Source organism: Polynucleobacter sp. MWH-UH35A (assembly GCF_018687075.1).
GTDB lineage: Bacteria > Pseudomonadota > Gammaproteobacteria > Burkholderiales > Burkholderiaceae > Polynucleobacter.
Genome location: NZ_CP061285.1, coordinates 1,646,626 through 1,704,296 on the forward strand (window position 1 = coordinate 1,646,626; position 57,671 = coordinate 1,704,296).

49 protein-coding genes (2 of these 49 only partly in view) are annotated in these 57,671 nt (G+C 46.6%); 31 read left to right on the plus strand and 18 right to left on the minus strand.

The genetic code is table 11. The features are described 5' to 3' along the window. On the minus strand, positions 1 to 169 hold the 5' end (the start) of the coding sequence (locus ICV36_RS08605; protein ID WP_215400286.1) for a VTT domain-containing protein. The gene continues 476 nt to the left of window position 1, outside the view; the window shows 169 of its 645 coding nt (coding positions 1–169); its start codon is at positions 167 to 169; its stop codon lies off the left edge, out of view. Between the two features lie 58 nt (positions 170 to 227). On the opposite strand from ICV36_RS08605, the gene miaA reads away from it, so the two are divergent. Continuing rightward, positions 228 to 1,232: a tRNA (adenosine(37)-N6)-dimethylallyltransferase MiaA gene (gene miaA, locus ICV36_RS08610; RefSeq protein WP_215400287.1), complete on the plus strand. Its 1,005-nt coding sequence runs from the start codon at positions 228 to 230 to the stop codon at positions 1,230 to 1,232. A 29-nt stretch (positions 1,233 to 1,261) separates the two neighbouring features. Here miaA and purM read toward each other — a convergent pair whose 3' ends face one another. Next, positions 1,262 to 2,314 (minus strand): phosphoribosylformylglycinamidine cyclo-ligase, encoded by a 1,053-nt coding sequence (gene purM, locus ICV36_RS08615; RefSeq protein WP_215400288.1) that lies wholly within the window; start codon positions 2,312 to 2,314, stop codon positions 1,262 to 1,264. A 73-nt stretch (positions 2,315 to 2,387) separates the two neighbouring features. On the opposite strand from purM, the gene ICV36_RS08620 reads away from it, so the two are divergent. From ICV36_RS08620 to panB, 6 genes are read left to right on the plus strand one after another with little or no spacing between them, the layout of a single operon-like run. Continuing rightward, a complete protein-coding gene (locus ICV36_RS08620) occupies positions 2,388 to 3,377 on the plus strand; it encodes an AI-2E family transporter (RefSeq protein WP_215400289.1) in 990 nt (329 codons plus the stop codon). A 10-nt stretch (positions 3,378 to 3,387) separates the two neighbouring features. Further along, positions 3,388 to 4,143 carry a DnaA regulatory inactivator Hda gene (gene hda, locus ICV36_RS08625; protein WP_215400290.1) on the plus strand — a complete coding sequence of 252 codons (756 nt, stop codon included), beginning with the start codon at positions 3,388 to 3,390 and terminating at the stop codon, positions 4,141 to 4,143. A gap of 19 nt (positions 4,144 to 4,162) precedes the next feature. Beyond that, positions 4,163 to 4,843: an HAD family phosphatase gene (locus ICV36_RS08630; protein ID WP_215400291.1), complete on the plus strand. Its 681-nt coding sequence runs from the start codon at positions 4,163 to 4,165 to the stop codon at positions 4,841 to 4,843. Beyond that, entirely contained in the window at positions 4,840 to 6,240 is a 1,401-nt protein-coding gene (gene pcnB, locus ICV36_RS08635; RefSeq protein WP_215400292.1) for a polynucleotide adenylyltransferase PcnB, read from the plus strand. Before ICV36_RS08630 ends, pcnB begins: the two co-directional genes overlap by 4 nt. 52 nt (positions 6,241 to 6,292) lie before the next feature. After that, positions 6,293 to 6,820, plus strand: coding sequence for a 2-amino-4-hydroxy-6-hydroxymethyldihydropteridine diphosphokinase (folK, locus tag ICV36_RS08640; RefSeq protein WP_215400293.1), 528 nt, complete (start codon positions 6,293 to 6,295; stop codon positions 6,818 to 6,820). A 17-nt stretch (positions 6,821 to 6,837) separates the two neighbouring features. After that, the gene (gene panB / locus ICV36_RS08645) at positions 6,838 to 7,656 is read left to right on the plus strand and encodes a 3-methyl-2-oxobutanoate hydroxymethyltransferase (protein ID WP_215400294.1); all 819 of its coding nucleotides are present in this window, start codon (positions 6,838 to 6,840) and stop codon (positions 7,654 to 7,656) included. A gap of 16 nt (positions 7,657 to 7,672) precedes the next feature. Here panB and dnaJ read toward each other — a convergent pair whose 3' ends face one another. From dnaJ to hrcA, 5 genes are all read right to left on the minus strand, one after another. Beyond that, positions 7,673 to 8,809, minus strand: coding sequence for a molecular chaperone DnaJ (gene dnaJ, locus ICV36_RS08650; protein ID WP_215400295.1), 1,137 nt, complete (start codon positions 8,807 to 8,809; stop codon positions 7,673 to 7,675). Positions 8,810 to 8,909: 100 nt separating this feature from the next. Further along, positions 8,910 to 10,844: a molecular chaperone DnaK gene (dnaK, locus tag ICV36_RS08655; RefSeq protein WP_215400296.1), complete on the minus strand. Its 1,935-nt coding sequence runs from the start codon at positions 10,842 to 10,844 to the stop codon at positions 8,910 to 8,912. 158 nt (positions 10,845 to 11,002) lie between these two features. Continuing rightward, entirely contained in the window at positions 11,003 to 11,551 is a 549-nt protein-coding gene (gene grpE / locus ICV36_RS08660; protein WP_215400297.1) for a nucleotide exchange factor GrpE, read from the minus strand. Positions 11,552 to 11,617: 66 nt separating this feature from the next. Continuing rightward, on the minus strand, positions 11,618 to 12,718 hold the full coding sequence (gene hemH, locus ICV36_RS08665; RefSeq protein WP_251374987.1) for a ferrochelatase: 1,101 nt from the start codon (positions 12,716 to 12,718) through the stop codon (positions 11,618 to 11,620). A 45-nt stretch (positions 12,719 to 12,763) separates the two neighbouring features. Beyond that, positions 12,764 to 13,774, minus strand: a complete 1,011-nt coding sequence (hrcA, locus tag ICV36_RS08670; protein ID WP_215400298.1) for a heat-inducible transcriptional repressor HrcA — start codon at positions 13,772 to 13,774, stop codon at positions 12,764 to 12,766. 37 nt (positions 13,775 to 13,811) lie between these two features. Here hrcA and ICV36_RS08675 point away from each other — a divergent pair, with 37 nt between their 5' ends. After that, positions 13,812 to 14,717 carry an NAD kinase gene (locus tag ICV36_RS08675; protein ID WP_215400299.1) on the plus strand — a complete coding sequence of 302 codons (906 nt, stop codon included), beginning with the start codon at positions 13,812 to 13,814 and terminating at the stop codon, positions 14,715 to 14,717. A gap of 26 nt (positions 14,718 to 14,743) precedes the next feature. After that, on the plus strand, positions 14,744 to 16,414 hold the full coding sequence (recN, locus tag ICV36_RS08680; protein ID WP_215400300.1) for a DNA repair protein RecN: 1,671 nt from the start codon (positions 14,744 to 14,746) through the stop codon (positions 16,412 to 16,414). A gap of 24 nt (positions 16,415 to 16,438) precedes the next feature. Here the strand turns inward: recN and glnE are convergent, their stop codons facing one another. Next, a complete protein-coding gene (glnE, locus tag ICV36_RS08685; protein WP_251374989.1) occupies positions 16,439 to 19,333 on the minus strand; it encodes a bifunctional [glutamate--ammonia ligase]-adenylyl-L-tyrosine phosphorylase/[glutamate--ammonia-ligase] adenylyltransferase in 2,895 nt (964 codons plus the stop codon). Between glnE and ICV36_RS08690 the strand changes: the two genes are divergently transcribed. The 4 genes from ICV36_RS08690 to ICV36_RS08705 are packed head-to-tail and all read left to right on the plus strand — an operon-like array spanning position 19,332 to position 26,968. Next, on the plus strand, positions 19,332 to 23,465 hold the full coding sequence (locus tag ICV36_RS08690; protein WP_251374991.1) for a YhdP family protein: 4,134 nt from the start codon (positions 19,332 to 19,334) through the stop codon (positions 23,463 to 23,465). The genes glnE and ICV36_RS08690 overlap by 2 nt on opposite strands. Then, the gene (locus tag ICV36_RS08695; protein WP_371743223.1) at positions 23,466 to 24,302 is read left to right on the plus strand and encodes a carbon-nitrogen hydrolase family protein; all 837 of its coding nucleotides are present in this window, start codon (positions 23,466 to 23,468) and stop codon (positions 24,300 to 24,302) included. It abuts the gene before it with no gap. A gap of 20 nt (positions 24,303 to 24,322) precedes the next feature. After that, a complete protein-coding gene (gene tldD / locus ICV36_RS08700; protein WP_251374993.1) occupies positions 24,323 to 25,813 on the plus strand; it encodes a metalloprotease TldD in 1,491 nt (496 codons plus the stop codon). A gap of 30 nt (positions 25,814 to 25,843) precedes the next feature. After that, the gene (locus tag ICV36_RS08705; RefSeq protein WP_215400302.1) at positions 25,844 to 26,968 is read left to right on the plus strand and encodes a 3-deoxy-7-phosphoheptulonate synthase; all 1,125 of its coding nucleotides are present in this window, start codon (positions 25,844 to 25,846) and stop codon (positions 26,966 to 26,968) included. A 42-nt stretch (positions 26,969 to 27,010) separates the two neighbouring features. On the opposite strand, the gene ICV36_RS08710 is transcribed toward ICV36_RS08705, so the two are convergent. After that, positions 27,011 to 27,580, minus strand: a complete 570-nt coding sequence (locus ICV36_RS08710) for a cob(I)yrinic acid a,c-diamide adenosyltransferase (protein ID WP_215400303.1) — start codon at positions 27,578 to 27,580, stop codon at positions 27,011 to 27,013. Positions 27,581 to 27,622: 42 nt separating this feature from the next. Here ICV36_RS08710 and ICV36_RS08715 point away from each other — a divergent pair, with 42 nt between their 5' ends. From ICV36_RS08715 to proC, 5 genes are read left to right on the plus strand one after another with little or no spacing between them, the layout of a single operon-like run. Next, complete coding sequence (locus ICV36_RS08715) at positions 27,623 to 29,113, plus strand: FAD-linked oxidase C-terminal domain-containing protein (RefSeq protein ID WP_215401620.1); 1,491 nt, start codon at positions 27,623 to 27,625, stop codon at positions 29,111 to 29,113. After that, positions 29,113 to 30,258, plus strand: a complete 1,146-nt coding sequence (gene glcE / locus ICV36_RS08720) for a glycolate oxidase subunit GlcE (protein ID WP_215400304.1) — start codon at positions 29,113 to 29,115, stop codon at positions 30,256 to 30,258. The genes ICV36_RS08715 and glcE overlap by 1 nt, the downstream gene beginning before the upstream one ends. Positions 30,259 to 30,266: 8 nt before the next feature. Next, positions 30,267 to 31,544 carry a glycolate oxidase subunit GlcF gene (gene glcF, locus ICV36_RS08725; protein WP_215400305.1) on the plus strand — a complete coding sequence of 426 codons (1,278 nt, stop codon included), beginning with the start codon at positions 30,267 to 30,269 and terminating at the stop codon, positions 31,542 to 31,544. Continuing rightward, positions 31,541 to 32,266, plus strand: coding sequence for a YggS family pyridoxal phosphate-dependent enzyme (locus tag ICV36_RS08730; protein ID WP_215400306.1), 726 nt, complete (start codon positions 31,541 to 31,543; stop codon positions 32,264 to 32,266). The genes glcF and ICV36_RS08730 overlap by 4 nt, the downstream gene beginning before the upstream one ends. Continuing rightward, positions 32,263 to 33,144 (plus strand): pyrroline-5-carboxylate reductase, encoded by an 882-nt coding sequence (gene proC, locus ICV36_RS08735; protein WP_215400307.1) that lies wholly within the window; start codon positions 32,263 to 32,265, stop codon positions 33,142 to 33,144. Before ICV36_RS08730 ends, proC begins: the two co-directional genes overlap by 4 nt. Before the next feature lie 12 nt (positions 33,145 to 33,156). On the opposite strand, the gene ubiA is transcribed toward proC, so the two are convergent. Continuing rightward, positions 33,157 to 34,035, minus strand: a complete 879-nt coding sequence (ubiA, locus tag ICV36_RS08740) for a 4-hydroxybenzoate octaprenyltransferase (RefSeq protein ID WP_215400308.1) — start codon at positions 34,033 to 34,035, stop codon at positions 33,157 to 33,159. Positions 34,036 to 34,045: 10 nt separating this feature from the next. Continuing rightward, a complete protein-coding gene (gene recG / locus ICV36_RS08745) occupies positions 34,046 to 36,127 on the minus strand; it encodes an ATP-dependent DNA helicase RecG (RefSeq protein ID WP_215400309.1) in 2,082 nt (693 codons plus the stop codon). A gap of 30 nt (positions 36,128 to 36,157) precedes the next feature. On the opposite strand from recG, the gene queA reads away from it, so the two are divergent. The 5 genes from queA to secF all read left to right on the plus strand — a co-directional run bounded on the left by queA (position 36,158) and on the right by secF (position 41,695). Next, a complete protein-coding gene (gene queA / locus ICV36_RS08750; RefSeq protein WP_215400310.1) occupies positions 36,158 to 37,204 on the plus strand; it encodes a tRNA preQ1(34) S-adenosylmethionine ribosyltransferase-isomerase QueA in 1,047 nt (348 codons plus the stop codon). Then, positions 37,201 to 38,358 carry a tRNA guanosine(34) transglycosylase Tgt gene (gene tgt / locus ICV36_RS08755; RefSeq protein WP_215400311.1) on the plus strand — a complete coding sequence of 386 codons (1,158 nt, stop codon included), beginning with the start codon at positions 37,201 to 37,203 and terminating at the stop codon, positions 38,356 to 38,358. Before queA ends, tgt begins: the two co-directional genes overlap by 4 nt. A 134-nt stretch (positions 38,359 to 38,492) precedes the next feature. Next, the gene (gene yajC / locus ICV36_RS08760) at positions 38,493 to 38,819 is read left to right on the plus strand and encodes a preprotein translocase subunit YajC (protein WP_215400312.1); all 327 of its coding nucleotides are present in this window, start codon (positions 38,493 to 38,495) and stop codon (positions 38,817 to 38,819) included. A 38-nt stretch (positions 38,820 to 38,857) separates the two neighbouring features. Further along, positions 38,858 to 40,717, plus strand: a complete 1,860-nt coding sequence (secD, locus tag ICV36_RS08765; RefSeq protein ID WP_215400313.1) for a protein translocase subunit SecD — start codon at positions 38,858 to 38,860, stop codon at positions 40,715 to 40,717. A gap of 3 nt (positions 40,718 to 40,720) precedes the next feature. Beyond that, the gene (gene secF / locus ICV36_RS08770) at positions 40,721 to 41,695 is read left to right on the plus strand and encodes a protein translocase subunit SecF (protein ID WP_215400314.1); all 975 of its coding nucleotides are present in this window, start codon (positions 40,721 to 40,723) and stop codon (positions 41,693 to 41,695) included. A gap of 1 nt (position 41,696) precedes the next feature. On the opposite strand, the gene ICV36_RS08775 is transcribed toward secF, so the two are convergent. After that, positions 41,697 to 43,052 (minus strand): 3-deoxy-D-manno-octulosonic acid transferase, encoded by a 1,356-nt coding sequence (locus ICV36_RS08775; RefSeq protein ID WP_215400315.1) that lies wholly within the window; start codon positions 43,050 to 43,052, stop codon positions 41,697 to 41,699. After that, on the minus strand, positions 43,049 to 44,428 hold the full coding sequence (purB, locus tag ICV36_RS08780; RefSeq protein WP_215400316.1) for an adenylosuccinate lyase: 1,380 nt from the start codon (positions 44,426 to 44,428) through the stop codon (positions 43,049 to 43,051). The genes ICV36_RS08775 and purB overlap by 4 nt, the downstream gene beginning before the upstream one ends. A 95-nt stretch (positions 44,429 to 44,523) precedes the next feature. On the opposite strand from purB, the gene ICV36_RS08785 reads away from it, so the two are divergent. After that, positions 44,524 to 45,138: a glutathione S-transferase gene (locus tag ICV36_RS08785; RefSeq protein ID WP_215400317.1), complete on the plus strand. Its 615-nt coding sequence runs from the start codon at positions 44,524 to 44,526 to the stop codon at positions 45,136 to 45,138. An 80-nt stretch (positions 45,139 to 45,218) separates the two neighbouring features. On the opposite strand, the gene mnmA is transcribed toward ICV36_RS08785, so the two are convergent. After that, positions 45,219 to 46,331: a tRNA 2-thiouridine(34) synthase MnmA gene (mnmA, locus tag ICV36_RS08790; RefSeq protein WP_215400318.1), complete on the minus strand. Its 1,113-nt coding sequence runs from the start codon at positions 46,329 to 46,331 to the stop codon at positions 45,219 to 45,221. Positions 46,332 to 46,509: 178 nt separating this feature from the next. Here mnmA and ICV36_RS08795 point away from each other — a divergent pair, with 178 nt between their 5' ends. From ICV36_RS08795 to ICV36_RS08805, 3 genes are read left to right on the plus strand one after another with little or no spacing between them, the layout of a single operon-like run. Then, on the plus strand, positions 46,510 to 47,640 hold the full coding sequence (locus tag ICV36_RS08795; protein WP_215400319.1) for a Re/Si-specific NAD(P)(+) transhydrogenase subunit alpha: 1,131 nt from the start codon (positions 46,510 to 46,512) through the stop codon (positions 47,638 to 47,640). Positions 47,641 to 47,664: 24 nt separating this feature from the next. After that, positions 47,665 to 48,006 (plus strand): proton-translocating transhydrogenase family protein, encoded by a 342-nt coding sequence (locus ICV36_RS08800; RefSeq protein WP_215400320.1) that lies wholly within the window; start codon positions 47,665 to 47,667, stop codon positions 48,004 to 48,006. A gap of 31 nt (positions 48,007 to 48,037) precedes the next feature. Next, on the plus strand, positions 48,038 to 49,405 hold the full coding sequence (locus ICV36_RS08805; RefSeq protein ID WP_215400321.1) for an NAD(P)(+) transhydrogenase (Re/Si-specific) subunit beta: 1,368 nt from the start codon (positions 48,038 to 48,040) through the stop codon (positions 49,403 to 49,405). A gap of 153 nt (positions 49,406 to 49,558) precedes the next feature. Here the strand turns inward: ICV36_RS08805 and groL are convergent, their stop codons facing one another. The 3 genes from groL to ICV36_RS10260 all read right to left on the minus strand — a co-directional run bounded on the left by groL (position 49,559) and on the right by ICV36_RS10260 (position 52,000). After that, entirely contained in the window at positions 49,559 to 51,211 is a 1,653-nt protein-coding gene (groL, locus tag ICV36_RS08810) for a chaperonin GroEL (RefSeq protein ID WP_215400322.1), read from the minus strand. A gap of 28 nt (positions 51,212 to 51,239) precedes the next feature. After that, on the minus strand, positions 51,240 to 51,530 hold the full coding sequence (locus tag ICV36_RS08815) for a co-chaperone GroES (RefSeq protein WP_072582790.1): 291 nt from the start codon (positions 51,528 to 51,530) through the stop codon (positions 51,240 to 51,242). A 281-nt stretch (positions 51,531 to 51,811) separates the two neighbouring features. Next, entirely contained in the window at positions 51,812 to 52,000 is a 189-nt protein-coding gene (locus ICV36_RS10260; protein WP_251374995.1) for a hypothetical protein, read from the minus strand. 72 nt (positions 52,001 to 52,072) lie between these two features. On the opposite strand from ICV36_RS10260, the gene ICV36_RS08820 reads away from it, so the two are divergent. From ICV36_RS08820 to dacB, 4 genes are read left to right on the plus strand one after another with little or no spacing between them, the layout of a single operon-like run. Beyond that, positions 52,073 to 52,687: a diguanylate phosphodiesterase gene (locus ICV36_RS08820; protein WP_251374996.1), complete on the plus strand. Its 615-nt coding sequence runs from the start codon at positions 52,073 to 52,075 to the stop codon at positions 52,685 to 52,687. Next, complete coding sequence (locus ICV36_RS08825) at positions 52,687 to 53,310, plus strand: response regulator transcription factor (protein WP_215347694.1); 624 nt, start codon at positions 52,687 to 52,689, stop codon at positions 53,308 to 53,310. Before ICV36_RS08820 ends, ICV36_RS08825 begins: the two co-directional genes overlap by 1 nt. 6 nt (positions 53,311 to 53,316) lie before the next feature. Further along, complete coding sequence (locus ICV36_RS08830) at positions 53,317 to 55,761, plus strand: ATP-binding protein (RefSeq protein ID WP_215400324.1); 2,445 nt, start codon at positions 53,317 to 53,319, stop codon at positions 55,759 to 55,761. A 36-nt stretch (positions 55,762 to 55,797) separates the two neighbouring features. Next, positions 55,798 to 57,327: a D-alanyl-D-alanine carboxypeptidase/D-alanyl-D-alanine-endopeptidase gene (gene dacB, locus ICV36_RS08835; protein WP_215400325.1), complete on the plus strand. Its 1,530-nt coding sequence runs from the start codon at positions 55,798 to 55,800 to the stop codon at positions 57,325 to 57,327. On the opposite strand, the gene ICV36_RS08840 is transcribed toward dacB, so the two are convergent. Then, on the minus strand, positions 57,273 to 57,671 hold the final stretch of the coding sequence (locus ICV36_RS08840; RefSeq protein WP_215400326.1) for an L-threonylcarbamoyladenylate synthase. It continues 696 nt past the right edge of the window; the window shows 399 of its 1,095 coding nt (coding positions 697–1,095); the start codon falls outside the window, past its right edge — the gene reads right to left on this strand; the stop codon is at positions 57,273 to 57,275. The genes dacB and ICV36_RS08840 overlap by 55 nt on opposite strands.

The following is a 57,671-nucleotide window of genomic DNA, read 5'->3' on the forward strand; positions in this document are numbered from 1 at the left end:
TAAACAAAAGAGAGTCGCCCGGTAAGAATGGTGCAACGACTAAACCCGTCTCTGCAAACACAATCGCAAATAGAAGGCCGTAGGCCCAGGGGCCATATTGCTGAATCACCACATCAAGATGTTTATCAATATGTAGTAATAAATCACTAATTTGCAAAAGGGTATCCATCGAATCGCTCTCAAACTGATAGGTTGTTGCGGATATTAACAGGCTCTTATAATTAGGTATGCCAACTGAACCCTACATTCAGCCTTTGCATGCCCTAAATAATGATCCAACGCTTTGTATCGTTGGGCCTACTGGCGCAGGCAAAACCCATCTCGCCATGTCATTGGCTGAGTATGCAAAATCAATTGGTCAAACCATTGAGCTCATCAGCATGGACTCTGCATTGGTCTATCGTGGTTTGGATATTGGTAGCGCCAAACCTACTAAAGCTGAACAAGCCGCCGTCATTCATCACCTCATTGACATTATTGAACCCACTGAAGTGTATTCAGCAGCACGTTTTGCCAATGACGCGAAACGGCTTTGTACAGAAATTCGTGCAAGAGGAAATATCCCAGTCGTTGTTGGCGGAACAATGTTGTACTGGCGTGCTTGGGCACATGGCCTCTCCTCACTGCCCCCAGCAAACCCAGAAATTCGCGCTCGCTTAGATGAAGAAGGCAAAGCAATCGGCTGGCCTGCCATGCATGACAAACTTGCCAACGTCGACCCCGATACTGCAGCACGCTTAAAGCCAAATGACTCTCAGCGAGTGCAGCGGGCCCTTGAGGTTTTTGAAATCACCGGCAAGCCTATGTCAGCACTATTGGCTGATTCGCCAAGTGAAGATGGACGCGAAGGTTCAGCGATCCCTCCTTGGATTCATCTCGTATCTCTCGAGCCCAGCGATCGCAAAAGATTGCATCTGAATTTAGAAAAACGCTTTGATGAAATGCTTGCCGCCGGATTTATAGAAGAAGTCAAAGCATTGCGAGCCAATCCTGGACTGCATCCAGATTTACCAGCGATTCGTTCAGTTGGTTATCGCCAAGCCTGGGAATTTCTCAATGGGGAAATTGACGCCGAGCAGATGCGTTACAAAGCTTTGGCAGCTACGCGTCAGCTTGGAAAGCGTCAGCTCACCTGGTTGCGCGCAATAGAGGGAAGAAAAACTTTTGACCCCTTCAACCCCGAAGGGTTAAAGGCGGCGTTAGATTACTGCAAGAGTAGTTTAAAAAAATAAATTCGTTGCGATGATTCGCAGCTATCGATTTAAATAACGATAGTTTGTGGCGCATCTTTTGGACGTTCCACCACTTCGCCCACCATCCAAGCCTTAAGGCCCTGCGCAGTCAATGACTTAATCGCTGTGTCCACTTGATCTTGGGAGACGATCAACACCATACCAATGCCGCAGTTAAATACACGCACCATTTCTGCATCAGCAACACCACCCTTCATTTGCAACCAACGGAAGAGTTCTGGCATTTGCCAGCTATCACGATGCAATACTGCTTGAATATTTTCTGGGAGCACGCGGGGAACGTTATCTACCAAGCCACCGCCAGTGATATGCGCCATACCTTTTACATTGATTTCAGAAATCAATTTCAGCAGCGGCTTGACATAAATTTCAGTTGGCGCCATCACCACATCAGCTAATGAGCGACCGCCTATGTCATCGCTTGGCTTAGCGCCAGCACGTTCAATAATTTTGCGTACTAATGAGTAACCATTGGAGTGTGCGCCACTCGATCCGATGGCGATGACAGCATCACCAGGAACAATGGTTGCACCAGTAATGATTTTCGATTTCTCAACTGCACCCACCGCAAAACCAGCCAAGTCATATTCACCTGGTGGGTACATGCCTGGCATTTCTGCAGTTTCACCACCAATGAGTGCGCAACCCGATAATTCGCAGCCCTTAGCTATGCCACCCACGACGGTTGCCGCTGTATCGACTGTTAACTTGCCGCAAGCAAAGTAATCCAAGAAAAAGAGAGGTTCGGCACCCTGCACCAAAATGTCGTTAACACTCATAGCCACCAAATCTTGCCCAATAGTTTCGTGGCGATTCCATTCAAAAGCTAATCTAAGCTTCGTACCAACACCATCTGTACCCGAAACCAAAACGGGTTCTTTATAGCGTTTAGGCACCTCAAAAAGGGCTCCAAAGCCACCAATTCCCGCCAAAACGCCCTCGCGCATGGTCTTTTTGGCCAGTGGCTTAATACGATCAACTAAATCGTCCCCAGCATCGATATCGACACCAGCGTCACGATAGGAAAGGCCTTTTGAGGAGGAATTAGGAGAGGAAGTCATATGAGAGCCGGAATATTAGTAAAAAATGCTACTTCGTCAGTAGAATCATTGAATTCTAGAGGATTGAAGCAAGATGGCCGAAATTTTTACCCCTTTTCTCACCGCATTCATTCTGGCGTATGCTTTACGCCCTGTTTGCCTGTGGCTTGAGCAACATCGCGTGCCTCGAGCCCTGGCCGCCGCTCTGAGCATGTTCATGGGACTTTGCCTCGTTTTCTTCATTTTGAGCCTGCTCATCAGCCTACTCAAATATGAAATTCCCCTAATTAAGGCCCAGCTTCCAGATTGGATTGCCAATACTCAGGCTTGGCTTGGCCCAAAACTCAGTGAATTTCATATTAATTTTGACTGGGCAACCTTCAAGGCAACGGCCACCCAAAAAATTACTGCGCACATTAATGATAATGCCGACAGCTTAATGACCTCAACGATTGACACCATTCTCATGTCAGGAAGCTCCGTCATTGCCGGCTTTGTTAATGCCGTGTTGATTATTTTCGTGATGTTTTATCTGCTGATGGATTGGAAGCATTTCTTTGGGCTCGTTAAAGACATTGTTCCGGTGCGCGCACAAGAAACCGTTCACCACTTGGCAATGCATACAGACGGATTACTCTCTCAATATTTGCGCGGCATGCTGATTGTGATTTCTATCATGGCAATTTATTACAGCGCCGGCTTAAGTTTTATTGGTATTAAAGGTGCGGCTGCACTTGGTGTCTTTACCGCCTTGATGATCGCGATTCCCTACATCGGCATCACCTTAGGCCTTACCTTGGCAACCCTATCAGCGCTTTTGCAATTTGGCCCCGGGACTGAAATTATTCTGGTGCTCATTTTGTTTGGGATTGGGCAGCTCTTGGAAGGCTTCTTTTTGACGCCCCGTCTTGTAGGTGAGCGGATTGGCCTCCATCCAGTAGCAGTATTGTTTGCCTTACTTTTCTTTGGCAATTTATTTGGTTTTTTTGGCGTCCTGCTTGCGTTACCAATTAGCGCCGTCAGCTTAGTCTTAGTGAAGTATCTATGGTCTCTCTATACGCAAAGCGCGTGGTATCAAAAATAAATTTGTAGTAATGAACACGCCTCCACTTCCAAAACAATTTGCACTAGATATCAGCCACTCACCTAAAGCGAGCCTAGAAAACTATCTCCCAGGGAAAGATCTTGCGTTGATATCTGCCTTACAAAATATCAAACGCTCGTGGGCAATTTCTGCAAATGAGAGTTCCAACAATCCATTAAATCAACGTTGGATTTATTGGTGGGGGCCTGAAGGTTCTGGGCGCACCCATTTGTTAGAGGCAATTAGAAATGCCGCTCAAGATACAGGATTAGAGTGCATTGCTCTGAGCCCATTGGAGCCAACCGCCTGGATACGTCTTGAAGAAAAAATGGGCGCCTTAGCTGAAAGTAAAAAGGCTTCAGTGATTACCGTTGATGATGTTGATCACCTAGATGATCGTCTTATTGGCTCACTCTTTCGCATTCTCAATACCGTGCAAGCTAGCAAAGCGATTCATATTTTTATGGCTGGCAATACGGCGCCAGCGAATTTAAAGCTACGGGAAGACCTGCGAACCCGTCTGGGCTGGGGCTTGGTCTTTCAGACGCAGCTTTTGGACGATGATGAGAAAATACAAGCGTTAGAAGAGGCTGCTAGAGCGCGAGGACTCGTTTTATCTCCGGACGTATTACCTTGGTTATCCAGTCGTTTTTACCGAGATATGCCCAGCCTAATGGCTTTGATTGATGCTTTGGACGCCTACTCTCTAGAAACCAAACGTGCTGTAACCTTACCCCTTGTACGCGAGCTCTTGCAGCCCAAATAATTTATTCAATATTCTATTCGTGACTCAGTTAGCCCTCTTCGATTTAGACCATACTCTTTTACCCTGTGATAGCGATTACGAATGGGGTCAATTTTTGGCACGTATTGGCGTTGTTGATAGCGAATACTATGCGCGACAAAACGAACGCTTCTACCAAGACTACAAAGATGGCAAGCTGGATATTCATGAGTTTCTGCGTTTTGCTCTCAAGCCACTTTCAGAACATTCAAGGGCACAGCTAAAAGAGTGGCACGATGCTTTCATGAAGGAAGTGATTCATGGTCAACTTCGACAACAAGCGATTGATCTAGTTAAACGCCACCAAGATGCGGGAGATCTTTGCTGCGTGATTACCGCAACCAACAGCTTTGTTACGCGCCCTATCGTTGAAAGTTTTGGTATCGAGCACCTCATTGCCACTGAGCCAGCCACCGCAAATGACCATCCATTGGCCAACTACACTGGCGAAGTCAAAGGCATCCCGAACTTTCGTGAAGGGAAGATTCAGAATTTGCATGACTGGTTAGCATCCCAGCAGTTGTCACTAGATACCCTTCCTTATAGTTATTTTTATTCTGATTCGATGAACGATCTTCCTTTACTCGAAAAGGTAAGCCATCCCGTTGCTACCAACCCAGATGATCGTCTTCGCAACGAAGCGAAGCAGCGCAACTGGCCTATTCTTGAATTGTTTGCATGATCACTAAATTTATTAAACGTATTTTGCGGCGTGACCCAATGGTCAGGCACACACAGGCGAATAATTCCAGCACGCCAAAGCGCATACCAAAGAAAGCGCATCGCATCGACCCGCACTTACTCTCAAAAAATGCAGTGAAGGTAACGCATACATTGCAGCAAGCAGGCTATGAAGCATTTATTGTTGGCGGAGCGGTCAGAGATCTTGCATTGGGTATCAGCCCAAAGGATTTTGACGTAGCAACTAATGCAACCCCAGATCAAGTACAGAGATTATTTCGTAAAGCACGTCTGATTGGGCGCCGCTTTCAAATTGTGCATGTCACCTTCTTTGGCAAAGGTCACCCCGAAATCATTGAGGTATCGACCTTCAGAGCCCTACTGGATAACGCTGGGGATCATGTGGCGGAAAGTGGCCGCATCCTGCGAGATAACGTCTGGGGCTCGCAAGGCGAAGATGCTGCAAGGCGTGATTTCACAATTAATGCGATGTACTATGACCCCTCCTCCGAAATGGTTCTCGACTATCACGGCGGAATGGCAGACATGCAAAAGAAAACCTTGCGCATGATTGGTGATCCAGCAAAACGCTATTGCGAAGACCCGGTTCGCATGCTCAGAGCAGTACGCTTCGCAGCCAAGACGGGTTTTGAATTAGATGCTGCTACACGCACCCCCATTGCTAAGCTTGGCAAGCTATTAAATGATGTTCCTTCAGCCAGACTCTTTGATGAAATTCTGAAGCTCTTGATGTCTGGATACTCTTGGAAAGCCATCCAGGGACTGAAAGATGCAGGACTGCATCATGGCCTACTTCCACTGCTTGATCATATTTTAGATAGCGGTGAAGACTCCAAAGGGGCTAATGATTTCGTAAAACTTGCTTTAGCCAACACAGATGACCGCATTCAATCCGGCAAAAGCGTTTCTGCAGGATTTTTATTTGCCACCCTCCTTTGGCCTGACCTCCTCAAGAATTGGAAAGCCAACTCTGCCAAAGGCATGGCCAATATCCCCGCCCTGCAGGATGCGATGGACGAGACAATTGCCACCCAAAGTAGCGGCATGACTATTCAACGCCGCTTTGAAAGCGATATGCGTGAGATTTGGTCGATGCAGCCTCGCTTTGAGAGACGCGTAGGCCGCTACCCCTACAGACTAATTGAATCACCACGTTTTAGGGCGGGTTATGACTTTATGCTACTTCGCTGCGCCACAGGAGAACTGAATTCAGCCATTGGTCAGTGGTGGACTGACTTCATTTCTGCTGATCCTGTTCGGCAAGACGAACTCATGGCAGCAGTCAAAAATGAATCTGGCAATAGTCCAAGCCCCGCCAAAAGACGGCGTCGTAGAAAGCCAAAAGCAGCAGTGCCCTCAGAGAGTGCAGCGGACTAAGCAAACTTAGAGAAATTTCAGTAAAGTAGTTTCATCTCTAGTTTGGAAACCTATGGCAAGGGCATACATCGGATTTGGCGGCAACATCGGCGATACGCGTCAGCTTATTACTGATGCCATCGTTTGCTTAGCATTGCGGTCTGAACTCCAGATTTTGGCTAAAAGCTGCTTCTATCAAAGCGCTCCCGTTGAAGCTACTGGCGGCGACTACATTAATGCCGTCGTTGAAATAGAGACTGAGTTAAGCCCCAACGGGCTTTTGCATGTTTGCCAGGCTATTGAGCAAGAGTTTGGCCGAGAACGTCCTTATGCAAATGCCCCTCGAACTCTCGACCTTGACATCCTTTCCTTTGAAGGGGTTACTCAAAACGAAACTGAGCTAATGCTTCCTCACCCCAAAATCATTGAGCGCTCCTTTGTGCTTTTACCCCTTCTTGAAATCGCACCCGATATCTTTTTGCCTAACTGGGGCGAACTAAAAGCCTACCTACCCAATGTAGCCCACCAAAGAATTGAAAAACTCCCCTGCAGGAACTGTAATTGCGGGGAAAAAGATGTTTATAGCCAAACGGCGCATTAATTCATTAAACTCTCGCCATGGGTTACTTACAGGGCGATAAGCCAATCACGATTACTAAGCTCCACGCTATGCATGCTGAGGGTGAAAAAATCACTATGCTCACCGCATATGACTCCACCATGTCAGCACTCCTCAATCGTTGTGGGGTTGAGACCATTCTGATTGGCGACTCGTTGGGTAATGTCATTCAAGGGCACTCCAGCACAACTCCAGTTACCGTAGAGCAGGTTGCGTATCACACCGAGTGTGTATCTCGTGCCAATACTCATGCTTTTGTTATTGCTGATCTTCCATTTGCCAGCTACGGCGACCCTTTCCAAGCCTTAGAGTCAGCAGCCCAACTCATGCGAGCTGGTGCCGATATGGTTAAGCTTGAAGGTGGTGGTGATTGGCAAGTAGATGTCATCCGTCACTTGGTAGACCGCAGCGTTCCAGTTTGTGCGCATTTGGGTTTGCTACCACAATCGGTTCATGTCTTAGGTGGTTACAAAGTCCAAGGCAAATCTAAAGATGCTGCAAGCGTCATGCTAGAGCAAGCACTCGCCTGTCAGGAAGCTGGTGCACAAATGGTTGTGCTTGAAGCCATCCCTTCATCATTAGGTGAAAGAATTACTACCGAACTGAATATCCCAACAATTGGAATCGGCGCTGGTCCAGATTGCTCCGGTCAAGTTTTGGTCTTGCAAGATATGTTGGGTATTAGCCCAGGCAAAGCACCGAAGTTCGTCAAAAACTTCATGGATGGCCATCACTCCTTAGAGGCGGCTATCAAGGCCTACGTGCGGGAAGTGAAGTCCGGGAAGTTTCCCGGACCTGAACATGGTTTTGCTGGCTAATTACTAGCCAAAAATATTAGCTAAAGAAACTCTTCACACCGTCAAACCAGCCCTTTTGTTGAGGGCTATGTTTGTCCCCGCCGGACTTTAGACTGTCATCAAACTTCTGCAGTAATTTCTTTTGTTCATCAGTTAGCTTGACAGGCGTTTCAACCAAAACGTGCACAAATAGATCGCCCACCAAAGATGAGCGCAGGCCCTTGATGCCTTTGTTACGCAAACGGAATGTCTTGCCAGTTTGAGTGCCTTCAGGAATGGGGAACTCCACGCGCCCCGCAAGTGTTGGCACTTCGATCTCGCCACCAATCGTTGCTGTAGCAAAAGAGATTGGCATTTGCACATGCAAGTCACTGCCATCACGCTCAAAGACTTTATGTGGCTTCACCCGTACTTCTACATAAAGATCACCGGATGGACCACCATTAATGCCTGGCTCACCATTGCCAACGGAACGCACGCGCATGCCATCGTCGATACCGGCCGGTATTTTGATTTCAAGTGTTTTTTGTTCTTTGTGTTTACCTGTGCCATGACAGGTTTTACATGGCTTAGGAATGTACTCGCCAGTGCCGCGGCACTTGGGACAAGTTTGTTGCATGGAAAAAAAGCCTTGTTGTACACGCACCTGACCATGCCCATTACAAGTAGTACATGTCTCCGCTTTAGATCCCGGCTCAGCGCCAGTACCATGACAAGGCTTGCAATTGCTCCAACTAGGAACCCGAATTTGGGTTGTATAGCCTTCAGCAGCCTGCTCAAGTGTAATGTCCATGTTGTAGCGCAGATCGGCGCCTTTATAGACTTGAGGACCGGACTGGCGACCACCGCCTTGGCCAAAAATGTCGCCGAAGATATCGCCAAACGCATCAGCAAAACCTCCGCCGCCAAAACCACCTCCACCAAAACCGCCGCCCATTGAGGGATCCACACCAGCGTGACCATATTGGTCATAAGCAGCGCGCTTATTGGGGTCAGTGAGTGTCTCGTAGGCTTCCTTGGCCTCTTTGAATTGCGCCTCAGCCGTTTTGCTATCGGGATTGCGATCAGGGTGGTATTTCATCGCCAGTTTGCGATAAGCTTTTTTCAACTCATCATCACTGGCACCTTTTGACACACCCAGAACTTCATAAAAATCGCGTTTACTTTTAGGCACGGCCTATTCCTCTCAACAACCTGAATGGCACAAGTCGGCACGAGGCCGACTTGTTATTGAAGTACATCAAAACTACGTTAATCAATGTCTGATTTCAGAATTACTTCTTGTCATCAACCTCTTTGAAATCAGCGTCTACAACATCAGCGTCAGGAGCTGCTTGCTGCGCACCACCAGGGGCTGCACCAGGCGCAGCACCGCCAGCTTTAGCTTGCTCTGCTGCCATGACCTTTTCAACCAACTTCTGACTTGCTTTACCCAAAGCCTCTGTCTTAGCTTCAATAGCTTCTTTATCGCTACCTTTGATTGCTTCGTCCAAGTCCTTCAAGGCCGCTTCAATCGCTTCTTTTTCAGAAGCTTCTAAGCTAGCACCATGCTCTTCTAAGGCTTTCTTGGTTGAGTGAGCCAAAGCATCAGCAGTATTGCGTGCGGTTACCAACTCAAGCGCCTTCTTATCTTCAGCAGCATTTGCCTCAGCATCCTTCACCATGCGTTGAATTTCTTCTTCAGTCAAACCAGAGTTTGCCTTGATGGTGATTTTGTTCTCTTTGCCAGTGTTTTTGTCTTTTGCTGTTACGTGCAAAATACCGTTGGCATCAATATCAAAGGTCACTTCAATTTGTGGCATACCGCGTTGCGCAGGTGCAATACCTTCGAGGTTAAATTCGCCAAGCAACTTGTTAGCAGCAGCCATCTCGCGTTCACCTTGATAGCACTTGATGGTTACAGCCGGCTGGTTATCTTCCGCAGTAGAGTAAACCTGTGAATGCTTGGTAGGAATCGTTGTGTTCTTCGGAATCATCTTGGTCATTACGCCACCAAGAGTTTCGATACCTAATGACAATGGGGTAACATCCAAGAGCAATACGTCCTTACGATCACCAGACAACACAGAACCCTGAATTGCAGCACCGACAGCAACAGCTTCATCCGGGTTAACGTCTTTACGTGGCTCTTTACCAAAGATTTCTTTCACTTTGTCTTGAACTGCAGGCATACGTGTTTGACCGCCGACCAAAATAACATCGTCAATGTCAGCCACATTCACGCCAGCATCTTTAATTGCAGTTAAGCAAGGACCAGCGGTACGGTTGATCAACTCTTCCACTAAAGACTCTAGCTTGGCGCGAGTTAACTTCAGATTCAAATGCTTAGGACCGCTAGCATCAGCTGTCACGTATGGCAAGTTGATTTCTGTTTGTTGTGCAGATGACAATTCGATCTTGGCTTTTTCAGCAGCGTCTTTCAAACGTTGCAATGCCAATACGTCTTTGCTCAAATCAACGCCCTGCTCTTTCTTGAACTCGGCAATGATCCAGTCAATGATGCGCTGGTCGAAGTCTTCACCACCCAAGAATGTATCGCCGTTAGTAGAGAGCACTTCAAACTGCTTCTCACCGTCTACGTTAGCAATCTCAATAATGGAAACGTCGAATGTACCGCCACCCAAGTCATATACGGCGATCTTGCGATCTACTTTGTCTTGCTTGTCGAGGCCAAATGCCAAAGCAGCTGCAGTTGGTTCGTTAATGATGCGCTTGACATCCAAACCAGCAATACGGCCAGCATCTTTAGTTGCTTGACGTTGGCTGTCATTGAAGTAAGCAGGAACAGTAATCACTGCCTCTGTCACCTCTTCGCCGAGGTAATCTTCGGCAGTTTTCTTCATCTTGCGCAATATTTCAGCGGACACTTGCTGTGGCGCCATCTTCTTGTCGCGCGCCTCAACCCAAGCGTCGCCATTGTCTGCTTGAATAATGGCATACGGCATCAAGCCAATATCTTTTTGCACTTCAGGATCTGTAAATTTACGACCCATCAAACGCTTCACTGCGTAGATGGTGTTTTTAGGATTGGTTACTGACTGACGCTTTGCGGGCGCACCAACCAATACTTCGCCATCTTCAACGTAAGCGATGATGGACGGAGTTGTGCGAGCGCCTTCGGCGTTCTCAACAACTTTAGGCGCATTGTTTTCAACGACTGAAACGCATGAATTCGTGGTTCCTAAGTCGATACCGATAATCTTTCCCATAATTGCTCCAAAAAATTAAATTGTTTTGTTGTACTAATGAATATTTCGATACCCAGTAAATGGGGTCTAAAAAGGGGATTTCAAGGGGATAAAGAGCAAAAAAGGCAGAAATCTGCCTTTTTTATGCTTGTTTTAGGGTTTTGCCCCCGTTTTCTAACTTATTTCGGGGCGCTAACCGTCACCAAAGCCGGCCTAAGGACACGATCTGCCACGGTATAGCCCCTTTGAAGCACTGAAACCACAGTATTGGACTCTTGTTCAGAGGGCACCGAAGCAATCGCCTGGTGATGATGCGGGTCGAATTTATCGCCAACCGCAGGGTTAATTTCGGTCATGCGGCCCTTTTCAAAGGCGGAGAGTAATTGCTTGAGGGTGATCTCTAAGCCCTCTTTGAATGCTTTGGCGTCACCAGCATCAGTGCTTAATGCAGCATAAAGACTATCTGTGACAGGCACTAAATGCTCTGCAAAACTTTCAATTGCAAACTTGTGCGCTTTAGCAATATCTTCCACAGCACGGCGGCGAATGTTTTCACCCTCCGCTTTTGCACGTAAAAAGTTATCCTGCAACTCCCCAATTTTTTGATTGAGCTCAGCAATTTCCTGCTCAGGTGTTTTTACAGCCGGAGCTTCTGCAACAGATTCGGCAGCTGGTTCTACCGCAGGATTTTCTTGTTCCGAGGATGGGTTTTGATTTTCTTGTGTCATAGACGCTATTTTACTTTTCTCTAAAGATGGCTGTTACTTTGCAATATGGGGTCGAATCATTGAATTTCAAGACTTCATTCTCTCGGCCTGCTCCGCTCTTTCAGCACGCTTAGCCAAATCCGCTTCAGACTCCACACCCAAAGACCAGCCTTGCAAATGATGGTGAGCGATATCGCTTAGAGCCTCAATCCACTTAGGGTTGCTGTTTAAGCAGGGAATATAGCGATAGTCCTTACCACCATGCTCTAAGAAGATTTCACGAGCTTCCATCGCGATCTCTTCTAGCGTTTCTAAACAATCTGCCGGAAATCCTGGGCAGAAAATATCAATGCGCTGGCAACCCTCTTTCGCCAGCTTTTCAATCGTTGGAGCCGTGTATGGCTTTAACCACTCCGCCTTACCAAAGCGCGATTGAAAAGTCACAAGGTATTGGCCGGGCACTAAACCTAATGACTCTCCGAGTAAACGCCCAGTTTTTAAGCACTCGCAATGGTAGGGGTCACCCTTCATTAGATTGCGTTTTGGCAAACCATGAAACGACATTACCAAACGATCACCCTTGTCAAAATCGGGGCGCCCATCTTTATCCCAGCTCGACAAGACTTGATCACGTAATGCAAAAATGTAAGCGGGATTGTCGTGATAGTGCTTTACTAGGCGCAATTCAGGCTGATCACGCCAAGTACTTAAAACACGAAAGACTTCATCAAAGCTAGAGGCTGTAGTGGTGGCTGAATATTGAGGGTACAAAGGCAAGAGCAATAAACGCCCCATGCCTTGCGCCTTAAGGCCCTCCAGCACAGCTTGCGTAGATGGTTGGCCATAGCGCATCGCTAAATCGACCAAGACAGTATGGCCCTCATTGGCAAATTGATCGCCTAACTCTTTTGCTTGTAAGCGTGAGTAGTGCATTAATGGGGAACCCAGTTTTGGCAACCAAATAGAGGCATACTTTTTTGCCGAGGCACCACTACGAATTGGCAAAATAATGCCATTCAAAATACACCACCAAATAATGCGTGGAATTTCTACTACGCGAGGATCAGAAAGAAACTCTTTTAAATATGCGCGTACCGCTTTCGCTGTTGGTTCAGATGGCGTTCCTAAATTCAACAATAGGACAGCGGTTTTAGATGCGCGTAAGTGCGGATTCTGATTCAAGGTCATTAGTCTCTATTAATAATTTTTAAATACAAAAAGTTTGGCCTAAGTTTAGGAACTTAGGGCGCCCGATAATAATTTTGAGGTGATATCGACAATAGGAATCACTCTGTCGTATGCCATACGGGTTGGGCCAATGACGCCAAGAGTTCCCACTACCTGCCCGTCAACGCTATAAGGGGCACTAATTACAGCAAGATCTTCGTATGGCAATAAATCACTTTCACCGCCAATAAAAATTTGAATGCCATCTGCATGACTCGAGACATCAAGTAGTTGCATGAGCACTGATTTTTGCTCCAACATATCAAACATCTTACGCAACTTATCAAGGTTTGAGCTTAAATCACCAACATTTAGTAAACGTCGCTCACCAGATAGCACCATATCTCCACGACTCATATCGTAATCAGCAACCCCGCTTTGTAAAGCCAATGCCATCAATCCAGAAATATCAGTACGCAAACTATCGAGCTCGGATTTCAAATGCAAGCGCACCTGCTCAAAACTTTTTCCAGCAAAATGGGTATTAATAAAATTACCCGCTTCGATGAGTTGGCTAGGCGTGTAATCCTGCGTTGTTGGCAAGATACGATTTTGCACATCGCCCTCTGGTGTGACCATGATGAGCAAAATCTTGCCCTCACCCAAGCGTAAGAACTCAATATGTTTAAAAACCTGAGCCCGCTTAGGCGTCATCACTACCCCAGCAAAATGTGTCAAATTCGACAAAATCTGTGCTGCGGAGTTCAAAACCCTTTGCGGAGAATCGGGCAGAAGGCCCCTTTCAACCTCTCGAGCAGCCATTGCCTCCAAGGGACGCACTGTCACCATCGTGTCCACAAATAAGCGATAGCCTCGGGGGGTGGGAATACGGCCTGCAGAAGTGTGGGGGCTAGTAACGAGCCCCATGTCCTCCAAATCAGCCATCACATTACGTATAGTGGCTGCAGAAAGGTCTAAACCCGAGAATCTGGATAGCGTTCGGGAGCCAATAGGCTGACCCTCCTCGATATAGCGCTCGATGAGGGTTTTTAGTAGAGCTCGGGAACGTTCATCCATGGTGGAAGGGATTTTATGCCTATGGTTTAATCGTTATATGTTAAGCCCATCCCCAAATTCCAGCAAAAAGGCATTCAGCCGAGTTGCGCTTGTCGGTAAATACCAGGCTGATGGCATTGAGGATCACCTTAAAGACTTGGCTAAATTGCTGGCTGACTTGGGTTGTGAGGCCTTTATTGAGTTTGATACAGCCACCCATCTCGCCCTTTCTGGCTACCCAACCAAAACGGCTCGAGACTTCGCCGGGCAAATTGACCTAGTGGTTGTTTTAGGGGGTGACGGCACCATGCTCGGCATCGCTCGGCAGTTAGCGGGCAGCAATGTTCCGTTGGTTGGTATCAATATGGGCCGACTCGGCTACATGACGGATATTCCAATCCAATCCGTTCACACCACCCTGCCAAAAATGATTGCGGGCGATTACGAAGCGGATACGCGTACCTTGTTAGATGCAGTCGTTCTTCGCAATGGCAAAGAAATTAATCGTGCGCTCGCACTGAACGATGTAGTTGTCAATCGCTCTGGTATCTCAGGGATGGTTGAGTTAGCAGTGCGGGTGAATGGCTCGTTTATGTATAACCAACGTTCCGATGGGTTAATCGTTTCAACCCCAACTGGCTCAACTGCTTATGCCTTATCTGCTGGCGGACCCATTTTGCACCCACATGTAGCGGGCATCTTGTTGGCACCAATTGCCCCACACTCCCTCTCTAACCGCCCGATTGTTTTGCCACAAGATAGTGTCACCGTCATTGAAGTTGTGGATGGTCGCGAGGTGATTGTCAATTTTGATATGCAATCTCAAACTAATTTACAAAGCGGTGACAAGATTGAAGTTCGTCAATCTCAAAAAACAATTGACCTACTTCATCCAAGCAATCACAGTGACTACAAAACCTTGCGCGAAAAGCTGCACTGGAATGAGTACCCATCGACATTCTGATGTCGTGTTTTTTGCTACGCTAATACATGCTTCAAACCATCTCACTTCGTGACTTTGTCATTGTTGACCAGCTTGAGCTAGATTTCTCAAGTGGCTTTACTGTGCTTACCGGAGAGACGGGTGCCGGTAAATCTATTCTGCTGGATGCGCTTGGGCTCGTTCTGGGTGAGCGCGCGGATAGTAGTCAAATACGCGAAGGCAGTAACCGCGCAGAAATTTCTGCACTCTTTCGCATTGAGCCTGAATTACAGGAGTCTTTTAGCCAATGGCTAGATACCCAAGGGTTTCCATTGGAAGATGATGGCCAAAGCTTATTGCTAAAAAGAACGGTGGAAGTGAATGGTCGTAGCCGTGCATTTATCAATGGCAGTGTTGCGACCTTAGCGCAATTACGCGAAGCTGGTGATCAACTTGTCGATATTCATGGGCAACATGCACACCAACTTCTATTAAAAGGTGGGGCACAACGCGAACTTTTAGATCGCCATGCCAACTTGTTACCACTAGCGACAGATGTAGCACAAGCATTTAAAACATTAGCCGATTCTCGTCGTCGTCTTGAGCAAGCAGAAAACGCAGGGCAGGATGTTGAACGCGAACGAGAGCGACTTGAATGGCAACTTGAGGAGCTCTCTGAGCTTTCTCCACAAGAGGGCGAATGGCTCAGCATTCAAAATGAACATGGTCGCCTAGCAAACGGAGCAAAGTTAATTGGTGGTTGCCAAGAAGCGATTGAAATATTGAGCGACGCCGACAACTCTATTGAATCGACCCTTTCGAAAGTGTGCCTCAGCGTGGGCGGCCTAGCAGAACATGATCCAGCCCTTAGCGAAGTCAGCCAAGCTCTAGAGTCAGCCAATATTCAGTTAGACGAAGCAATTCATGGACTGAATCGCTACCTACAAAAGATTGACTTAGATCCAGCCCGTCTTGCTCAAGTAGAAGAGCGCATGCAAGCATTGCATAGCGCCGCTCGGAAGTACCGCACTGAAGCGGATGATCTGCCCAGACTTCTTTCAGAGACCTCAGAACGGCTTGACGCTTTAACAGCCTCCCAAAATATTGAAGCACTTCGAGAACAAGTAAAGCATGAGGAAGCGGCTTATTTAAAACTGGCAAAACAACTTTCTCAAAAACGTAGCAAGGCTGCCAAAGAATTAGGTGATTTAGTAACGAGCGCCATGCAAGATTTATCTATGGCTGGCGGTCGCTTAGAAATTGCACTAGCACCCCTCAATGAAGGTGGATCGCATGGTCTTGAGCAAATTGAATTCTTGGTTGCAGGCCATGCCGGTAGCACTCCTCGCTCGCTTGCAAAAGTAGCCTCTGGGGGTGAGTTAGCACGCATAAGTTTGGCAATCAGTGTGATTACCAGCAAAGCCTCTTTCACACCAACACTCATCTTTGACGAAGTCGATGCCGGCATTGGCGGGGCAGTTGCGGAGACCGTTGGCAAGCTATTGCACCAATTAGGCCAGTCTCACCAAATCTTATGCGTAACCCATTTGCCACAGGTCGCCGCTCAAGGCAATCACCACCTAAAGGTCAGCAAATCACAAAACGGTGATAAGACCGTGTCGCAAGTACATATATTAGGCAGAGCCGAACGAGTCGAGGAAGTTGCTCGTATGCTTGGTGGCGCAACGATTACCGATACCACCCGCAGGCATGCTCGAGAACTTCTAGAGCAAAACTAAAGCAATTATTAAAAAATAATCCTTCTAGTTGATATTGGATGGAGCCTTAAATATTTCCAGCCAAAGCGCCTGCACTGAGTCTCTTGCGGTAATGAGCTCCGGTTCGCTCTCCAAGTTAATGCGGGTTTTTTCTGCGCCATCTAAACGCATGCGATGTTGATGTGCTCTTAATAGACGATAAGCATCCCCAACAGATTGCGCAGCATCCGGAGTTATCAAGCCAACATCTCCAGCAATATGCAATAAAGCAATATTGCCTAAATTACCTACAAGCCGAGAGTGCTTATGAGCATAGGCTAATACCAAAAACTGGACAATAAATTCAATATCCACCATACCGCCAGCGTCATGTTTCAAGTCGAACTCTGGATTTGCGTTAGGATGACCCGCATGCACCTTGCGACGCATTTCTAAAATCTCTGCGCGCAGCTGTTCAATATTGCGTTGCTGGGTTAAAACCTCTGAACGAACAGAATCAAAGAAGGAACCCACATCAGGATTGCCAGCCGAAAAGCGTGCTCGCGTAAGGGCTTGATGCTCCCAGACCCAAGCAGCATTGTCACCCTGGCGAAGTTGGTATTTCTTAAAGGCATCGGCATTCGTTACCAGGAATCCTGCTGAACCATTGGGCCGAAGCCGTGTATCAATTTCAAATAGGCTACCTGTGGAAGTAAATGCAGTGAGCCAATTGATCATTCGCTTTGCTAGCAGCGCATAAATTTCTTGGGCCGCATAATCAGACTCTTCTGCTTGGAACAAAAAGATAATATCCAGATCTGAGGCATAGCCCAATTCTTTGCCGCCCAACTTACCATAGGAAATAACGGCAAATGGTGGGCTAACTTGCGCTGGTAATTCAAACTTCTGAGCCACGCTTGGCCAGATACGCTCAAAAGTAGCCTGAAGAATTAAATCTGCCAACGTAGATAAATGATCGCTAACCCTTTCTACTGGCAGTGCTTGCTGAACACCAATCCCCAGGTCTGTTAGTAGCGTAATAAAGGTTTCATTGTGGTGAGTAACTCGCAAAATATCCATTGCCTGCTCAGATCCATCACCCTCGGCCATCGCATCATCCAGCCGCATATTGAGATTGGCTTTTACCTCACACCAATATTGCTCTGGATTCTCGATCAAAGCTCTTTCGGTTTGAGAGTTCAAGAGATGATCAAGCAAATGGGGATGACGCGTTAGGTATTGAGCCCCCCACTGGGAGGCCTTGAGCAGATCCAGTACATTGGCAAGCGCCCGAGGGTACTCAGCCAAGATGGAAAGGTATGCACTGCGTCTTGCAATCGCCTCAAGCAAATTAAAGAAGCGTAATAGTGTCTGGTCAGCATTTGCGGAATCAGAACCCCCACTCTGCAAACTTTGAGCTGCTTTGCACATCAAGTTATCAAAAATTAAACGACTCTTCTCTGGCAAAAGTTTTTGTTTTGGACTATCAGTCCATGCTTGCCATCGCTCACAGGAATTGGGGAAAAATTGCTGATCCGGAGTCCAACCTAATGCCAAAGGGGCAATCTCAAGGCGCGCAGCATCATCTAATAGAAATGCTTTTTCAAAAAGCTGAGCGACATTATTTTGATGGCGCTCTAATTCGGACATAAACGTGTTTACATTCGCATCATGTCCTTGCATTGCAACGGCTAAGCGTGCGCGTACATCCTCGTCATCAGGAAGGTAGTGAGTTTGCTGGTCATCCCATACCTGAATGCGATGCTCTAAACGCCGCAAGAAAACATAAGCAGCCTGCAGCGCCTCCACTTCTTGGGGCGGCAAGATGCTGCAATGCTTGATGTGATCTAACACCTCTAAACTCGGACGAATCCTAAAGCGCGGATCAGTACCGCCTCGCATGAGCTGAAACATTTGCGCTAAAAACTCAATCTCTCGGATACCACCACGCCCCAATTTAATATCACGAGATCGCCCTTGATGGCCCGAGGATCGCTTTTCTGCTTCCGCTTGAATTTGTGCATGCAAATCACGAATAGAGGCAATCACACCGTAATCTAAATGTCTGCGATACACGAAGGGGCGAATCAGCTGGTCGAGCTCTTTTTGACAATGAGCAAAATCTGGAGATTCTGGCAAAGGCGCCACTAATCTACCCTTAATCCAGGCGTAGCGCTCCCACTCTCGACCCTGAACCAATAGATACTCTTCCAGCATATCCAAACTACAAACTAAGGGGCCCGAATCCCCATTAGGACGTAGGCGCATATCCACCCGAAATACAAATCCATTTGCATCATGCTCAGCAAGAAGCTTTATCAGCCGCTTACCCATACGAGTAAACCATTCTTGATAAGACAAGCTTTTTGGGCCACCCGTAGTTTCGCCCTCGTGCTCATATAAAAAGATGAGATCAATATCAGATGAAAGGTTTAGCTCGAGACCACCCAATTTGCCCATACCGACAACCATGAGCGGCATTTCAGATTGGGTTGTTTTGCTCCAAGGTAGGCCAAAACGATTTTTGAGATCTTCTCGAATATAGGCAATCGATGCAGAGATTGCCAACTCAGCAAAATGGCTGAGTGCATAAGTCACTTCTGATAAGTCAGCTTTACCGTTTAAATCTCGGAACGCCACCCACAACATTAAACGCTGTCTAGCAAGTCGTAAGCTTGCCATCCACTCGGCCTCATCCTGCTCGCTGGATGAGGGGCCAATACGACATTCTTCCAATAATTCCCTAATACCCTGCAAATCAACTTTTTTCTGACCCTGAATGTGAAGCCACTCAAGCCATTCTGGGTGAGCAGCAAGCCAGCGTCGCGCATAAGTGGAATGCCGCTCTAAAAAATTGATTTGTTGGGGAAAATGATCCATCCCCCCCATCTTAATCCGACCCTGGAAACCCCCGCCAGAAGCTTGGCGATCAATCCTAGGGTGACGGATAATAGGGGCCATGCTGCAAAACATTATTCCGCCTCGCCTCAAGAGCGTGCTTGCTAAACGTCCCCAAGGTTCGAGTCGGGCTTGGCGTAAGCGCATCTTGATTTTGGCTGGAGTAACTTTTGCCCTTTTTGTGCTCGGGCATATTGGAGTGCGCTTTGTACTTTGGCCCCAAATTGAGAAATCCAAAGCTGCCGTTGAAAGACTCATGAGCGCACGAATGGGTGCCGACGTTTCAATGGACTCTTTACAAGTCTCCTGGACAGGCATAAGACCCAATTTTGAAGTGGAGGGTTTGCGTTTCAACGGACCCAATCAATCAAGACCACTCTTATTTATTCAAAAAATAAATGGGCAACTCAGTTGGACGTCCTTCTATCATCTTGAACCGTATTTTCATGAACTCAATATTGAAAATGCTGAAATTTATGCGCAACGCAGTAGCAAAGGTGTCGTTACCATTGCTGGCGTTTCTATTGATGGCAAACCGAATGACTATTCTGCTGAGAATTGGCTCTTTGCTCAAAATGAAATTCGCATTAGCGACGTGAAACTCTTTTGGGATGATCAGCTTAAGAAGAAAGCAACCACGTCGATCCAAGTCCAGAGCCTATCCTTAAGCAATGGCATTCGCAGCCACAAAGGCTCACTGAGCGCAACCACACCCTGGACCAAAGGCCCGCTCACGGTAGATATTGATTTAGTCCATCACATCGGCGGTCAAGCTGGCAATTGGCGCGACTGGATTGGAACCGTTTCCTGGAATCTCAATGAACTACAACTAAGTCAAATGGCTGGTGACTTTGCTCTTCCTCTCAATACGCTTGAGGGAATTCTGAATTCCAATGGAAAACTAAAAATTGATAATGGCAATCCAGATGGCGGAGAAATTTATTTAGCAGCAGACAACCTCACCATCCAGCTATCCAAAGATGAGGATGCGATTGCACTCGGAAGATTAGAAACTCACCTCACTCAAGAAACTGAGAGTGGTTTGATAGCTGTCACAACTAAATCATTTGCTTGGCGTGATATTGATAGCCCCAAATCAACGCCGCTAGAAAATTTAAGCCCGATGACCTTCCGCTGGAGACCGCCAACTGGGGATGGAGAAATTAAAGAGTTTGGATTTTCATCTCCAAAAATTCTGGTGGAAGATGTCGCCTTATTTGCATTGAATCTACCGCTGTCGAAAAAAGTTCATCAATGGATAAAGGCCTCGAAAGCGGATGGCGAACTACAAGATCTGGATATCAATTGGTCGGAAAGCAAGTCACCCTTATCGGCCCTCAATATTCCCGGAGGATGGTTTAAGTCAAACAAATTAGATTTCACGGTCAGCGGAAAACTCATTGATTTAAGTTTTGTTGGCATTAATAAATCTATGCCCTCAGTGAAAAAACTCTCTGGCTTCCTAACTGCCGATCAAAATAAGGGGAGCTTCTCCATTAAATCGAATGGCCTTGAGGTTGAGGTAAACGACTTCTTGGTTGACCCCAAAATTCAACTGGATCAAGCAAGTGGTCAAATATCCTGGTCGAAGCAAAAAGGCAATTGGGTCATTAATGCAAAGCAGTTAGAGCTCGGTAATTCTGAGATTTCAACCACACTCAATATCAACTACATCATTGGCGAGGCTAAAAAGCCGGACTATATGACTCTAGATATGGACTTTGCTCAAGCCAATCTAAAAACCGCATACCGCTATCTGCCAGTTGGCATGGGTAGCGAGGCAAAAACATATTTAAGCAAAGCATTTGATGCAGGGGTGATTAAAAAAGGGAATCTGCATATTAAGGGCGACCCCAATGCAGTACCTTTTTCTAAAGCAGGCACAGGGGAGTTTACGCTCAACCTGCCCATTGCTGGGGCCACTTTCAATCCTGCCCCCACCTCCTCACCCGCTCAAGGAGTTTGGCCTGCATTCAATAAAGTCAATGGTGTGCTTGCTATGCAGAACGCCAACCTCTCGGTAGACATTGATCAAGCAAACTACAAACAAGTGGTTCTCAGTAAATTCCATGCGGATATCCCCAGTGTTAGCGCAAAGCAATTACTGCTCACCGTCAATGGCGAGGCACAAGGCGATGCCCCTCAATTATTAGACTATTTATTTGCCTCACCGGTTGGTAAAAAACAGATTGGGCTTGAGCGTAATCTCAAGATAACCGGGCCCACCAACTTAAACCTTGGTCTGAAGATTCCGTTAACTGGCAGCGGAGATACCAACACCGACATTCAAATACGCTTTCCTGGCAATCGAGTTCAATGGGGTGAACTGCCACCATTCGAAAATCTCAAAGGAAAAATTCGAATCACTGAAGTTAATCCAGAGTTTGAAGATATCACCGCCAATTTTCTTGGTGGAGCCATCAAAATTTCAAGCGCCACGTCTAAGCAAGCTGCCAATATCTATGACATATCGGGAGATGTATCCGCAAAATTTATTAGGGATTACTTTGCAAGCGATACCGCAGTAGAGACACTCCCGATCTTGCAAGCTTTCAGCGGAGTGGCAAGATACGACGGCACTATCAGCTTTAATAAAGGCAATAGCGAAACCAACTTAAAGCTCGATATGCGGGATTGGGGCAGCAATGCTCCCCCGCCCATGAAAAAACAAGCTGGAAGCGCAATGTCTGGCAACCTTATCATCAAGACCTTTGCAAAGAGCAAAGCTAATACAAGTCGATTCTCTTGGGATGGAAAGATTGGTGATACTTACTTCATTCAAGGTGAGATAGCGACTAACGACACCCTGCGTCATGCTGTGGGAATTGGAATACCCGCCACCCCTCCCCAAGAAGGGTTTCAGCTTAATCTAGCAAGCAATGAGTTGAACTTAGATCTTTGGCAATCGTTTCTTAGCTCCCAAAGCAGAAAAAATGCCGGGCCACAACCCAATAATTCAAATAACATTCAGATCGCAGCCCAAGTCAAACAATTAACTTTGTTTGACCGAATCTGGCAGGATTTAAACCTAACAGCAAATAATAAAAATTCTGCATGGCAAATCCGCTTAAGAGGATCTCCTCAGGTTGCTGGCAATATTCAATATCAACCTGCGTCACAGTCAACAACTAGCGATCTCATTAGTGGACGACTAACACGCCTAAAAATCCCGGAAGCAATCGCCATCACACCTGCACCTTCAAAGCAAGTTCAAAAAAATCCGGTAATAAAAAATAAGATTGAGCCAGGATCAATACCGAGCATTGATTTAACTATTGATGACTTTGAGTGGAATAAGGCTCAACTTGGGCAAGTAAAGATTAAAACCAAAACCACTGGCAACGTCCTCAATATCGACTCAATTCAATTCAGTAACCCCCAAGGAAACTCAACTCTTACAGGTCGATGGGCTGGGGGCACACAAAATACACCCTCTCATACAAACTTAAATGTCGATCTCAATATTAAAGATGCTGGACAGATTATTGGGCACTGGACTAACCAAAAGTCGGTAGAAGGCGGTCAAGGCAAGCTAAATGTGAATGCGGATTGGGATGGCCCTCCCTTTAACCCCAACTATGAAACTTTAGCGGGCAAGGCAACCTTAAACCTGGAAAAGGGACGCCTTTTGGAGGTCAATACTAGTGGCGCCAAATTGCTTGATGTTCTCAGTTTGCAAAGTTTATTTAGATTTGCCACATTTGATCTAAAAGGAAGCCTAGGAAATATTGTTACCAAAGGAACCCCTTTTAATACAATCGACGCCTCTTTTGATATCAGCGCTGGTGTTGCACAAGCCAAGCAATTTACGATGGGCTTAGATCAGGCTCGGGTTGCTATGATTGGGCAAATTAATATTCCCAAACAAACACAGGATTTACGTGTCACTATTTTCCCAACGATTGATGCTACTGCGGGCTCACTTGCTGCCTTTGCTATTAACCCAATTGTTGGCCTTGGCGCATTAGTTGGTCAGTACTTAATCACCAGTCAAATCAATCGTAATCTTCAGTCCGACTACTTAGTTCAAGGGTCGTGGGAGAATCCAGAGGTAATCCCTTTGGATCAAAAGGGTCAGCCAATTGACACCAAAACGTTAGATACGATTCGCAGCAAGGAATTGCTCAAAGAACAAAGTAAACCGAATAGCACCACGGGCCCACAAAGCAATCCTACCAATACTCCTAACCAATAGATCATGAGCACATCAGCTAGCAGCGCAGAACTCAAGATTTCTTCGATTCAGATGGTATCTACTCCTGACGTGCAAGAGAACCTCTCTACTGCGAGCAGACTCATTGCGGCAGCTGCCGCAGATGGTGCGCAGTTAGCCGTACTGCCAGAATATTTTTGCTTGATGGGACTAAAAGATACCGACAAAGTCCACGCCAGAGAAGACTTCAGAAATGGTCCTATTCAAGAGCGACTTTCTCAAATTGCCAAAGAAAACGATTTGTACCTGGTAGCGGGCACCATTCCTCTGGAAGCTAAAGATTCAAATAAGGTACTCAATACCACCCTTGTCTTTGATCCTGCCGGCCAAGTCATTTCTCGTTATGACAAGATTCATTTGTTTGGCTTTCAGACTGAGACTGAGCGCTACCAAGAGTCGGAAACGATTGAGGCAGGAAATGTGCCGGGCCTCTTAAAACTTTCTATTGATGGAAATGATTGGACTTTTGGTTTAAGTATTTGTTATGACCTGCGCTTTCCAGAACTGTACCGGACCTTGGGGAAAGTAGACTGCCATATCATCCCGGCCGCTTTTACCTATACGACTGGCAAGGATCACTGGGAAATTCTCTTGCGTGCCCGAGCGATTGAAAATCAATGTTATGTACTCGCATCTGCACAAGGTGGCAAACATCAAAACCAACGTCGCACCTGGGGTAACAGCATGTTGATTGATCCATGGGGTAGCGTCATGACCAATCTTCCCGAGGGAGAAGGCTTTATTTCAGGTGTATTGTGCAAAGATAAATTAAACGAGGTACGCTCTAAGTTACCTGCACTTGCACATCGCAAGCTTTAAAGAAAGATCCGCCGAATCTTATGACCGCACCAGACGCACTTTTTCCCGCAAATTGGACCAAAGCCAAAAAACAAGCAGACCTCATTAAATTAGCCAAATCCATCTTACTTGAGCCTACCGGTTTATCGGAGCAAGATTTACACCATACCTTTGGCAACCTATTTGCCCACCGCCTTGATGATGCGGATCTTTACTTCCAACACACTCGTAGTGAAAGCTGGAGCCTCGAGGAGGGCATCGTCAAATCAGGCAGCTTCAATATTGATCAAGGTGTTGGGGTACGAGCTATTTATGGCGACAAGACCGCTTTCGCCTACTCAGACGAAATCAACTTAGAGGCCTTAAATAAAGCAGCGAAAGCGACTCGCGTGATTGGCCCCGAAGGTGGCAAGCAAGCGGTTGCTAGCAAATTATTTCACCCGGTATCCAACACACTTTACTCAGATATCAACCCCTTGGATTCGCTTCAGCCCAAGGAAAAAATTGCGCTACTAGAAAGTATTGAGCGTCGTGCTAAAGCACGTGATCCACGCATCATTCAGGTCATGGCAAGCTTGGCTGGTGAGTTCGATGTTGTTTTAGTAGTGCGCGCAGATGGCTTATTAGCTGCTGATGTTCGCCCACTAGTGCGCGTTTCAGTGCATGTGATTGCAGAGCAAAATGGTCGTCGTGAATCTGGATCTTCTGGTGGTGGTGCACGTCATGACTACCTCTACTTCGATACAGAACTCATTAATCGCTACGTTGATGAAGCGGTAGATGGAGCTCTTGTGAATCTCGAGTCTCGCCCAGCACCTGCTGGACCAATGACCGTAGTGATGGGACCTGGTTGGCCTGGCGTTTTATTGCATGAAGCTGTAGGTCATGGTCTTGAAGGTGACTTTAATCGCAAAGGGTCCTCTGCTTTCGCTGATCGGATTGGCCAGCGCGTTGCCGCCAAAGGTGTCACTGTTGTTGATGACGGCACACTAGCTGGACGTAGAGGCTCATTAAATGTTGACGATGAAGGCACACCCACTCAATGCACCACCCTGATTGAAGATGGCATTTTAAAAGGGTATATCCAAGATAGCCTGAATGCCCGCCTGATGAATATGCCGCTCACCGGTAATGGTCGCCGTGAGAGCTTTGCCTCTCTACCAATGCCGCGCATGACCAATACCTATATGCTGGCTGGCAAAGATGATCCCCAAGAAATCGTGGCAAGCATTAAGCGCGGCTTGTATGCGGTCAATTTTGGCGGCGGTCAGGTAGATATCACAAGTGGAAAATTTGTATTTTCTGCCTCGGAGGCCTACTGGGTTGAGAATGGCAAGATCCAATACCCCGTCAAAGGCGCCACCATCATTGGTAGTGGCCCAGAATCCCTAAAACAAGTTTCTATGATCGGAAATGACCTCAAGCTCGATGGCGGGGTAGGGGTCTGCGGCAAGGAAGGACAAAGCGTTCCTGTCGGGGTTGGACAGCCCACTCTGCGGATTGATAGCCTGACCGTAGGTGGGACCGCCTGAGATCGGCTAATTACGGCTTAAAATAGCCAGATGAGCCAACAAAATACGAATCCCGCCAATTGGTACTCCGCTGTCGACAAGACCTCGGATACTGACGATCAACGCATTGATAACATTTCTGTTCTGCCACCGCCAGAGCATTTAATCCGCTTCTTTCCTATCTCCGGAACACCGACTGAGGCATTGATTAGCAAAACTCGCAAGAAGATCCGTGACATTATTCATGGCAAAGATGATCGTTTACTTGTCATCATCGGACCATGCTCCATTCATGATCCTAGAGCAGCTTTGGAATACTGTCAGCGTCTCTTAGCTGAACGCGAACGCTTTGCTGGCGAACTAGAAATTGTGATGCGCGTGTATTTTGAAAAACCACGCACTACCGTTGGTTGGAAGGGTTTAATTAATGACCCTTACTTAGATGAGAGCTATCGCATTGAAGAAGGCTTGCGCCTTGCTCGCCAGGTGCTCATGGAAATTAATCGCCTCGGCATGCCAGCAGGCAGCGAATTCTTGGACGTGATTTCACCGCAATATATTGCAGACCTCATTTCTTGGGGGGCAATTGGTGCACGCACTACTGAGAGCCAAGTTCATCGCGAACTCGCTTCAGGTTTATCGGCGCCCATCGGATTTAAGAATGGTACTGATGGCAATATCAAAATTGCTACTGATGCTATTCAAGCAGCGGGCCGTCCACATCACTTCTTATCTGTTCACAAGAATGGTCAAGTATCAGTAGTGGAAACCAAAGGTAATAAAGATTGCCACGTGATTTTGCGTGGCGGCAAAGAGCCAAACTACGAAGCCAAATTTGTCCAGGCAGCCTGCTCTGAGCTTGAAGCAGCCAAGCTTCCAGCCAGTTTGATGGTTGACCTTTCACATGCCAATTCAAGCAAAAAACATGAGCGTCAAATTGTTGTTGCTGACGATGTGGCACAGCAAATTGAATCTGGCTCACATCATATTTTTGGTGTAATGGTAGAGAGTCATTTAAATGATGGCGCTCAGAAATTTACCCCAGGCAAAGATGATCCAAATACATTGGAATACGGCAAGAGCATTACCGACGCTTGCATCAATTGGGATGACTCTGTAAAAGTTCTAGAGCGTCTTGCAACTGCCGTGAAAAAACGCAGAGCCAAGAAAAAATAATACGGAAATACTTTTTAAAGTAGCGTCATTAAAAGAGACTAATTATTTAGTCTCTTTTTTTTCGTGCTTCCAAAGCACATCAGACCCACCAGCTGCGCGATTCAAAATACGCGCCAGCACAAATAGCAAATCCGATAAGCGATTGACGTATTGGCGAGGAGAATCATAAAGAGGCTCCTCCCAACCCAAACGAACAATTGAGCGTTCGGCTCTGCGACATACGGTACGACACACATGTGCTTGTGCAGCAGCACGAGTACCACCCGGCAAAATAAATTCCGTTAAAGGTGGCAACTGTTGGTTATATTTTTCAAGCCAAACATCTAACTGCGCCACATGCTCAGGATTCAATAGTTTGTAATTGGGGATACAAAGCTCGCCACCTAAATCGAATAAATCATGCTGAACCTGCAGAAAAAGCTCACGCAATTCGGTGGAAATACTTTCTGGGATTGTCTCGGTCATCAAAACCCCAATTTCCGAGTTCAATTCATCGATATCGCCCATGGCGCAGATCCGCAAGTGATCCTTCTCAACGCGACTGCCGTCACCCAAGCCCGTCATTCCCGCATCACCGGTTCTAGTGGCGATTTTTGATAGTCGATTTCCCATAAGCTTAATTATAGGTAAATGGCTAAAATGATTCTTATGAATATGGTGACCCCACCCCCCGATTTAGCCGCTATTAGCGCCCTTCAGTCCAAATTGGTTGCAGCTTTGCGCCCAATCCTTCCAGAACATGCTCTCCTGTGGGAACCAGAAGACACCATTCCCTATGAATGCGATGGTCTGGCAGCCTATAGACGAATGCCTTTAGCAGTGGCTTTGCCAGAGACCGAAGAGCAAGTAGCCCAAATTTTAAAGATTTGCTATGCAATGCAAATTCCAGTGGTGCCTCGTGGATCAGGCACAGGACTATCAGGTGGAGCAATGCCTCTTTCTCAGGGTTTAGTGCTGTCTTTGGCTAAGCTTAAGAAAATTATCAGCATTGATCCATTCACTCGCACTGCAGTAGTGCAGCCTGGTGTACGCAACTTGGCAATCTCCGAAGCAGTTGCCCATCTGGGTTTGTACTACGCGCCAGATCCCTCTTCTCAAATTGCCTGCTCTATTGGTGGCAACGTCAATGAAAACTCCGGCGGGGTGCACTGTCTTAAATATGGCCTTACTTTGCATAATGTTCTGCGCGTCCGCGGAATACTCATGAACGGCGAGATCGTTGAATTTGGCGGACTAGCACCAGATGCCCCAGGACTCGATTTACTCGCAATCATGATGGGCAGTGAAGGCATGCTAGCCGTTGTTACAGAGGTTACAGTCAAGTTAGTTGCCAAGCCAAAATTAGCTCGTGTGATCATGGCAAGTTTTGATGACATCGAAAAAGGTGGCAACGCAGTCGCTGCCATTATTGCTGCCGGAATTATTCCTGCTGGATTGGAAATGATGGATAAAGCCACCACTCGCGCTGTAGAGGAATTTGTCCACGCTGGTTATGACCTAGATGCTGCAGCTATTTTGCTCTGTGAATCCGACGGCACACCTGAAGAAGTCGCTGAAGAAATCGAGCGCATGACTAAGGTGCTTGAAGAAGCTGGTGCTAGTGGCATTCAAATTTCAAAAGATGAGAGCGAGCGCTTGAAGTTTTGGAGTGGGCGTAAAAACGCTTTCCCAGCTGCGGGTCGCTTAGCACCTGATTACTACTGTATGGATGGCACCATTCCGCGTCGTCACATTGCGACCTTACTAAAGCGCATTCAAGGGATGGAAGCAAAGTACGGCCTTGGCTGTCTAAACGTATTTCATGCGGGCGATGGCAACATGCACCCTCTCATCCTATTTAATGGTGCTGATCAAGAAGAATGGCATCGTGCGGAAGAATTTGGCACTGAAATTTTAGAAGCTTGCGTAGAGCTTGGTGGAACCATCACCGGCGAGCATGGTGTTGGCATCGAAAAAATTAATTCGATGTGTGTTCAGTTCGGTGAAGGTGAGCGCCAATCCTTCTGGGGTGTGAAGAGTGCTTTTGATCCAGAAAAACTACTCAACCCAGATAAAGCAATTCCAACTTTGAATCGCTGCGCTGAATATGGTCGCATGCGCATTAGCGGTGGCCAATTACCTCATCCAGAATTGGAGCGCTTCTAATGAGTCACTCCAATCTACAAGTTGATGCATTTCGGGAACAAATTCTGAATGCAGCGAAGAATCAAACTCCACTCTCCATTGAAGGCGGTGGAACCAAGTCTTGGTACGGAAATTCCAATAGCTATGCCAAGCTGGATACTCGCTCCTATTCAGGTATTTTGGAATATCAACCAGAAGAGCTCGTCATCACTGCTTGCGCAGGTACGCCATTAAAAGAAATTGAGGCAGCCCTCAAAGAAAAAAATCAGGTGCTGGCGTTTGAGCCCCCTCATTTTGGCGAGAATGCAACCTTTGGTGGCGCTATTGCCGCCGGTCTTGCTGGCCCTGGCCGCATTTCTGTTGGCAATTTCCGCGATTTCGTATTGGGCGCACGCATCCTCGATGGCAAAGGTCAGGATCTTTCCTTTGGTGGCAAGGTAATGAAGAACGTGGCTGGATACGATGTTTCTCGTCTACTGCCTGGCTCCCTAGGAACGCTCGCACTGTTATTAGAAGCCTCAGTTAAGGTACTACCCAAGCCTGCAGCGACCGCCACCCTGCGTTGCCAGATCTCCCAAGAGAATGCCCTAAAAGCACTCAATCAATGGGCTGGTCAACCACTCCCACTCTCAGCAAGCTGTTGGATTGGCTCATCCAAAGGTGGAGATGGTGTACTCACTTTCCGACTCGCAGGTGCAGCAGCCGCAGTAAAAGCTGCAATTCCATTAATGAGCTCTGTCGTCAATGCTATTGAACTCAATGCAGAAGCGGCCGAACTTTTTTGGAATAATTTGCGTGAACAAAAAATTTCTGAGTTTGGAAATCTTAAGGCTGATCAAACCTTATATCGTTTAGCACTACCTGCTGCCTGTGGTGCCATTGCAATCCCTGGTGCTAGCGATGAAATCATTTTGGAATGGCATGGGCAACAACGCTGGATTAAAGCAGCTGGTGATGAAGCAACTTTTGCGGCCATCAAGGCTATTGCCAATTCTCACGGCGGGCATGCAACTCGTTTTAGACAAGGCATAAATGTAGATTCCTCATATCAACGCTTTACCTTACTCTCAGAGCAAGCTCACTCTAAGGCCCTTGAAGTGGTGCAAGAACGCTTGAGATCTGCTTTCGATCCTGCCGGCGTATTTGCCACCAAACGTCTTCCATAAGTCTTTATATGCAAACTCAACTCGCCCCTCAATTTGCCAACACGCCGGAAGGCATCGAGGCAGCCCGCATTCTCGGCAAATGTGTTCACTGCGGTTTTTGTACAGCCACTTGCCCTACTTATCAACTGCTTGGTGATGAGCTAGATGGTCCTCGCGGAAGAATCTATCTCATAAAACAAATCGCTGAAGGACAGGCTCCTACTGAAAAAACCCGCCTTCACTTAGATCGCTGCCTAACTTGCCGCAACTGTGAAAGCACTTGCCCTAGTGGCGTGCAATACGGCAACCTAGTAGACATTGGTCGTAAGTGGGCAGAAGAAAATACGCCTGAGCGACCAATCAGTCAGCGCCTGACTCGTTGGGCCCTGAAAGAAGGTTTAACAAAACCAGCTTTATTTAATACTGCAATGAGCTTGGGTCGCCTTGTACGTCCACTGATGCCTAGCAGTATTCAGCGCAAGATCCCACTGGCCATTAATAAAGCGTTGGCCAATTCCACTGATGCTTATGCAAGACCGACTGCAACCCATCAGCGCAAAATGGTTTTGCTGGAGGGGTGTGTACAGCCTGGCATGTTGCCAAACATTAACTCAGCAACCGCACGCGTTCTGAATGCGCTCAAGATCCAATTGATTAGTGCGCCCAAAGCCACCTGCTGTGGGGCATTGCGTTATCACCTAAATGATCAATCTGGCGGATTAGATAATGCGAAGCAAAATATTGATGCTTGGTGGCCGCTGGTTGAAAGTGGTGTAGATGCAATTGTGATGACCGCCTCTGGTTGCGGCGTCATGGTCAAAGACTATGGGCATCTCTTTGCGAATGATCCTGCTTATGCTGCTAAAGCCAAGAAGATTTCAGACTTAACAAAAGATATCTCTGAGATTCTGCCGTCACTACAAAGCGAGCTAATACAACTGGTGGGAACTGATCCAAAGCCTGGCGTGGTGTATCACCCACCCTGCACTTTGCAGCATGGTCAGCAAATTCGGGGCAAGGTTGAAGGACTACTCTCCAGCATTGGCATTGGCGTACGTTTGTGTGCCGATAGCCATCTTTGCTGCGGTTCTGCAGGCACCTATTCTGTTACCCAACCAGAACTATCAGAGCAACTTCGCAAAAATAAGCTAACCCACTTAAACGCAGCATGCGAGGAATCTGGTGCTGAAGTGATTGTTTCTGGAAATATTGGCTGCATCACACATCTACAACAAGATGACACTCCAGTAGTGCATTGGATCGAAATCGTAGACCAATTAATTAGCAAGCCTTCTAAGGTCTCATGAATTCCATTGTTGTCAATCTGATGAAAGTCAGAGAGCGAATTGAACTTGCTGCTTTAGCGGCAAAACGTGAGCCTGAAGAGATTGAGCTTCTGGCGGTGAGCAAAACCTTCCCAGCTGCAGCTGTTGAAGAAGCTATGCATGCAGGTCAATCTGCTTTTGGTGAAAACTACGTTCAAGAGGCGGTGGAAAAAATTGAGAAGCTGGCCAAATTAAAACCTTGGTTAACTTGGCACTTTATTGGCCCACTACAAAGCAATAAAACCAGAGAAGTGGCACAACACTTCGATTGGGTTCATAGCGTGGATCGCCTCAAAATTGCCGAACGCCTATCTACCCAAAGAGGTGAATTTCCGGATTTACCACCATTGATGGTTTGCGTACAAATCAATGTAAGCGAAGAAGACAGTAAAAGTGGGGTTTCCCTCGCTGAAGTGGAAGAACTGTGCAACGCCATCACCTCTTTACCAAACCTAATTCTCAGGGGGTTGATGGCCATTCCCGAGCCTAGCGCAGACCCCATGAAGCAGCGTCAGGCTTTTGCTGCTGTGCAAGCGTGTTTTAAGCAAATTCAGGCTACTCATTCTGGTGAGCTTGGGTATGCGTTTTTTGACACACTCTCAATGGGTATGTCTGATGATTTAGAGGCTGCTATCGCTGAAGGAAGCACGATAGTTCGAGTTGGAACAGCTATTTTTGGGAAGCGCGATAAGATCAACAAATGAGTACAAATAAAACCACACAAAACTCAATACAAAAAAACGGTAATGCCCACATCACCTTCATTGGCGGCGGTAATATGGGGCGCGCCCTAATTAGCGGCCTCCTTGCCAATGGATTTGAACCAAATCAAATTTCGGTTGTTGAGGCAAATGCCGTAACAGCGCTAAAGCTATATGAAGACTTTGGTGTGCAAGGCATAGGTGCTCTCGAGCAAATTGCCTTTGACTTCTCTAGAAATAATGTCGTTGTCATGGCGATTAAGCCACAAGACTTTAACGTCGTTGCCAAAGGATTGGCTGCAAAACTAAAACACGCCACTGCACCTGGCCCACTCATTCTGAGCATCGCTGCTGGCATTCGCCTAAAAGATATGAGTCGCTGGCTAGATCACACGCGTTGTGTGCGCGCCATGCCGAATACTCCAGCCTTAATTGGCAAAGGCATTACCGGTCTCTTTGCAGATGCTGCCGTAGACCAAGCCGACCGCGCGCTAGCGGAAACTATTTGTCATGCAGTAGGTCAAGCGGTGTGGGTATCAGAAGAAAAACTGATGGATGCAGTCACTGCCGTTTCTGGTAGCGGACCAGCCTATGTTTTTGCATTTCTTGAGGCGATGCAATCTGCTGGTGAGAAGTTGGGGCTTGATGCTGTAACGGCACGCAAACTAGCTTATGCCACACTTGAAGGCGCTACGCAGTTAGCCCACAACTCCGATGAACATGCTGGCGTCTTACGCGAAAGAGTGACATCGAAGGGCGGCACTACTGCAGCAGCATTAGATGTCATGAAGCAGCAGGGTTGGCATGAGATTTTAGAAAAAGCGATTGATGCAGCCAGTCAACGTGGCAAAGCTATGGGTGATGAACTCGGCAAGAGCTAAGCAATCAACTATTTAGTGAATTGCTAGCCCCAGCACAATTCCGAGAAATAAGAAGCCACCCAACCAGTTGTTATGGCGGAAAGCCTTAAAGCAGTTATCTCTATTGCGAGTAGACACCAACTTGAGGTGATAGATTGCGCAAGCTAAGGCTGCGAACCAACCCAACAAAAAATAATTGCTTAAGTTAGCCAATTGAGCCACCCACAGTTGACTCAAAAAAAGCATTCCATAACTGATTGCAATAGCAATGACATCATACTTGCCGAAAGTAATGGCGGATGTTCTTAGACCTAAGCGAAGATCATCATCGCGGTCAACCATGGCATATGCGGTGTCATAAGCAATTGCCCAGAAAATATTGCCAACAAATAAAAACCAACCCTCTAGAGGTATGAAATCCAAGACCGCTGCATATGCCATCGGAATTCCAAAACCAAAAGCAATGCCCAGGACGGCCTGGGGCATCGCAAAAAATCGTTTAGTAAAAGGGTAGATAAAGGCAACCAGCAAAGCAAGAACTGACAATTGTTTTGTAAATGCGTTTAAGGGTTGAATGAGTAAAAAAGCGAGTAGCGCTAAAACACCAGCCACGGTGATCGCCTCTTTGCCAGAGATTTTTCCACTCGTTACCGGTCGACCTTGCGTTCTTTTAACGTAGCGATCAAAGTCACGATCAGCATAATCATTGATTGCACAACCAGCGCTGCGCATGAGAAACGTACCCAAGGTAAAGATCAACAGGATAGATAAATCAGGGGTGCCACTACTGGCTAACCATAGAGCCCAGAGCGTAGGCCACAACAGCAATAGCGTACCAATCGGTTTATCTAACCTGATTAAATATCCGTAAGAAACCAACCGTTCTTTTAAATTCTGCTCTTTTAAGCTCATATCGTAATTATCAAGCTTTTAGGAACTCTGCACGTGATCCGAGCCAGCGCTCCAAATGGCGCTCTACTAGGTCCGCATGTTCTGCGAGTAAACGGTCCGCAGCCTGTTGGGCTAACTCAATTAACCAGACATCACGCTGAAGATCGACAAAGCGCAACATAGCGTCTCCCGACTGCTTAGCCCCGAGTAGCTCACCAGGACCACGAAGGGATAAGTCACGTTCAGCAATCACAAATCCGTCCGAGGTTTCACGCAAAGTCTGCAAACGCTCCTTAGCGGCCATCGACAGTGGCTCTGCATACATCAAGATACATACCGAATCCGCAGACCCCCTGCCCACGCGCCCACGCAACTGATGAATCTGGGCGTAGCCAAAACGCTCAGCATGCTCAATCACCATTAATGCAGCATTAGGTACATCTACACCCACTTCAATCACTGTTGTGGCAACTAAGAGCTGAATTTTATTTGCCTTGAAGGCAGCCATGACTGCGGCCTTCTCGTCCGCCTTCAATCTACCATGCACTAAACCCACCTTAAAGTCTGGAAGTGCCTGGGTGAGTTGATCGAAACTCTCAACCGCAGTTTGAAGTTGTAGCGCCTCAGACTCTTCAATCAAAGGACAAACCCAGTAAGCTTGCAAACCTTTTGATAGCCAACTTTGCAAACCATTAATCACCTCATCACGACGACTCGCTTTCACTACCTTAGTGGCAATCGGTTTTCGGCCAGGGGGTAACTCATCAATGACAGATACATCCAAATCAGCGTAGTAGGTCATCGCCAAGGTTCGAGGAATCGGGGTGGCAGACATCATTAACTGATGACAGTAAAACAACTCTGAGCCAACACGTTGCTGAATCTCAAGTCGTTGCCTTACACCAAAGCGATGCTGCTCATCAATGACCGCCAAACCTAACTTAGCAAAACGGACATTCTCCTGAATCAACGCATGTGTACCGATAATGAGTTGAGCTTCCCCATTTTCAATGACTTCTTGAGCCAATCGTTTTTCTTTGGCCTTCAGACTTCCTGATAGCCACGCGATTCTCACCCCTAAAGGTTCAAACCATTCTTTCATTTTGAGATAGTGCTGTTCAGCCAAGATTTCAGTTGGAGCCATGATGGCAGCCTGATAGCCATGATCTATTGCCCGCGCCGCAGCCAAGGCAGCTACAACAGTTTTGCCACTACCCACATCCCCTTGAAGGAGGCGATTCATAGGAAAAGATTTGGAGAGATCATTACTGATTTCCAACCAAACACGCTCTTGTGCATTTGTTAATTTAAAAGGCAGTACTGTCAGCAACCCTTCTTCAAAACTTTGCTTTTTAGCTCCATCCCCATTTTGAATCTTTGCAAAGCTTGGTGCATGTCGTTCGCGACGAATCGCATGCGCCCTTTTTAAAGATATTTGTTGTGCAAGAAGCTCCTCAAGCTGGACTCGGCGCCAAGCAGGATGGGTTCGCTCTAGCAATGATTGGGTGTTTGCATCTGCAGGCGGTTGATGCAGATAGGTAATTGCTGCTTGTAAGTTTGGCCAGTCATTACTCGGCAATAGCTCTGCCATCAGTTTTTTGGGCAAAAACTCCGCCAAACTATCTTGCAGACTTGGGTCACGTAAGGCCTGTACCACCGCTTTACGAATAATGGCTTGCGAGACACCGACACTTGCTGGATAGACTGGAGTCAGGCTAGAAGGCAATGGAGCATCTGGCGCTACGGCACGAACAGTTGGATGAACCATCTCTGGACCCTGAAAACCCTCCCGAACCTCGCCACGCACCCGAATATTGACCCCGACCGCCATTTGCTTTTGCTGACTGGGGTAGAAATTGAGAAAACGGAGATTTAGGGTTTCAGCCTCATCTTCAATGGTGACAACCATCTGCCTTCTGGGGCGAAATAAAACCTGATTACGAATGACTACGCCTTGTGTCTGAGCAGAGTGAAATCTCCCCTGGACGATCGCCTCCTCGATAGTCAACAGCTCTGTCTCATCCTCGTAGCGGGATGGTAAGTGCAAAGCAAGGGCCATAGGGCTGTCTAAACCCATCTTTTGGAGTGTGCTTGGCGCTTGTTTAGTAGTCATCGTTAAAATCTAATACCTGATGGTAATGCTATGCAACTTTCCGACTTCAATTACGAACTCCCGCCTGATTTAATCGCCCAGCATCCGTTGGCGAATAGAACGGATAGCCGCCTCTTAGAGGTCAAGGCTGATGGGTCAAATCACGTCCAATTACTAGACCGACAGTTTAAGGACATTCTTAGCCTTGTTCAGCCTGGGGACTTATTGGTATTCAATGACACCAAGGTTATTCCTGCACGTTTGCATGGCAAGAAGGAAACCGGCGGGAATGTTGAGCTACTGATTGAGCGTATTAGCGGAGAAAAACAGGCTTGGGTACAAATAAGGGCATCTAAGGTTCCTAAAACTGGGATGATTGTTCATATCCATAACCAAGCTGGCGAAACCTTCCCAGTGGAGATGATCGGATATGACGGGCGCTTTTATGAAGTCCGCTTTCCGGAAAATGTTTTTTCTTTGTTAGAGCGTTTTGGCGAACTCCCGCTCCCGCCTTATATTGAGCATCAACCCGATAGTGAAGATGCGCAGCGCTATCAAACAGTCGTAGCAAAAAATCCCGGGGCAGTTGCTGCACCAACAGCAGGCTTACATTTTGATGAAGTGATTCTGCAAAAGATCAAAGGGATAGGCGTCAATCAAGCGTCCATCACATTGCATGTCGGGGCCGGAACATTTACTCCAGTGCGAGAAGAGGATCTTTCAAAACACAAGATGCACTATGAGTGGTTCTCTATTCCCAATAAAACTTTGAAGGCAATTGAGGCCGCCAAGAAAAATGGCGGCAGAGTGATTGCGGTAGGCACTACCAGTCTGCGCGCCCTAGAGAGTCAGGCAGCCAGTGGGCAAAGCAGTGGAGAGACGAATCTTTTTATTACTCCTGGCTATCAATTCAAAACGGTTGATTGTTTATTGACAAACTTTCATCTGCCAAAATCTACTCTGTTAATGCTAGTAAGTGCATTTGCAGGAATGGAAAATATCCGTACCGCTTATCAACATGCCATTCATCAGAAATATCGCTTCTTCAGCTATGGAGATGCGATGTTTCTTTGCCGACTCGAGAATACAAAGCTATGACCAAACCTGTTCACTTTAATATCCTGGCGCGTGACTCACAAAGCCCCGCCCGCCTTGGTCAACTTGATCTCCCGCACGGCAGCGTGCAAACACCAATCTTTATGCCTGTTGGAACCTATGGCACTGTAAAGGCAATGACACCGCGAGATCTCAATGAAGCAAAAGCACAAATTATTTTAGGAAACACTTTTCATCTTTGGCTGCGCCCAGGATTAGATGTCATCAAAAAACATGGTGGCTTACATCGCTTCATGGGATGGGACAAGCCGATCTTGACTGACTCTGGTGGCTTTCAGGTTTTTAGTCTGGGTGCTCTTCGCAAGATTTCTGAAGAGGGCGTGACATTTGCATCACCGATCAATGGTGACAAATTATTTATGTCTCCTGAAGTTTCAATGGAAATTCAGGCGGTGCTAAATAGCGATATCGCCATGCAGTTTGATGAATGCACTCCTTATGAGACAAAGGGCCAACCCACTTCTGAAAAAACAGCGCGCAGCTCACTGGAAATGTCATTACGCTGGGGCGATCGCTCCCTCAAACGTTTTCGCGAACTCAACACTGGTAACGGTCTCTTTGGCATTGTTCAAGGCGGCATGTTTGAGAATCTCCGTGAATTTTCTCTAGATGCAGTAAGCCAACAAGGTTTTGATGGCATTGCTATTGGCGGCCTCTCCGTTGGCGAACCTAAACCCGAGTTTGATCGCATTCTCCATTTCACGGCGCCTAAGTTGCCAGAACATATGCCTCACTATCTGATGGGAGTGGGTACACCAGAAGATCTGATTTTGGGCGTTAGCCTAGGTATTGACATGTTTGATTGCGTCATGCCTACCCGTAACGCCCGAAATGGCTGGCTATTTACTCGTTTTGGCGACCTAAAGCTTCGTAATTCCGGGTATAAGGACGATGATCGCCCCGTTGACCCCACCTGCGCTTGCTACACCTGCCAAAACTTCACCAGATCCTACTTAAACCACCTTCAAAAGGCGAATGAGATACTGGGATCCCAACTCAACACCATCCACAACCTTTCCTACTACCTCCAACTCATGTCCGAGGTTCGCGAAGCCCTCAGCAAAGACCGCTTTAGCGCTTATCGCGAGGAATTTCATAGCAATCGCCAGCGTGGCGTTGAGCCCAGACAGGACTAATAGCCCTACAGGGGGCAAAACCCCTTGCAAATCACTTTCAAAGCCCCACACAGTTTAGAATTGCGGGTTACGGCCTCAGGTTTACAGGTCGAAAAACAAAGCGGTTTTTAATTGGTAATTAACGGAGGTTTTGTATGTGGATTAGTAATGCTTTTGCCCAAGCTCCTGCAGCGGGCGCAGATTCTGGTGGCTTAATGAGCTTCCTCCCTTTGATTTTGATGTTTGCAGTTTTGTACTTCATCATGATTCGCCCACAAATGAAGCGCCAAAAAGAAACCAAAGCAATGCTTGAGTCATTAGGCGTTGGCGATGAAGTGGTTACGGTTGGCGGCATCATGGGGAAAGTAACAGCCCTTAAAGACCAAGTGGTTACCGTCGAAATTGCTGCAGGCACTGAAGTGCAGTTGCAAAAAGGCGCCATCACTACAGTATTGCCAAAAGGCACACTGAAGTCTGCTTAATGCATTTGCTTAATACGTCTTACTAAAAGTATCTCAATATGAATCGCTATCCTCTCTGGAAATATCTAGTTATCGCCGTTGCTTTATTAATCGGCGGACTATATTCATTACCCAATTTCTATGGTGAGGCTCCAGCGGTACAAGTCTCGTCTGCCAAGCCAACCATCAAGGTTGATTTGGCAACGCAGTCTCGCGTCGAGAAGATTCTGACTGAAGCCAACATTAATAACACTGGCGTTTTCTTTGAAGTCGCCGGCAATGTTGGCTCCATTAAGGTTCGTTTTGATAACACCGATATTCAACTACGTGCCCGTGATCTCTTACAGCAAAAGTTAAATATTGATCAAAACGATCCAAATTACACCGTTGCATTAAATTTGCTGTCCAATACCCCGGGCTGGCTTAATGCAATGAATGCATTACCCATGCCTCTGGGCCTTGATCTACGTGGTGGCGTCTACTTCCTATTGCAAGTAGATATGAAGGGCGCTGTTCAGAAAAAAGTTACTTCTTTAGCAACCGATATTCGTAGCCAACTACGCGACAAGAGCATTCGTCATCAAGGTATTGAACGTGGTACTGATTTCATCAGCATTAATTTTGGCAGCACCGCCGATGCAGAAGCGGCACGCACAGTATTGATGACTAGCCAGCCTGAGCTCATTTGGCAAGTCAAGCCTACTGGCCTCTCACCCAAACTGGTAGGTGAATTTAAACCAACAGCATTAAAAGAAATTCAAGATAATGCGGTTAAACAAAACATCATCACATTAAATAAACGCGTCAATGAATTGGCTGTTAAAGAACCAGTCATTCAACAACAAGGTGCTGAGCGCATTGTGGTGCAATTGCCAGGCGTACAAGATACAGCGCGCGCAAAAGATATTATTGGCCGTACAGCAACGCTCGAGTCTCGTTTAGCCGACCCCTTGGTATCAACCATTAGCCTAGGCGAAACAGCGCCCCCTGGCATGGATACATTCCGTTTTGGAGAAAACCGGTTAGGCGTCTTTAAGAAATCGGTGATCTTCAGTGGTGATCGCATTACTGATGCTAGCGCCGGCTTTGACCAAAACCAACGTCCTGCAGTAAACATCTCGCTTGATGCCGCTGGTGGTCGCGTCATGCAAGAGGTTACTCGTGAAAACATTGGCAAGCCGATGGGTATGATCTTGTTTGAAAAAGGCAAAGGTGAAGTGCTGACTATTGCCACGATTCAAAGTGAATTTGGCTCTAAGTTTCAAATTACCGGCCAACCCACCACAGAGAGTGCAAATGACTTGGCGCTGTTATTGCGTGCAGGCTCTTTAGCTGCGCCTATGGAAATTATTGAAGAGCGTACTATTGGACCAAGCCTTGGTGCAGAGAATATTGAAAAGGGTTTTAAATCCCTCTTAATTGGCTTCACTGCCATCTCCATTTTTATGGTGGCTTACTACTTACTGTTTGGCACCTTCTCTGTAGTCGCTCTGGCTGTCAACCTGTTATTACTGATCTCAGTGTTATCGATGTTGCAAGCTACACTCACATTGCCAGGTATCGCTGCGATGGCCTTAGCTCTGGGTATGGCAATTGACTCCAACGTTCTAATTAATGAACGTATTCGGGAAGAGTTGCGTAATGGTGCTTCACCGCAATCAGCTATTGCCGTAGGTTTTGATAAAGCCTGGGCAACAATTTTGGACTCCAACGTAACCACATTAATTGCGGGCCTGGCGCTTCTGGCGTTTGGTTCAGGACCTATTAAAGGCTTCGCAGTAGTTCACTGTCTGGGCATTCTGACTTCAATGTTCTCGGCTGTCTTCTTCTCACGTGGCCTTGTTAACCTCTGGTACGGCAGACACAAGAAGATTCAAAAGCTCGCTATCGGCCAAGTTTGGCGCCCACAGGAGAAATAAGCCATGGAATTTTTCCGGATCAAAAAAGATATTCCATTTATGCGCCATGCATTGGTGCTCAATGCGATTTCATTAGTTACTTTCCTAGCAGCAGTCTTTTTCCTCTGGCATAGCGGTCTGCACCTCTCCATTGAATTTACTGGCGGCACGGTGATGGAAGTTAGCTATCCACAAACTGCGCCGTTAGACTCTATTCGCGCCAAAGTTGAGAAACTTGGTTACGCTGATACTCAAATCCAGAACTTTGGCAGCTCACGCGACGTGATGATTCGCCTGCCTTTGCAAAAAGATGCTGAGGGCAAACTCATTTCCTCAGCCGATCAAAGTACTGCAGTAATGCAGGCGCTTGACCCTGCAGCGACTGGTGCAAAACTTCAACGTGTTGAATTTGTCGGCCCACAGGTTGGACGTGAATTAGCAATGGATGGCTTGATGGCCTTACTTTTTGTAATCATCGGCATCGTGGTTTATCTGTCTTTCCGCTTTGAATGGAAGTTTGCAGTAGCAGGCATCATCGCAAACTTGCATGACATTGTGATCATCCTAGGCTTCTTCGCATTCTTCCAATGGGAGTTCTCACTTTCCGTATTGGCGGCAGTTCTTGCAGTTCTAGGCTACTCAGTAAATGAATCTGTGGTGATCTTCGACCGTATTCGTGAAAACTTCCGCAAGTACCGGAAGATGAATACCCGTGAAATTATTGATAACGCCATCACCAGCACCATCAGCCGGACGGTCATTACCCACGGTAGTACTGAGATGATGGTTTTGGCAATGTTGATTTTTGGCGGACCAACACTCTTCTATTTCGCCTTAGCACTGACCATTGGTATTTTGTTTGGCATCTACTCTTCAGTGTTCGTTGCTGCGGCATTAGCCATGTGGCTTGGTGTTAAACGCGAAGATTTAGTCAAAGGCGATAAAAAGCCAGGTGATGACGCCCGTAAAGATGATCCCAACTATGGGGCAACGGTTTAAGCTAGTAAATAATTTGCTGATCAAGGGCAGCTAATATTCTTTTAGTTGCCCCTTGATGTTTGACAGAGTAGGTCTTTGCAGCCTCGCTCATTTTTTGAAGCTCGGCGGTATTTAAGAGCAACTCCTTTAAAGACTCCGTTAAGGCAATTGGCTCTGTCAGCAGCAGATTGCCTTTAATTCGTTTGGCTGCCTCACTGTCTAGCGCATCTAAGGCTGCTTGCTGAAAGTTATAAGTATGTTCACCCAATAAAACTGGACACCCTGCAGCACAAGCCTCAATCAAATTCTGGCCACCAAACGGCAGTAGGCTTCCCCCCATCAAAACCAAATTCGATGCGCTGTAATACATGGGCATCTCACCCATGGAGTCACCCAAAACAACATCTAGGCCTGCGCACTCACTTGGAGTTCCCACCCATTCGCTGCGACGACGATACCTCAATTCTGCATTATTAATTTGATCTGCAACCTCTGTAAATCTCTCTGGATGGCGTGGCACCAAACACAACAAGGGAGGCATTGAAAAAGCATTGCTTGCAAGCAAATCTTTCCAGGCCTTCAGAATGATGGCCTCTTCGCCATCACGGGTGCTTGCGGCACACACCATCAGGCGATTATTGATATGCAGGTCTTGTTGCCAAACCTTTCCCTGCTCTACCAGTATGGGGTCAAGCGGCACATCAAATTTCAGATTGCCCACAATCCGCACATTATCAACACCCAAGCTACGGTAACGCTGTGCATCGAATTCAGTTTGCGCCAAGATGCCTGCAAAGGCCTGAAATAGAGCACGTCCAGCTTTTCCAAAGCGATTAACGCGACGAGCACTGCGCTCAGATAAACGCGCATTAACCAAGAACAACGGTAAACCAACTTCCTTGCAACGAAATACAATGGTTGGCCAAGCCTCAGTCTCCATAAAGAGGCCGAGTTTTGGTTTAAATGTTTTTAAGAAATGTTCAACGGCCCAGTAAATATCGTACGGCAAATACACTTGTCGAACTTGTCCAGATGCAATCTGCTCGGAAAATAATTGTTTACCAGTAAGACGACCATTCAAAGTCATATGGGTCAGCAAGATAGCTTCGCCCTTTGCCAAATAGGCTTCGATCAAAGGCTGCGCTGCGCGAGTTTCACCAACAGATACCGCATGTATCCAAATAGACCCTTGAGTAATGGGCTTGCTATAACCAAAACCCAGCCGCTCTGGAATGTGATGCAAATAGGAGAAGGCATGGCGTGAACGCCAAGCTAAACGTATAAATGCCAATGGCAATAAAAGATGCCACAGCAATTGGTAAGCAGCAAACCAGACTCGGGGGCGCGCCCCGTATTCTGAATTGGTAGTCAAACTCACTTTTTGAGGCGTTCGGTCAACTCGACCGCCTTACCCAAATAAGAAGATGGAGTCATCTCCAACAAACGTGCTTTAGCATCTTCAGGAATATTCAAGCTACGGATAAAGGTTTGTAAATCTTCTTGATTAATGCCTTTGCCCCGAGTCAATTCTTTTAATTGCTCATAAGGGTTCTCAATGCCATAGCGTCGCATCACAGTTTGTACTGGCTCAGCCAAAACCTCCCAACACGCATCTAAATCAGCAGCAATCGCAACCAAATTCACTTCCAGCTTACCAAGGCCACGCAAGGCGCTGTCATAAGCTAAAACGCTATGGCCAAATGCAGGACCTAGATTGCGCAATACTGTGGAATCAGTGAGGTCACGCTGCCAACGAGAGATTGGTAATTTTTCAGCGAGGTGACGAAGCAAGGCATTGGCTACACCCAAATTACCCTCAGAGTTTTCAAAGTCAATCGGGTTGACTTTATGCGGCATCGTAGATGAACCAATTTCACCTGCTTTTGTGCGTTGTTTGAAATATCCAACGGAAATGTAAGCCCAGAAATCGCGGTCCATATCCAAGAGAATCGTATTGGCACGCGCAATTGCGTCGAAGAGCTGCGCCATACCATCGTGTGGCTCAATCTGAATGGTGTAAGGATTAAAGGTTAAACCCAAGCGCTTCTCCACCACATTCTTAGAGAAATTCTCCCAATCAAAATCAGGATAAGCGGACATATGTGCGTTGTAATTGCCAACTGCACCATTCATCTTGCCTAGCAATGGAACTGCAGCAATAGAATCAATTGCACGCTCTAAACGCTTAGCAATATTCGCAATCTCTTTGCCCAGAGTACTTGGTGAGGCGGGTTGCCCATGGGTACGAGATAACAAAGGCACCTTAGCGTGCTCAAGCGCTAATTCAGTGAGAACAGAGAGAACTTTTCTGAGTTGAGGTAAAAGCACTTCATCACGAGCGCCACGCAACATCAAGCCATGGGAGGTGTTATTGATATCTTCTGATGTACAAGCAAAGTGAATGAATTCACTTGCTTTTAACAAATCTGGGCGATCCGCTACTTTTTCTTTTAAGAAGTACTCGACCGCTTTTACGTCATGGTTCGTGACCGCTTCAATATCTTTAATGCGCTGTGCATCAGCATCCGAAAATTTTTCTGGGAGCGAAAGCAAAAAGGCTTCGTCAGCAGCATTAATTTTTGGTACGTCTGGTAGGCCAGCAGCAGCCAAAGCCAAAAGCCAATGAATTTCTACAAAAACACGTTGCCGCATAAAAGCAGCCTCGGAGAGCCAAGGACGCAACGCATCGAGCTTTCCGGCATAACGGCCATCTAGGGGTGAAAGGGCATTAAGGGTTGAAAGCGGCTGACTCACGAATATTGCCTTTGCATTGAATATGTCAATAAAACCTGATTTTAATGCGTTCTGGGGGCCAGCAAAGCCCAAATAGGGTGGCTATACTTGAGTCCATGAAACTCATCGGATCCCTCACCAGCCCCTATGTACGCAAAGTACGCATTGTTTTTAACGAGAAAAAGGTCGATATAGACCTCGAATTGGAGAATGTCTGGGCAGCAGACACCAAAATCGCCTCTACAAACCCCTTAGGAAAGGTGCCCTGCCTGATTGCTGACGATGGCGAGGCTATTTATGACTCCCGCGTCATTGCCGAATACGCTGACGGCCTCAGCCCAGTGAGCAAGCTCATTCCAACTGATAATCGTGAGCGTGCCTCAGTAAAAACCTGGGAAGCGCTCGCAGACGGAATTATGGATGCGAGTATTTTGGCTCGATTAGAGCAAACCTTGCGCCCAGTAGAGCAACAAAGTCAAACTTGGTGCGACCGCCAAATGGGCAAGATCGACACTGCTCTGCGTCAAATGTCTGAGCAACTAGGTGAAAATGCCTGGTGTCACGGCAATCAAATGACCTTAGCCGATATCGCTGTTGGTTGCGCTGTTGGCTACTTACTATTTCGCTTTCCAGAAGTGAAATGGCAAACCCAATATCCAAACCTAGATCGCCTCTATCAAAAATTATTGCAGCGCCCTTCTTTCATTGAAACTGAACCTCCCGCTGCTTAATGAAATGCAATTCATCCAGCGCCTCAATAAAAAAGCCAATCCATTGATTGGCTTTTTTCTTTGCTATTCGATGTTAAAAATTATGCAGAAATAATTCCGCCACCTAAGCAAACATCGCCATCGTAAAGAACAGCAGATTGTCCGGGTGTCACTGCCCACTGCGCATCTGGAAAACTCAAATCAAAACTCTGTGCCTCATTACCGACACTCAAACTACAGGCAGAATCCGCTTGACGATAGCGAGTCTTGGCCGAATAATTTCCAGGTGTCGGTGCGCCACCAGAAACCCAACTTGCATCCATCGCAGAAAGCTGGTTAGCCAATAGCCACGGGTGTTCGTGACCTTGCGCTACATACAGAGTGTTGTTCGGAACATCCTTACGCGCTACATACCAAGCATCACCATTGCCGTCCTGACTGCCGCCCAAACCAATACCTTTGCGCTGACCCAAGGTAAAGAAGGCTAAGCCCATATGCTCACCGACAATTTTGCCCTCTGGCGTTTTAATGGGGCCTGGTACGCGGGGTAAATAACGATTTAAGAATTCTCTAAAAGGACGTTCACCGATAAAACAAATTCCAGTGGAGTCTTTCTTTTTGGCATTGTGCAAACCAATTTGCTCGGCAATTTTTCTCACCTCTGTTTTTGGAATTTCGCCAAGAGGAAACAGCACATTTGCCAATTGTTGTTGAGTGAGACGATGCAAGAAATAACTTTGATCCTTGCTGGCATCAACTGCTTTTAATAACTGAACTTTTCCGTTCTCATGACGCACACGCGCATAGTGTCCAGTAGCAATCGCATCAGCACCCAAACTCATGGCGTGATCCAGAAATGCCTTGAACTTAATTTCGGCATTACATAAAACATCGGGATTCGGTGTTCGCCCTGCAGCATATTCCCGCAAGAAATCCGCAAATACGCGTTCGCGGTATTCAGCAGCAAAGTTGACCGCCTCAACATCGATTCCGATCATATCGGCTACCGAGACCACGTCGAGCCAATCCTGACGCGCTGAACAGTACTCATCGTTATCGTCATCCTCCCAATTTTTCATGAAAAGGCCAATAACTTCAAAACCTTGCTTTTTGAGCATCCAGGCAGCAACCGACGAATCTACCCCTCCAGACATGCCAATAACGACTTTCTTGGGCTGGGAGGACAAGATTGGGGAAGAATTGAGCGAGATCATCAAAAAATGCGAGAATTCAACATAAGCTAATAAATCCCATTGTAGAAGCCTTAGAGAAAATTAGCGCAAATCTGAGTGGGTTTAAAAGGCTTTATATATAAGGGTATGTATATATACGCAATTGCGTATATATACCTAAAATAGATTTCTTGAAAATTTTTGCTTTTGGAGACATGCCATGCGCATAGGAGTGCCACTGGAAACAAGGCCTGGGGAAACTCGAGTAGCCGCCACACCAGAAACCGTTAAAAAACTCATCGGTCAAGGTCATACCGTAGTTATTCAAAAAGACGCCGGATTACAAGCCAGCCAACCCGACTCCGCTTATGTGGCCGTGGGCGCCAGCATCGGCAGCGCTGCGGATGCGTTTGGTGCCGAGATTGTTCTCAAAGTGCGCGCACCCGAAGCGTCTGAACTCAAGCAAATTAAATCTGGCGCCGTACTCTTGGGAATGCTTGACCCGTTTGATAACGACATGATTGCCGCAATGGCTGCACAAGGCGTTACCGCATTCTCATTAGAAGCGGCGCCTCGTACAACCCGTGCGCAAAGCATGGACGTTTTATCCTCCCAAGCCAATATTGCTGGATATAAAGCGGTGATGGTTGCTGCAAATGAATATCAGCGCTTTATGCCAATGTTGATGACTGCCGCAGGAACGGTAAAAGCAGCGCGTGTACTCATCTTGGGTGCTGGCGTTGCCGGCTTGCAAGCCATTGCCACTGCAAAGCGTCTTGGTGCTGTGATTGAGGCATCCGATGTCCGTCCCGCTGCTAAAGAACAAATTGAATCACTGGGTGCAAAGTTTGTTGACGTGCCCTATGAAACTGATGAAGAGCGTGAGATCGCTCAAGGAGTTGGTGGCTATGCCCGTCCAATGCCTGAGGCATGGATGAAGCGCCAAGCAGCTTTAGTTGCTGAGCGGGCACAACAAGCCGATATCGTGATTACTACTGCATTAATCCCAGGACGTAAGCCACCTGTTCTCTTGCATAGCGATACTGTTGCCAATATGAAGCCTGGCTCGATAGTAATCGACCTAGCTGCAGGCAAAGGTGACAACGGCTCCGGTAACTGCCCGCTAACGCAAGCAGACAAAGTTATTGATGCGAATGGCGTGAAGATTGTTGGTTACACCAATTTGGCCAGCATGGTTGCAGCAGATGCTTCCGCTCTCTATGCACGCAACTTGCTCGATTTCATGAAACTCATTGTGGATAAGGAAGCTAAATTGGTTATCCCAAGTGACGATGACATCGTTACCGCTTGCTTAATGTGCCGTGATGGTCAAGCCATCCGCAAAAACTAATAGTAAAAATACTAAGGAAATACTATGGATCTCGCTGCCTTTCAAAGCATCCTCACCGTTCAAAACATTACCGTGTTTGTATTGGCTATTTTTGTTGGCTATCACGTAGTTTGGAACGTTACGCCAGCATTACATACACCCTTAATGGCTGTAACAAATGCGATCTCCGGCATCATCATCGTTGGCGCCCTATTGCAGACCGAAGTAATCGGTGGCGATGAAATCACCCTCACCAGCATTATTGGTGCGGTTGCTGTGTTCCTAGCATCTATCAATATTTTTGGTGGCTTTATGGTCACCCGTCGCATGCTTGAGATGTTTAAGAAAAAAGCACCTAAAACAAACTCAGCTGATGCTGCTAAATAAATAGAACAAGACCTATACAGAGACCAAAACTATGTCAAACATAACCGCTATTTCTTATCTCATCTCATCGGTGTTGTTCATCCTCGCTTTGCGCGGCCTATCTTCACCAACCACATCACGCCAAGGTAATACTTTCGGCATGATTGGTATGCTGCTTGCAGTCATTACCACTTTCTTCATTCCAGATTTCAAGCCAGTCGTCTCATTAATTGGTGCCGCTATTGTGGGTGGTGCGATTATTGGAACGATTGCAGCTAAGCGTGTGCAAATGACCAAGATGCCAGAGTTGGTTGCGTTGATGCACTCCTTTGTTGGCTTATCAGCTGTGTTGATTGCAATTGCAGCTGTATTTAATCCAGCGCATGACCATACTGGCGCCCAGAAGATCGAACTCTTTATCGGCGCATTTATTGGCGCCATAACCTTTACTGCGTCGGTCATTGCATTCGGCAAGTTATCCGGCAAGGTCAGCGGTAAACCAGTGAGTTTTGCGGGCCAGCATTTGCTTAACTTAATCCTAGCTGTCTTGATGGTAGGCGCTGGTATTGCGTATTACATGGGTGATAGCCATGCAGCCTTCTTGGCAATGTGCGCGATTGCCTTGGTATTGGGTGTGACTTTGATTATCCCTATCGGTGGCGCCGATATGCCAGTGGTTGTATCTATGTTGAACAGTTATTCTGGTTGGGCTGCAGCCGGTATTGGCTTCACCTTAAACAATCCTGTATTGATTATTGCGGGTGCTTGCGTAGGCTCATCAGGTGCGATTTTGTCTTACATCATGTGTAAAGCGATGAACCGCTCCATTCTGGCGGTCTTGCTTGGTGGATTTGGCGCTGAAACTGCTGCAGGTGGCGGTGACGATGGTGGTCCTAAAAACTACAAAACTGGCTCCCCTGAAGATGCTGCCTTCCTCATGGAAAATGCGGACACTGTAATTATTGTTCCTGGCTATGGCTTAGCAGTGGCTCGTGCTCAACACGCCCTAAAAGAATTGACTGAAAAGTTGACTCACCATGGTGTAACTGTGAAGTATGCGATTCACCCTGTTGCTGGACGTATGCCTGGCCATATGAACGTTCTCTTGGCGGAAGCTGAAGTTCCATACGATCAAGTATTCGAGATGGAAGATATCAACAGTGATTTTGGTCAAGCCGACGTAGTCTTGGTGCTTGGTGCTAACGACGTTGTTAACCCAGCAGCACGCACTCCAGGCAGCCCAATCTTCGGCATGCCGATCTTGGAAGCGTTTAAAGCCAAAACCATTATTGTGAACAAGCGCTCTATGGCGGCTGGTTATGCCGGCCTAGATAACGAGCTTTTCTACATGGATAAAACCATGATGGTCTTCGGTGATGCGAAGAAGGTCGTGGAAGATATGGTTAAAGCTGTTGAGTAATCCAACGCAAATGCCATATAAAAGACCGCCTTCGGGCGGTTTTTTATTGATTAGGTAAAGATGCGTTGCCATTGCCGCATCAAATAAAAACGCCCAGTCTTTTGAACCGGGCGTTTTAGTTTCTTCAGCGAACTCGCTGGAGAGGTAAGGCTATTACATCATGCCACCCATACCACCCATGCCGCCCATACCACCCATATCAGGCATACCGCCACCAGCAGACTCATCCTTTGGCGCTTCAGAGATTGCGCAATCAGTAGTCAACAAGAGGCCAGCAACAGAAGCTGCGTTTACCAATGCAGTTTTGGTTACCTTAGTTGGGTCGATAACACCCTGTGCAACCAGGTCACCGTATTCACCGGTAGCCGCGTTATAGCCATTATTGCCTTTGCTTTCCTGCACTGCATTCACAACGACACCAGCATCTTCACCGGCGTTGCTAACGATAGTACGCAATGGCTCTTGCATAGCGCGCAATACGATACTGATACCAGCGTCTTGATCAGCGTTATCGCCTTTCAAGCCTTTAATACCTTGCATTGCACGAATCAATGCCACGCCACCGCCAGGAACAATACCTTCTTCAACAGCTGCACGAGTTGCATGCAATGCATCATCAACACGGGCTTTCTTTTCTTTCATTTCTACTTCAGTAGCAGCACCAACACGAATCACCGCAACACCGCCAGCCAACTTGGCTACACGCTCTTGCAATTTTTCTTTGTCGTAGTCGCTAGTAGCTTCTTCGATCTGAACGCGAATGTTCTTCACGCGTGCTTCAATCGCTTTAGCATCGCCAGCGCCGTCAATAATGATGGTGTTTTCTTTACCTACTTCGATACGCTTCGCTTGACCCAAGTGCTCAAGAGTGGTTTTCTCGAGTGTGAGGCCGATTTCTTCAGCGATGACTGTGCCGCCAGTCAAAATCGCGATGTCTTCCAACATTGCTTTACGACGGTCACCGAAACCAGGAGCTTTAACAGCACAGGTCTTGATAATGCCGCGGATGTTATTCACAACTAAAGTTGCCAAGGCTTCGCCTTCAACATCTTCAGCAATGATCAACAGTGGACGACCAGACTTGGCCACTTGCTCGAGTACTGGGAGCAAGTCACGGATGTTGGCAATTTTCTTATCAAACAAGAGAACGTATGGGCTTTCCAACACAGCAACTTGTTTTTCTGGTTGATTGATGAAGTATGGAGAGAGGTAACCGCGGTCAAACTGCATGCCCTCAACTACTTCAAGCTCGTCTTCCAAAGACTTGCCATCTTCAACAGTGATTACGCCTTCTTTACCTACTTTTTCCATTGCTTCTGCAATACGCTGGCCAATGCTGTGGTCGCTGTTTGCAGAGATAGAACCTACTTGAGCGATTTCTTTGGTAGTTGTGCAAGGCTTAGAAATTTTTGCGAGCTCTTCAATTGCTGCTGTAACAGCCTTATCAATACCACGCTTCAAGTCCATTGGGTTATGACCTGAAACCACATATTTCATGCCTTCGCGAACGATAGACTGCGCCAAAACAGTAGCGGTAGTTGTACCGTCACCAGCGATGTCAGCAGTTTTGGAAGCAACTTCCTTAACCATCTGCGCACCCATGTTTTGCAGCTTATCCTTGAGTTCAATTTCTTTTGCTACGGATACACCGTCTTTAGTGATTGTTGGTCCACCGAATGAACGCTCGATCACCACATTGCGACCCTTTGGTCCCAAGGTTGTTTTCACTGCATTAGCAAGAATGTTTACGCCTTCGACCATCTTGGTGCGAGCGCTATCTCCAAATACAACGTCTTTTGCTGCCATGATTAAATTCCTCTCTTAAATACCGAAATTATTTCTGTACAACAGCCATGATGTCGTCTTCACGCATCACAATGAGTTCTTCGCTGTCAACTTTTACTGTTTGACCGGCATATTTGCCGAACAACACGCGATCGCCTACTTTGACGTCAGGTGCGTTTAATTTGCCGCTGTCATCGCGCTTGCCTGGACCAACTGCCAAAACCTCACCTTGATCAGGCTTTTCTGCAGCAGCGTCAGGAATGATGATTCCGGAAGCAGTTTTTGATTCTTGATCTAAACGCTTGATGATTACGCGATCATGTAAGGGACGCAAATTCATCTCTTCTCCTATGTTAGTAAGTGTTAACTATTTAAATAAACTATATAAATCAATGCTTTACAATCTCAATACACGGAACTTAAGGACAATTTACCAATAAATCACCTTTTTAGCACTCGCGTGTAGGGAGTGCTGATTATATAGGTCTCATTCCCAGCATTTCAAGGGTGAATCAACATAAATTCTTTAAGGATTTAGCTTTTTTATAATAAGGACAGGTTGGTAGGCCAATTCCTACAGATAAATCAGCCCAAAGCCCTTACCGCTCCAATCCGTCCTGCCTAGACTGGACAGTCACCGATTGGAGAATGCTGATGAGCCCGAAATCCCGGCTGTACACGCTTGTAAAGGCATGGAAGAACAAACCCTTCCAAGAAGTACGAGACGCCTGTGGCGAACCCTGGCTTGGTCTTAGTAGCCAAGCCCTCGAAGAACACCAATCCTGGTCCAAGCGACAAGCGATTAGTCATGAACCCATTTTTAACTGTAAGGGAACAAAACTGACAGGATCATTATTTAGACCTCTACTGACTGCATCTGACATGCAACTGCTTCGCCTCTTCATGGAGGGTTTAGACACAGTTGCCTATTGGTATCGTAGTGGCCGCTTTATTCCAGGAATCTTGCCGCTACCTGCAAATGCCTTAGCCAGAAGTGGCTACGTGGATGCCATGTGCGAGTTGATCTTGAACTCTCGCCTACCGGTGGGTCTCATCAGCATAGGCATTCAAACAATACCAGAGCCTTGCATTGTCAATGCGTGTAACGAAGGCTTGCTACGCTTGCGACGACTTGGCATCTTGCTTCACTGCCTAAACTTTTCAGGAGGTGTTGACGAATTGCATTGGATTAAAGAGATGCAATTAGAGGGGGTTCATATTGATATGGCGCAGATTCGTGAACGTGATCTTGCCAGTGATGTGCTATCCCAATTAAGACAGTCACCCTACTCACCCACTCAAATTTATGCAAGCAATATCGGACTAGTCAAGGATTTTGAAAATGCCTCGACCCTCATTGCCGATCATTCATATGGTGGCCTCATGATGTCACCCGTAAGCCGACATCAGATGCTACAGATTAATGATAGCCGTATCGCTAAAGCCATTTTTTCGCTGCACCCTCATCCAAACCCAAACCTAAATGGAGACAAGTAATGAGAAAACGCGTGATGTTGGTAGATGACCACCCAGCAATGCTGATGGCTCTTAAAAGTATGTTGCAAGACCAGTTGTTATTTGAAATTGCAGGACAGGCACAGAATGGCGAAGAGTGTCTGAGATCCATGAAGGAGGTCAATCCTAATATGGTGATTCTCGATCTAGATATGCCAAAGACAGACGGCTTTGATGTCATCCGACGAATCGGACTAATGTATCCAGACGTTCGTATGCTAGTTCTGTCCAGCATGGATGAAGCAGTTTATGGCGGCAGGGTGCGCTCATTAGGTGGGCATGGTTTCGTGAATAAAACAGCCGGGGCCGATGTCATCCTCGCAGCCTGCGTTGCTATATCTCAGGGTTACAACTTTTTCACACATGGAAAAAATGGAAATAGCTCATTAAGCGACAACGATAAACTCGCATTGATTTCCGATAGAGAACTGCAGGTCATGAAATATTTAGGCAAAGGCAATACCAATCAACAGATATCTGACATGTTGCATATCAGCAATAAAACCGTAGCAACCTACAAGACTAGAGTCTTTGACAAGCTCGGGATTAACAATATCGCCGATCTCATCCTGTTCTGCCGCATGAACAACATCATCGAAAGCTAAGTAAGGATGCGTCGATCCATTAACTGCATCGCTCTTTTACTCCTGTTCCACGGGAAGATCAGCAGTACAAATGCGCATTCTTTTAACGCAATTGAGCAACAGTGGATCGACGCTCATCCCGTCGTTCATTTCAGCATTCATGAAAAATATGCCCCGTATTTAGAAGTTAATGAGAAAGGTGAATCTGGAGTCTTTCATGGTCTATTAAGCAAGTTAGGAGAGTTTACCAAGCAAGAATTTCTACCAAAGTGGCGCAAGAATGATCAAGAAGGATTACACCAGCTTGCCACTGGAGAGGTCGACTTCATCATTGATCCACCAGCCCTCGATGATGAGCATCTGCGGTTCGGGTCTCTATCAGAAGCCATCTTTTGGGGGCACGATGCCATTCTGACCAAGCGTCTAGATAACACTAGGCCAATTAAACCAATCAATATTGCCTACTTTGATCGCGGCTTCGAAAATCCTCCAATACCCAGTCATCCTCAAGCCAACATCTCTAGTTATGCGGAAAACTTGATTTTTGATTTACTCAAAAACGATATTGAAGCCCTAGTCTTGCCGCTTCGTCTAGCCCAGCAACTCACTCAAAAATTCAATAAAGAACAACTACATGTCGATGGTCTATACAACAGAGCGCCATTTGAGTATCGCTGGCTAATTGCTCATCAAGATGAGGCGTTACATGGTGTGCTTGAACATTTTCTGGATAACCTCGATCCGGTTGCATCACGAAAACTTTTCAATCTAAATTCTTCAACCCTTGAAATAGACTCTGGCAACCCATCAACCACATCCCCCTGGCTTTTTACTTTGGGCATCTTGCTACTCGGCTCTTATTGGCTCTGGCGCATGCATCAAAAGCAATCACTTCAAAGACAAGAGGCAGACATTTTGATGTCATCAAAAGAGCGGGCTGAAAAAGCGAATGAAGCCAAGTCTTCATTCTTGGCGACGATGAGTCATGAGATCCGCACACCCATGAATGCCATCTTAGGTGTGCAAGAACTATTGTTAAGCAGTCCCCTACCAGCAAACGAAAAAGTATTGCTCAAAAGCGCCCACTCATCAGCCGAATCTCTATTAGGAATTTTGAATCAGGTTTTAGATCTTTCCAAAATTGAAGCCGGGAAACTCACACTCAATATTGAACCCTGCAATCTCAATGCCTTGATAGATGACATCGATTCTGCGTTCTCAACGGTAGCAGATAGACAAAATCTCAAACTTTATACATCAAGAGATCCACGTATTGCGGAAGTTTTATTACTTGATTCCTTGCGTCTACGGCAAATACTGCAGAACCTTATTAGTAATGCGATTAAATTTACCGAACATGGCGAGATCTACTTTTCAATTAGCGTACTAGCAGATGACCATGCCGGACAACTCATTGAATTCAGGATTATTGATACCGGCATTGGAATGGGAACAGAAGAGATTGCTATTGCACTCCAAGCCTTTGAGCAAATACCAGGAAAAGTTGAACAAGCCAATGGAACCGGCCTTGGGTTAACCATCACAAATCACCTGGTCACCTCTATGGATAGCCAACTCTACTTTGAGAGCGCTCCTGGCTTAGGTAGTAATGTTCATTTCTGTGTTGCATTGCCACGCACAAGCATTGCAGCTAGAAGAAGTTCTGGGTCTGCACTAACACAGACGGACACCTCAAGAAGATTGGTATCTAAGCAAACCTTAAATAGCGAGCGATCTTTACAAGCCTTAGTAGTAGAGGATCATCCAGCAAGCCGTCAGATTATTTCCCTCCAGCTTCAAGCATTGGGAATTGAAGTATTGGTTTGTGACAACGCCAGCGCTGCACTAGATCTGATTAGTCAAAATCGATTTGATCTTCTTCTAACAGATCAATCCATACCCGGAATGCAGGGCTCTGAACTAGCAAGATATCTTCGTGATCAAGGTCATCGGGACCTCATCATCATTGGTATTACTGCAGATATCTACGCCCTAGACTCACGGCATCAATTTTTATCCGCCGGCATGAATGGCGTCCTAATAAAGCCATTAAGCCTCTTGACCCTGGAGAATGAGCTCTCCCGATATTTTCAGATTAAGGAGTTCACCGATTTAAAAGAGGCTAACAAGCCTCAAGGGGCATATTCATTTGAGGCCTTTGACAATCTTCTTAAACAAAGTCCAGAATACATTCTGGTCATCTTAGAAGAAATTAAAAAAGTACATGATGAAGTTCTTGAGTCAATTCAATGCAACCAGTGCGATCAAGAGACTGTCAGTAAGCTAATCCATAAAGTAAAAGGCGGCGCACAACTTTTAAATGCCCAATCCTTTATTCAGGCTTGCGAGGCTTTAGAAAAAGAGGGCAATCTAAATGTCCAAGTAGATATCTTTGCTCAATTGCTTCATGAGCAAAATCAGATCATTCTTGAGTATCAAGCTCATTATTCAAATCTTAGGCCCTTGATCTAGTACATCCCACGGTAATGTAGGTTTATCCTATGGGGGATGCGCCATTTTTTTCTTCGCCCTCTGATTTTGGTCACTGCTAACTTATGGCTAGCCGGCTCTTTTGCGCTTGCCAATGAAGTTGCGCCCCTAGCTATTCCAATAGCTGTAGTGCATAGCTTAGAACGCAATCAAATCCCACTTGATACGGTAAGTATTTCAGTCACAGAGATTGAACCTAGTCGCCCTGGCAAGCATACTGCTAAGAAGATTTTAGATTGGCGTGGTGCCGATCCAATGAATCCTGCTTCGACAATGAAGCTACTTACTACGCTTACGGGTTTAGATATTTTAGGCCCGCATTATCGTTGGCGAACCAATATTTATACCGATGGCGTTATTCGTCAGGGTGTACTGAAAGGTAATTTGTATTTGCAAGGTACAGGTGATCCAAAACTCGTGCCCGAAGAACTCGCCAAGATGATGAAAGATCTTCAAGGTCTCGGCGTGCAAAAGATTGACGGTAATTTGTTCTTTGATCGAAGTGCATACGCGCCGGGCGTAATGGAACACAACACGATTGACGGTGAATCTCTGCGAGCTTATAACGTTCCTCCAGACCCCTTGCTTTATGCATTTAGAACACTATCTTTTCAGCTGGGAAAATCACGCACTGCTGACTTTATTGATATTAGCTATACGCCACCACTTTCTCTGCTTAAGGTTTCTAATCAAATGCAATTAGTGGATCGTGCCTGCGATAACTGGAAAAGCAATATTCGTTTTAATTTGGATCCAGAGAGTCCGAGTAATACCGATCAGCCCTTGACCGCACAATTCTCTGGCGCATTCCCAAGCGCGTGTAAGGGTGTGAACTTTAATGTTGTGGCTCTTGATGCCAACACGTTTTTAACTCAAGGCTTTGCCGCTGCTTGGGAATTGGCTGGCGGCACATGGGCTCAGCCTCCGATTGGCAAGAATGGCGCCGTACCACTAGCAGCAAGACTATTACTTCAGTTTGAAGGAATTACTTTAGCGGATGATGTTTTGGATATTAATAAGTACTCCAATAATGTCATGGCGCGTCAAGTTCTTTTAACTTTGGCCTTAGAGAAGATGGGTAAACCCGCAACCACTGCCAGTGGTGAACTCGTTATTCAAAGTTGGTTAAAGCAAAATGGTTTAGATTTTCAGGGACTGGTTATTGAGAATGGCTCTGGTCTATCTCGCAACGAAGCCATCTCTGCGGGTCAGATGAATCAACTCTTGCTCACTGCTCGCAATCTTCCTGTAGGTGATATTTTTTATAACAGCTTACCGATTGCAGGCACTGACGGCACAATGCGCAATCGATTAATGAGTCAATTGCGTAAGTTTTTGCATTTGAAGAAAAAGCCTGAGGCTAGAATTAAAACGGGCTCGCTAGCAGATGTGCGCGCAATCTCAGGTTATGTCTTCAGCAAATCCGGAAAGATGTATGCCGTAACTTCGTTCATTAACCACCCCAATGCATGGAGAGGATTAGAGGCGCACGATCAGTTGCTGTCGTGGCTGCTTGAAGATGGACCTGAACCAAAGCATGCCCGCTGAAGACGATCTCTGACACCATCCCACTCCTCGCCAGTCGGTGGCTCTGGAAATAAAATCAAGTCCCAACCTTGCTGATCAAGGTCACGTAAAGATCGATATAGTCTGCTAGCAAATGTGGTTGGATCACTAGACACAATCACCTCCTCAACATCCGTTGATGGGCGGTCCTCCAACACCAAAGAAGATTCCGAATCCCACACCGCCACGGCGACACGAGACTTAATATCTGGAAACTCACTTAAGGCATCTAGAACACGTCCTGGCTGGTATAGCCGCAGGGGTGTTGTTGGTGCGTAATGGGCCTTCAGACTTCCAGACACCTTAGGAAGATCATTCCCTAACTG

Excerpts from the sequence above, each read along its gene's own strand:
- miaA (WP_215400287.1), top strand. The coding sequence starts at position 228 with ATGCCAACTGAACCCTACATTCAGCCTTTGCATGCCCTAAATAATGAT.
- purM (WP_215400288.1), bottom strand. The coding sequence starts at position 2,314 with ATGACTTCCTCTCCTAATTCCTCCTCAAAAGGCCTTTCCTATCGTGAC.
- ICV36_RS08620 (WP_215400289.1), top strand. The coding sequence starts at position 2,388 with ATGGCCGAAATTTTTACCCCTTTTCTCACCGCATTCATTCTGGCGTAT.
- hda (WP_215400290.1), top strand. The coding sequence starts at position 3,388 with ATGAACACGCCTCCACTTCCAAAACAATTTGCACTAGATATCAGCCAC.
- pcnB (WP_215400292.1), top strand. The coding sequence starts at position 4,840 with ATGATCACTAAATTTATTAAACGTATTTTGCGGCGTGACCCAATGGTC.
- folK (WP_215400293.1), top strand. The coding sequence starts at position 6,293 with ATGGCAAGGGCATACATCGGATTTGGCGGCAACATCGGCGATACGCGT.
- panB (WP_215400294.1), top strand. The coding sequence starts at position 6,838 with ATGGGTTACTTACAGGGCGATAAGCCAATCACGATTACTAAGCTCCAC.
- dnaK (WP_215400296.1), bottom strand. The coding sequence starts at position 10,844 with ATGGGAAAGATTATCGGTATCGACTTAGGAACCACGAATTCATGCGTT.
- grpE (WP_215400297.1), bottom strand. The coding sequence starts at position 11,551 with ATGACACAAGAAAATCAAAACCCATCCTCGGAACAAGAAAATCCTGCG.
- hemH (WP_251374987.1), bottom strand. The coding sequence starts at position 12,718 with ATGACCTTGAATCAGAATCCGCACTTACGCGCATCTAAAACCGCTGTC.
- hrcA (WP_215400298.1), bottom strand. The coding sequence starts at position 13,774 with ATGGATGAACGTTCCCGAGCTCTACTAAAAACCCTCATCGAGCGCTAT.
- ICV36_RS08675 (WP_215400299.1), top strand. The coding sequence starts at position 13,812 with ATGTTAAGCCCATCCCCAAATTCCAGCAAAAAGGCATTCAGCCGAGTT.
- recN (WP_215400300.1), top strand. The coding sequence starts at position 14,744 with ATGCTTCAAACCATCTCACTTCGTGACTTTGTCATTGTTGACCAGCTT.
- ICV36_RS08690 (WP_251374991.1), top strand. The coding sequence starts at position 19,332 with ATGCTGCAAAACATTATTCCGCCTCGCCTCAAGAGCGTGCTTGCTAAA.
- glnE (WP_251374989.1), bottom strand. The coding sequence starts at position 19,333 with ATGGCCCCTATTATCCGTCACCCTAGGATTGATCGCCAAGCTTCTGGC.
- tldD (WP_251374993.1), top strand. The coding sequence starts at position 24,323 with ATGACCGCACCAGACGCACTTTTTCCCGCAAATTGGACCAAAGCCAAA.
- ICV36_RS08705 (WP_215400302.1), top strand. The coding sequence starts at position 25,844 with ATGAGCCAACAAAATACGAATCCCGCCAATTGGTACTCCGCTGTCGAC.
- ICV36_RS08710 (WP_215400303.1), bottom strand. The coding sequence starts at position 27,580 with ATGGGAAATCGACTATCAAAAATCGCCACTAGAACCGGTGATGCGGGA.
- ICV36_RS08715 (WP_215401620.1), top strand. The coding sequence starts at position 27,623 with ATGGTGACCCCACCCCCCGATTTAGCCGCTATTAGCGCCCTTCAGTCC.
- glcE (WP_215400304.1), top strand. The coding sequence starts at position 29,113 with ATGAGTCACTCCAATCTACAAGTTGATGCATTTCGGGAACAAATTCTG.
- glcF (WP_215400305.1), top strand. The coding sequence starts at position 30,267 with ATGCAAACTCAACTCGCCCCTCAATTTGCCAACACGCCGGAAGGCATC.
- ICV36_RS08730 (WP_215400306.1), top strand. The coding sequence starts at position 31,541 with ATGAATTCCATTGTTGTCAATCTGATGAAAGTCAGAGAGCGAATTGAA.
- proC (WP_215400307.1), top strand. The coding sequence starts at position 32,263 with ATGAGTACAAATAAAACCACACAAAACTCAATACAAAAAAACGGTAAT.
- ubiA (WP_215400308.1), bottom strand. The coding sequence starts at position 34,035 with ATGAGCTTAAAAGAGCAGAATTTAAAAGAACGGTTGGTTTCTTACGGA.
- recG (WP_215400309.1), bottom strand. The coding sequence starts at position 36,127 with ATGACTACTAAACAAGCGCCAAGCACACTCCAAAAGATGGGTTTAGAC.
- queA (WP_215400310.1), top strand. The coding sequence starts at position 36,158 with ATGCAACTTTCCGACTTCAATTACGAACTCCCGCCTGATTTAATCGCC.
- tgt (WP_215400311.1), top strand. The coding sequence starts at position 37,201 with ATGACCAAACCTGTTCACTTTAATATCCTGGCGCGTGACTCACAAAGC.
- yajC (WP_215400312.1), top strand. The coding sequence starts at position 38,493 with ATGTGGATTAGTAATGCTTTTGCCCAAGCTCCTGCAGCGGGCGCAGAT.
- secD (WP_215400313.1), top strand. The coding sequence starts at position 38,858 with ATGAATCGCTATCCTCTCTGGAAATATCTAGTTATCGCCGTTGCTTTA.
- secF (WP_215400314.1), top strand. The coding sequence starts at position 40,721 with ATGGAATTTTTCCGGATCAAAAAAGATATTCCATTTATGCGCCATGCA.
- ICV36_RS08785 (WP_215400317.1), top strand. The coding sequence starts at position 44,524 with ATGAAACTCATCGGATCCCTCACCAGCCCCTATGTACGCAAAGTACGC.
- mnmA (WP_215400318.1), bottom strand. The coding sequence starts at position 46,331 with ATGATCTCGCTCAATTCTTCCCCAATCTTGTCCTCCCAGCCCAAGAAA.
- ICV36_RS08795 (WP_215400319.1), top strand. The coding sequence starts at position 46,510 with ATGCGCATAGGAGTGCCACTGGAAACAAGGCCTGGGGAAACTCGAGTA.
- ICV36_RS08800 (WP_215400320.1), top strand. The coding sequence starts at position 47,665 with ATGGATCTCGCTGCCTTTCAAAGCATCCTCACCGTTCAAAACATTACC.
- ICV36_RS08805 (WP_215400321.1), top strand. The coding sequence starts at position 48,038 with ATGTCAAACATAACCGCTATTTCTTATCTCATCTCATCGGTGTTGTTC.
- groL (WP_215400322.1), bottom strand. The coding sequence starts at position 51,211 with ATGGCAGCAAAAGACGTTGTATTTGGAGATAGCGCTCGCACCAAGATG.
- ICV36_RS08815 (WP_072582790.1), bottom strand. The coding sequence starts at position 51,530 with ATGAATTTGCGTCCCTTACATGATCGCGTAATCATCAAGCGTTTAGAT.
- ICV36_RS10260 (WP_251374995.1), bottom strand. The coding sequence starts at position 52,000 with ATGACTAATCGCTTGTCGCTTGGACCAGGATTGGTGTTCTTCGAGGGC.
- ICV36_RS08820 (WP_251374996.1), top strand. The coding sequence starts at position 52,073 with ATGCAACTGCTTCGCCTCTTCATGGAGGGTTTAGACACAGTTGCCTAT.
- ICV36_RS08825 (WP_215347694.1), top strand. The coding sequence starts at position 52,687 with ATGAGAAAACGCGTGATGTTGGTAGATGACCACCCAGCAATGCTGATG.
- ICV36_RS08830 (WP_215400324.1), top strand. The coding sequence starts at position 53,317 with ATGCGTCGATCCATTAACTGCATCGCTCTTTTACTCCTGTTCCACGGG.
- dacB (WP_215400325.1), top strand. The coding sequence starts at position 55,798 with ATGCGCCATTTTTTTCTTCGCCCTCTGATTTTGGTCACTGCTAACTTA.